The organism is Methanocella sp., from assembly GCF_035506375.1.
Taxonomy (GTDB): domain Archaea; phylum Halobacteriota; class Methanocellia; order Methanocellales; family Methanocellaceae; genus Methanocella.
In genome coordinates this window covers 1-57,671 of the sequence record NZ_DATJPM010000098.1, presented here as the reverse complement: position 1 = coordinate 57,671, position 57,671 = coordinate 1, and the positions used below count along the sequence as shown (strand labels likewise).

The following is a 57,671-nucleotide window of genomic DNA, read 5'->3' as shown; positions in this document are numbered from 1 at the left end:
TGTTTAAAACCGTTGGCGATTATAATTAGCCTGAACGGGTATCGTGCCTGCATTTTTCCTCTTTATAGGCCTTCATATTGAGAACGTCGCGCTCTTTTTCCCGGTCTCGAGCATCACGTTGAAATCGTGACCCCAAAGCTCGCGTATAAGCTCAGCGCGACGTCGAAGAGAAGCGGCACTTACATATAAATAAAATTTTAAACATATTATTATATATAGTCAATATTATTATATAAATATCCAATAGCCTTAGCCGTATAATCATAAATTTAATGAATTACCACAATAGAAACGTTAATATACAGGTAGTATATGTCCGGCCAAAATCTTCAAATAGGTCTTTTATAGAAGCAGCATGGTCATAGGAATACTGGTACGCGTTTCGCTCGGAGGCGCAACGTGAATTCCCTGGCGAGCATCGCCATTGCCCGTAACATTGGGGATGCGGTGCTTGAAATGAGGAAACGTTGCAATGCGGGCTCATCGCCTTGGGCGCTAGCAGGACGACGATGATGGAAAAATTATTATCATAGAACTAGAGTAATTGTGTAGAAAAAGTCGAGGTGCGACGTCATAACTATTAATTTTTATCTAGTTATTGGCAGGTAAATAGAATGGTCGATCTTTTCGTTGATATTTTACTCGTTATAGTATTTCTAGCGGCTTTAACGTTATTGGTAAAGCCGGTTGGGCTATATATAGCCAGGGTCTTCCAGGGAGATATCCGACTACTTAAGCCGCTGGAAAATAGTATCTACCGGGCGGCGGGCATAAAAGACGGCGAGGAGATGGGCTGGAAACAGTACGCCCTGGCAGTTATACTATTCAATCTCCTGGGCTTTATAATCCTGTTCTTGATCCTGGTCTTCCAGGACCGGCTTCCGCTGAATCCCCAGCACCTTCCGGGCTTCGCCCCGGACCTGGCGCTCAATTCGGCGATCAGCTTCATGACGAATACGAACTGGCAGAACTATTCGGGCGAATCCGCGGCCAGCTACTTCACGCAGATGGCGGGCCTGACGGTCCAGAACTTCGTGTCGGCCGCCACCGGCATCTGCGTCGCCATCGCCTTTATCCGGGGAATCGTTCGCCGGGAAGTCAAGGTAATTGGCAACTTCTGGGTGGACATGGTCCGGTGTACGCTCTATATATTGCTGCCCGTATCCCTCGTCCTGGCAATTGCCCTGATGTCGCAGGGCGTCATCATGAACTTTAACCCGGACGTGAATACGACGCTGGTCACTCCCTATGTGGCGCCCGATGGGACTGCCATCACTGGCCAGACGCTGCCCATGGGCCCGGTTGCTTCGCAGGAATCTATTAAGGAATTCGGGACAAACGGCGGGGGGTTCATGAACACCAACTCCGCGCACCCGTTTGAAAATCCCTCGACGTTGACTGATATATTAGAGATATTCTTCCTCCTTCTCATTTCCCTGGCATTAACCTACACGTTCGGCTATATGGTGCGGGATACCCGCCAGGGGTGGGCCCTATACGTGACGATAATCTCCATATTCCTTATCAGTCTCGGCGCCATGTACGCGGCTGAGCTAAATGGTAATCCCATCGTGAACGGCCTGGGCGTCAGCGGCCCGTACATGGAAGGCAAGGAGGTACGGTTCGGGATCATCCAGTCAGCCCTATTCGCCACGTCGACGACCGGCACTTCGTGCGGCGCCGTCAACACGATGCACGACTCTCTCACGCCACTCGGGGGCGGAGTGGCGCTATTCCTGATCTCGCTCGGTGAGGTCGTTCCCGGCGGCGTAGGCTCAGGACTGTATACGCTACTGGCCTACGTCATCATAGCCGTCTTCGTGGCAGGCCTCATGATCGGCCGAACACCCGAGTACCTGGGCAAAAAGATCGAGCAGACGGAAATGGGCGGGGCCGCGATGATCGTGCTCGTATCCGGCCTGATGGCCCTATTATTGTCCACCTTCGCCTACCTGTTGCCGTACGGAGTATCGCAGATAGCCAACAGCGGCCCGCACGGATTGACGGAGATATTCTACGCGTTCCTCTCGCAGGCGAACAATAACGGCAGCGCCTTTGCAGGGTTGAGCGGCAATACAATGTTCTATAATATTCTGGGCGCCCTGGCGATGCTCGTCGGCAGGTTCGCCCCTGCAGTGGCGGCGCTCATGATCGCCGGCTCCATGGCCAGTAAAAAGCATTTCCGGACCATCGCAGAGACATTGCCCACGCATCGTCTGCCGTTCATACTCTGGCTGTTCTTCATCATCATCGTCATCGGGGCTCTGACATTCTTCCCCGTTTATGCGTTGGGGCCATTCATCGAACACCTGCTCATGACGCAGGGGGTGACGTTCTAATGGAAAGCATCTTTGAGCCGAAAATAATGCTGGAAGCGCTGGCCAACTCCATAACGAAACTGGACCCCCGCACATTGTGGAAGAACCCGGTCATGTTCAGCGTCGAGATCGGCAGCATCATAACGACGTTGAACGCATTTTACGCGTTGGCAACAGGAGGTGACGTCCTCTTCCCCGTGCTCATATCGATCTGGCTCTGGCTCACCGTCGTTTTCGCGACGTTCTCCGAAGCACTGGCCGAGATACGGGGCCGGGCCCGGGCGGACGAGCTCAGGAAGATGCGGGAGCACGTGATGGCGAAGCGGGTGAAGACGCCAAGCTTCGACGCCGAATATGAGACCGTCCCCGCCTCGGCGTTAAAGAAAGACGACCTGGTCCTCGTGGATACCAACGATATCATCCCATCGGATGGGGAGGTCGTGGCCGGAGCGGCCGTCGTGAACGAATCGGCGGTCACTGGCGAGTCGGCGCCAGTCATACGGGAATCCGGCGGCGACCGGGCTGGCGTAGTCGCCGGAACCAAGGTCGTATCGAATAAAATTATCGTACAGACGACAGTGTCCCCCGGCGAGGGGTTCATCGATAAGATGATCGGGATGATCGAGGCGGCCAAGCGCCCGAAGACGCCAAACGAGGTGGCGCTGGACATACTCCTGATCTCGCTGACGGCGATATTTATCTTCGTCGTCATAAACTTCTGGGCATTGTCCGTCTTTAGCGTTGGCCAGGTGGGGAATGGTACACCGGTAGGTATCGTTGTACTGGTATCGCTTTTCGTGTGCCTGGCACCCACGACTATCGCCGCGTTACTGCCTGCAATAGGCATCGCGGGCATGGATCGGCTGTTCCGCAAGAACGTGATCGCCCTCTCGGGGAGGGCGGTGGAGGCGGCAGGGGACATTACCGCCATCATGCTGGACAAGACCGGGACTATCACCCATGGTAATCGACAGGCCGTCGAGTTCATCCCTGTCAACGGGCACAGCGAAAATGAGGTCGCCGAGGCGGCCCTGATGTCCTCGCTTAACGACGAGACGCCGGAAGGCAAAAGCACCGAGGACCTTGCAATAAAGAAATACGGTATCCAGCGTGTCCCGCTATCGCCGGATGCCAGATTCATCCAGTTCTCTCCGCGCACGCGCATGAGCGGAGTGGATGAGAATGGCATATCCTACCGTAAAGGTGCTCCAGACGCTATCCTCGAATATGCAAAAACCAATGGCGGCCATGTCCATGACGACATTAACGAACTGGTGGCTAATATCGCCGAGACCGGCGGTACGCCCCTGCTGGTGTGCCGCAATAACGACGTGCTGGGCGTTATACACCTCAAGGACGTGCTCAAGGACGGCATCAAGGAGAAGATCGCCCGCATCAGGGAGATGGGCATCAAGACGATCATTATTACAGGCGATAACCCGCTGACGGCCGCGCATATTGCCAAAGAGGCGGGCGTGGATGAGTTCGTCGCCCAGGCAAAGCCCGAGGACAAGCTGAGGATCGTGAGGGAACAGCAGAAGGACGGGCTTATGGTCGCCATGACGGGCGATGGCACGAACGACGCTCCGGCGCTGGCGCAGGCGGACGTGGCGGTGGCCATGAGCGCGGGCACGCAGGTGGCCCGCGAGGCCGCCAACATGGTAGACCTGGACAACGACCCGTCGAAGCTCGTGGACATCGTGCGCATCGGCAAGGAGATCCTGATTACGAGGGGCGCGCTGACCACGTTCAGCATCGCCAACGATATCGCCAAATACTTCGCCATCATTCCGGCAGCATTGTATACGGTGTATCCCCAGCTCGGCGTGCTGAATATCATGGGCCTGCACTCGGCCCAGAGCGCGGTACTATCAGCGGTCATCTTCAACGCGATCATCATCGTGCTGCTCATCCCGCTGGCCTTAAGGGGCATCAAGTTCAAGCCGATGTCCACGGAAAAACTTTTCGTGTACAATCTGCTCATCTATGGTGTCGGCGGCATCATCGCACCGTTCATCGGAATCAAGCTGATCGACCTGCTCATCGGGTTATTCATGTGAGGGAGGAAGAGACGATGATAAAAGATATACTGGCACAAATAAAGCCCCTGGTCGTCATATTCGCGGCCTTATTCATCCTTACGGGTTTCGTGTATCCGGCCGTCGTCTACATCATTGGCCAGGTCGCGTTCCCGGCCCAGGCGAACGGAAGCCTGATCTATAACAATAGTACTGTAGTCGGGTCAACACTCATAGGGCAGCCATTCTCGGACCCCCGATACTTCCAGTCGCGGCCGTCCTATACGGTTTCGTTCCCTTACAATTCGCTGGCCTCGGGCGGCTCGAATTACGGCCCCACGAATAAGCACCTGATCAGTGACGTTTCGAATCGCACGGCATTCTGGAAAAACCGGACAGGCGCATCCACCGTGCCCTCGGACCTGGTGGAAGGTTCGGCAAGCGGCCTCGACCCCCACATAAGCCTCGAAGCAGCGCTGTTCCAGGTGCCAGTGGTCGCAAAGGCCCGCGGCCTGGATAACTCGACGGTGGAAAAGCTCGTCATGGATAACGTGGAGGGGCCGCTGGTCGGCACTCCGGGCGAGAGTATCGTGAACGTCGTGCAACTTAACATGGCCCTCGACGCTCTCAAATAGGGCTTATCCAAACATTTTAATATCCCCGTTATCCATTTTACTGGCAAAGAGGAACATGGAAGAATATAAAAGGCCCGATCCCGAGAAGCTTCTTAAGCTGATCAAAGTGGAAGAATCCGATGACCATAAGGGTAAGCTCACGGTTTATTTCGGCTACGCCCCCGGCGTTGGGAAGACCTATTCGATGCTGACCGACGCCCGCCAGGGAAAACAGGAGGGACGGGATATCGTTATAGGCTACTTGCAGACCCACGGCCGGAAAGAGACGGAGTCCCTCGCCGAGGGAATCGAGACGATACCGCTCATCACAACAGACTATAAGGGCATCAAGTCGCCCGAGCTGAACGTGGAAGGTATCCTGGCCAGAAAGCCCGAGGTCGCCATCGTGGACGAGCTTGCGCATACGAACCCGCCCGGCATGAAACACGCGAAAAGATACCAGGACACCCGCGACATCCTCGACGCGGGCATCAACGTCTGGACGACGTTCAACGTCCAGCACCTCGAAAGCCTGAATGACATCATCTACAAGATCACCGGCATCCGTGTAAGGGAGACCATCCCCGACCCGATATTCCAGGGATCGGACGAGGTCAAGCTCATCGACCTGCCCATCCCGGACTTGCTTAAGCGCCTCAAGGAGGGCAAGGTCTACACCCATGACATGGCCCGGGAGGCCATAAACCAGTTTTTCGGCCCCCGCAACCTTCTGGGACTCCGCCAGCTTGCACTTCGGCAGGTCGCCTTCCGGATCGATAAGCAGATGTTCAAGTACCTTAAAGAGCACGACGTTTCCGGCCCCTGGTACGCTTCAGAAAGGGTGCTCGTCGGCCTGCACGCGAGCCCATACGCCCAACAGATCATCCGATCGGCTTTCGTATTGTCCAGCGAGCTAGCTGCCGAGCTCATCGCGATCCACGTAGAGAGTGACCAGGATAAGCAGTTCACGGCCGAGGAAAAGAAATGGCTTAAGGACGCCACGGACGCCGCAGAGCGGCTCCAGATAAAGATCGTCAACGTCCAGGGGGACGATATTTCAAAAGAGATCGCTAAGTACGCCAGCGAGAACAACATTACCAAGATAGTGATAGGAAAGCCGCTCCGGCATGGCAACGTGAGATCCATCGACCGATTGCTGTCCCTCACCAGGGGCATTGACGTGTACATCTTCGCCGGACAGGGAGTCGAGCCCAGTCCCAAAATAGAGTTTTTATCGAAGAACCCGCTGAACTATCTATTAAAGTACATCGGAGAGCCAAGATAGCCATATAATAAAATTGGAAAATAATAATTTTTCTCCGGTTCTTTTTACTTATTTCATTCTCTATTTTAACAGGATGCCTGTACCTTTCTATAAAAACACTTATATTATAAGCGGCTCCTTATGCCTACTTATGATATGTATATATATTGATTATGTACATAACGTATATATATACAACGAATGCTAGCTGATGGCCAGGAATGAATACGGCTTCTATCAATTACAACGAAGACCGGAAACAGGTTTATTAATTCATTAAAACAGAAGGGACCGGATTTTTCGCTCTTGTAGCCATGTATAAAAAGGATAGAAAGGGCAAATGTGCCTTTGACAATGGAACATAATGTAATAAAATAGGAGGAAGGATATGGACACGGATATGAAATATGGAAACACTCCCAGGTTTTTAGGGGCGGCATTTTTGATCGTGATCGTGACCAGCCTGATCGCCGGTATTCCCCTCAATTCGATCGTCGGAAATTCTTCCGGAGCCAGCATAGACCCCGGCAGTATATCCGACATGCTCGCCAGGGTCTTCAATAATCCTACCCTGATGCATGTCAGCGTCCTGGGCGGGCTATTAAATAGTGCGGGGATCGTCATCCTCGCAACCTTGCTATACGTGGTCTTAAACGGGCAGAATAAGACCCTGGCGCTTGCCGCCCTGGGATTGTGGCTGGCGGAAGCCATATTCTTTGCCATAATGCAGATAGGGCTTCTTGCATTGATACCCCTAAGCCACGATTTCGTTAATGCGACAGCTCCGGTACCGGCCTTCTATCAAACACTGGGCGACTTTTTTTATAATGGCATTTATAGTCAGGGAATAACGATACATATGTGGTTCTACTGTGTAGGCGGGTTATTATGGTATTACCTGTTCTATCGATCTAAGTATGTCCCGCGTATCATCTCGCTCTTTGGCCTGCTTGCCGTGACCCTGGGATTAGCCGGTATCGTGTTTCAATTATTTGGTTATAGCGTTCCCATGTTCGCATTCCTTCCGATCGGGCTGTTCGAATTGATCATCGGAGTATGGCTTCTGCTAAAAGGCATTAAGGATATTCCCAAAAACGAGGTCATTATAGCTGAATAAATACAAATAATATATTGTTATTTATTTCTTCTTAACCGTAAATCAACCTCGACTAAGTTATTGCACTGATGCGATCCCGGGCTATTCTCGATGAGGCGGTCAAGGCAGTGCTGTCCGGCTATATCGTCGTTTCGTCGTATCGTAGTGTCTGTTATATGCGTGGACATGTCATAGCCTCATGTGAATATTGCATGTTGACAGCGACGTACTTAGAAATATGCAGGGATTAAGACGGGAAAACACGACGGAAAAAGGGAAAACGCGGGCTTAACTCCGCCCCCCTTTCCGCCCGATCTCCTCGTAGAAGTGCTCGCCATGGCGGACCGCCGTGCTCCGTCCCCCTTTGGCGCCGATGTCGCGATGGAAGCTGTCCCCATAGCGCTGTTTTGCGGTCCGGGCGGCTTTTTTCCCTCCTTCTACTCTGCCTGGGTCCTTTAAACCTGCCATATACTCACCCGGGTAATAATCTCGGGCATATCGGTATAATCTTTACCTATGGATTGAACGGTTAAAATAAGCGTTAATATGGAAGATTTCACGCCCGCGGGCGTACCAAAAACTTGAAAATAGTATAGCCGCATAGGGTTAGTCAGATATGCGCGCGCTGGAACTGGACTGTGATAACCTCATTATCGGCGGAGGCCTGGCCGGCCTCATCGCAGCTTTGCGCCTCCGGGGCAGTATCATACTATTATCGGGCGGGCTGGGCGCGACCGCCGTATCCAGCGGCGTCTTTCACCCGGCCGGCACGGATGCCGATGCCGAGGACTGGTTTTTAAGCACGATGGACGGCGCCTACGTGAGGGGTAAATGCGTGACCGTTTCAGGAGTGACCAGGAGCGGCCTTGTCCCGGCGTCCACGGCCTGCGAAGGCTCGCCGGCACTGGCAGCCATCAACGAGGAGCGGCCCGGCTTCAGGCGCATCGAATTCATGAACGGCCGCTCGCATCAGGAGATCGCCCGCATCCTGGATCATGATGATGGGGCCGTGGAGGCCTTAGCCGACGCCTTATCGCCAATAAAGGCGGACTGCGTGCTCGTCCCGCCGGTGCTGGGAATAGAGCGCGCTGAGGATGTGCGAGAGCGCATCAGCCGGTCGCTGGCCATGGAAGTCCGCGAATACGTTACCGCCCCGTCCGTCCTGGGATTAAGGCTTATCCACGCCCTGAAAAAGAAGGCGGCCGCCATCGAGCGCCTGCAAATGCTGGACATCGTTAAGGCGGAGCGAATCGTCGACGGGCACGTCGAGGGCGTGATGGGGACCAAGGGTAAGCGGAATATACGTGTCCGTGCCGTTAACCTCTTCATCGCGACCGGCGGCCCCATGACCGGCTTCATGGTGAATGGCGACCGCATGTTCGAGCCGCTTACCGGCGCTACGGTGACCCGGGACTTCGAGGCTGACCTTAATGAGAATTTCTTTTCCGATCACCCGCTCATGTATAAGGGTATCGAGCCCGAGCTCTACGTTCATGGGTTCAACAGTGTGCGCTCCATCGGGGCCGTATCGTGCGGATGGGGGCTCTATAGAGCGCTGTTAAGCGGCTACCACGCGGGTGACGGCCTTGAGTGAAGAGTGCATCAAGTGCGGCATCTGCGAGATGGTCTGCCCCTCGACGCTGAGCGCGCTGCGGCTCATCGACGTAAAGCGTTCGCGAGAGCCGCCGCTCCCGGAGGCGCTCGACTGCACGACCTGTAACGCCTGCGTAGCCGCCTGCCCAGTGGGCGTTCATATAACGAAATCCATCGAAAAGATGAGGGGCCATTTTGAGACTCCCGGATACGGCGAGACGCTTCGTAATATTTCCACGTACGGCGCTTCAGTCGTGCCCGAGGGCCGGCTAAAAGTGCGGCCGAAGCCCTGTAAGACAGCCTATTTCGCCGGATGCCTCACGAATTACCGGCTATGGCCGATCGCCAGCGCCATGGAAAAAACGCTCGACTACATGGGCATAGAGTTCACCAGGATCGACGAGTGCTGCTGCGGCTCGCCGCTCAACCGCATCGGGCGCTTCGACCTGGCGAAGGCGATGCTCGAAAAGAACCTCGATCAATTTCGAAAGCTCGGCGTGGAGACCATTGTCACGTCCTGCCCCGGCTGCACGTCGACCCTGCTGGAGTACCAGGACGAGTTCGAGGTCTGCCACTACCTCGACCTGTACGATGCATACGATATTTACGGGGCGCTGCATAAGGAGCCGTACCGGGCTACGCTGCATTATCCCTGCCACCTGTACCGGAACGTTTCGCCCTATACAATGAAGGTGGCCGAGACGATACTGAAAAAGATGTGCGATTACGTCCCGCTCGCGGACCCCGGCCTCTGCTGCGGCGCCGGCGGCGGCGTCCGGAGAAATGATATCGGCCTGGCGCGGTCCCTGAAGAAGCGAAAGATCGAGGATATCATGGCCGTTTCTCCTGATGTGGTGGCTGTCGTCTGCCCCCAGTGTCGTGTACAGCTCTCCGAAGACGTGCCCGCTGAAGACCTGTCTATTCTATTAGCTAAAAATCTTAAGCCCACTTTGTAAGTATCTCGTCCCGCCGGAACGCGCGGGCGCTTGCCATGACGAGGACCAGGTCGACGATGCCGATCACGATGCTGAGGAGTATGATCATGGCGAGCGTGAGGGACAGATAGCCGAACAGCTCAAGAATGAATACGCTCAGGACCGGTATGACGAATACGGCGCTGACCTGCTGTGCCGCCCGGATATCGCTCACCCGCGATGACACGACGACTGAAAGATACACGGACATGATGGAGAGCAGCGGAGCGGTCACCATAAGAGCGACGAGCCATATCAGGTCGGGTACGATCGTATAGCCGAAAATATCGAAGGTCATCGAGTTTACCAGCAGCGAATATATGGCGAACGAGACCCAGGTAATGGCCACTGAAGGTATGACCGCGGCCAGGGTCTTGCCCGCGAGGACATCGCGCGTCGATACAGGTGTGGCGAGCAGGGGCTCCAGGGTGCCGCATTTCTTTTCTCCGACGATGCTATAGGATGAGATCACAGTCGGGATGACGGCCGGCATCAGCAGGTAAAAAGGCAGGTTGCTCTGCACGAGAACCGAGATCAGTATCTGCCGTGAGGTCATGCCTTCCGCTCCCGGTATAAGCCCTTTAAACGGGGCGATATCCGCCGCCGTGACATTCACAGGGATCGCCAGCAGATAAAGCAGCGGTATGGCGATGGAGAAGACGAGCGGGAAGCTGGCCATGGTCGTCAGGATGTACTTGTTCTTGATGACCTCTTCGAACTCTTTTTTTACGATAGTAACGACGTCAATGCTCAACCCGGTCACCTACGAGCTTGATATATGCGTCCTCGAGCGTGTGCCTCTGCTCGCCGACATACTGTATGCGCCCGCCGGCACCCACGATGGCACTGATGATCTCTGGATTATCAGTATCCGGGTCATCGACGTCGATGAGGAGATCGTTTCCCCGGCTTTCTACGCGCCTTACGTGGTCCATGCCGTGGACGATGGACGCGATCCGGTCGCTTATACAGTCCAGGCGCACGATAACCTTTCGCCCATACGCCGAATATTTGATCCGCTGGGGGGTATCAACGCTCAGGATGCGCTTATCGAGTATGGCGATACGGTCGCAGAGCCGCTCCGCCTCGTCAAGATTATGGGTGCACAGGAAAATGGTCCGGCCTTCGGCTTTCAACGATCGGATAGAGTCCCGTACGATCCTGGCGGACTCGGGATCCAGCCCGGAGGTCGGCTCGTCCATAAAAACTACACGGGGCTCGTGAACAAGGCACCGCGTTAAAGCCAGCTTCTGGCGCATGCCTTTCGAGAATCCGGCGACGCGCGAGTTCCGGACGTCCCAGAGGTCGAAAAGGCGCAGATAATAGTCGATATTCTGCTGTGCCTTCTGATGGTCCATTTTATAGAGGTCGGCGTAAAAGCGTAAGTTCTTATAGACGCTCAGCTCGTCATAAAAGCCCGATGTCTCGGTGAGAATGCCCACCATGCCTCGTATTTCCCGGGCTGCGGCCGGATCATACACGCTTCTGCCGCAGACATATGCGGCGCCTCCCGTGGGCCGTATCAGGCAGGCCAGCATGCGCACGGTCGTGGTCTTTCCGGCGCCATTAGGCCCCAGCAGCCCGAAGACCTCGCCCTCGCCGACTTCAAGGTCGATTGAATCCACGGCTGAAAAATCACCAAAACGCCGGCTCAGTCGGCGTGCCTCGATCATCCAAATGGCAATAACTCCTAAATATTATTAAAATAATTATATATAAAACAATACCCGTTAATATCCAATGGTTTATGGTTCTTATGGTCATATAAAAATTAAAAATGCGACGCGGGGGTCGTATTTACTTCCAGCGCGTCAGGATCTCTTCCCTGTCGAACATCGACCTGGCGAAGCGAAGCATGAGCGCGTCTACGATGACCAGCGCCACCGCCAGCCCGAGTATCATGCGCATGTCGATGAGCATGAACCCTGACATCTGGCCGATGAAAATAGCCATGATGGGGATGACGAAGATCACGCTGATCTGCTGGGCTACGCGAGGGTCGTTGACCCGGGAGGAAATTATCAGTGCGATCATTATCCCAAGAAATGCGAGGAGAGGCGATAGCAACAGAAGCCCGGCGCCCCACATGGCAAGGTCGGGCATGATGAGCCTGTGCAGCCCGGCGTAGACGATGCCTTCGGAGAAGGCGAAGAAGAGCAGCGACGAGGCCCAGGTCGCCAGCATGGCCGGTATGATGGCCGAAAGGGCCTTCCCGACCAGGATCTCGTCGACGGAGACCGGCGCGGCCAGCAGCGGCTCCAGCGTGCGGTTCTTCTTTTCGCCGATGATGCTGTAGGAAGCGACGATCGTCGGAAGGATCGCGGGAAGCATCATGAAGAACGGTATGACGGCGTCCATGAAGAAGATAATGAGTGAGTCCTGAGATGAGACGCCACTGCTGAAGGTGTTGCCTATGAAGGTCGAATTGTCCGACTGGTAGGCTTGAGGGTAGAAGACGGAAGGCGCGATCATCGAGACGGGCATGAGGATGGCAAATAGCAGCGGCACGAAAAGTAGCGAGCCCAGGATGTATTTGTTCTTGATGATCTCGTCGAACTCCTTGTCCATGACGACCCGTATCTTTTCCAGCGTCATTTCGCTTCCCCCATGACCTTGAAATAGACCTCTTCCAGCGAGTGCTTGTTCTCGTAGACGAACTGCACGTCGGCGTTAAGTGCTATAAGCGACCGCACGAGTTGGGGATTATCCTGCTCGGGGGCGCTGACGTTCATCCGCAGCTCATTTCCATTAACTTCGAGGTTCTTGACGAAGGGGAGCGACCGAATATTATCGACGATGGCGGCGGAGACTTCCCGAAGCTGGACGGTGACAGAGCGGCCATACAGGTCGTTCTTCAGCCGCGACGGCGTATCGACGCCCAGCAGGCTTCCCTTAAAGATGCCGATGCGGTCGCAGATACGGTCGGCCTCGTCCAGGTTGTGGGTGCATAAGAAGATAGTCCGGCCTTCGCCCTTGAGCTCGAGGATAAAGTCCCGGACGATCCGAGAAGCTTCGGGATCCAGGCCGGAGGTCGGCTCGTCCAGGAAGAGCACCTTGGGCTCGTGGAGGAGGCAGCGGGCGATGGCCATCTTCTGCTTCATGCCCTTGGAAAACCCTCCCACGGGCTCGTCTCGCTTCTCCCAGAGGCCCATCATCTTGAGGTAGTGGCCGATGCGCTCGTTCCGCTTCGTCTCCGGGACGTCGTATAGCTTAGCGTAGAAATCCAGGTTGCGCTGTGCGCTTAGCGTGTCGTACAGGCCGGGCGATTCTGTCAGCAGGCCGATCTCCCTGCGGATGCTCATCGCGTCTTTTTCATTGTTGATATCCAGGCCGTCAAGGATCGCCGTGCCCTCGGTCGGCCGGATCAGGCAGGCCAGCATGCGTACCGTCGTAGTCTTCCCGGCGCCGTTTGGCCCCAGGAAGCCGAATACTTCGCCCTCATTAATATTAAGGTTGAGGTTATTCACGACCCGGTTGTTGCCGAAGGAGCGTGAAAGGCCCCGCATCTCGATCATAGATCCACCTATTTTAAAGCCTGATATACGCATGGAATGTCTTAAATCCCTATGGTCCGGCCCCGGCCGGCGCTCTAATAATTAGGCTATAAAAAGGTATAAAAGCATATCGCCGCAGGCATGCTCTCGCCTATAAAAAGCTATCGATGACATGTAGTTAAGTAAATGGCTCGCATTATGAATTAATGATGCTTATCGAGAAGCCGGTGATTATAGAGCGTATGGACGACCTGTGCCTGGAGCTTATCGGCTCGGTACATTCGCTGAGGGAGCCGGCCGTGGAAATACTCGGGGAGCTGCAGCGCTTTTCTCCCGACAATGTCTGCGTCGAGCTATACCGGCCTCTCCAGCCCACGAAGTCGCTTGAGCTAAAGCTGGCCCGCGGGCGCTACCTGGACCGTTTCGTCTGCATCGACCGCTCCATAAACGTCACGGTTTCCCGGTATTATAGCGGCACGCCTCCCGCCGTATATTTCAAGGAGGCGCTCGTGCGGTACTTTTTCCTGCCCTTCAACGCCCTCTCCATCCTCGCCTTTAACCTGTCTCCCGGGCTTTACGGTAAGCTGACAGGCGGCAGATTTTTCACCTTCGGCTGGTCCGACCGGGACTCTATCGCTTATATATTCGAGAGGGACGAGTTCATGGCCGGCACCATCGCTGAGCTGATTCGGTCCGGAAGCATGTATGGAAAATGCGCTGTGCTCGTCGGGAGGCGACATGTGCCCGGCATTCGATGTATTCTCGAGGCGTTCCAGTATATGGGGGATATCGGCAGCTACTATGCCGGAGGCCGCATGCACTATGCCTTTAACCTCGTGGAGCTCAGCATGCCGTACAGGCTGAGCTACGAGCAGAGCAGCCGGAATTTTACGCGGAATCGCATAATAGAGACTCTGGTCAGGCTGGTGTTCTTATCCGGCTACGTGGTCGCACTGTTCGCTATCATCGCAGCTATACTGCTGATAGCGACCGCTATTCTGTTGACGGTAATAAAAGGCTCGATGTAAAGAAGAAGTGGCTTGCGCCACTGTAAAAAAAACTACTCACTGATGAGTACGGCGTTGACTTCGCCATCCTGCCCGGGCCTGCTCGTGATCTTCGCCTTGCCGAGCCCGGTCATGACGACGGAGCCCCTGGTCAGGATGTTTCGCCGGATGTAGTTCTTATTCGCGGGGTTTTCGACCTCGGTGGTCATGGTCGTCTTCTGCGTCTTGCCGGACTTCGGGTCCGTCACGTTGACGACGTTTTCCTTGAGGACCTTGACCTTAGAGCCGTTGCCCATGACGTTGATGACTTTTCTGCTGGTAGCACCTATGACCGGCTGCGTGATCTCGCTGCCCAGCTCGAACTTCCTTTTGCCGCGGTTCGGCCTGAGCCTGCCTCCGGTGGGCTTCCTGATGGATTTTCCCTGATACTTCATTATAATACCTCTATGAGATTTAATACAGCTTTATGGCTGGCACAGCCACTATGGCTGAAGCATATCCGTTTAATGATGATTGTTGTATAAATAGATATTGGGCGTAATCGTGTTTTTCCAAGATTATCATTTTTATGTCATACGCCATTGTGTATGTGGTGAAGGGTGATGTACAGGATTGAGGGGACCGCCGGCGAAGGCGATTTTGCGCCCGACTTCAGGCTCAAGGACTCGCGCGGCGAAGAAGTGAAGCTGTCAAGCTTCAGGGACAGGATGAACGTGCTGCTCGTGTTCTACCGGGGCGAGTCCGACCCGTACAGCATGCGCTGGCTGTCGCAGCTTAACGATGACTACCTCTTTTTTCGCAGCCTCAACGCGGACATCCTGGCCATCAGCCCCGACGACGTCGATAAAGCCCGGAATACGGCGACCCGGTATAAGATACCGTTCAAGCTCCTGGCAGACCCCGGGAAGAGGGTGATCCGGGAGTACGGCGTTTACGACGACCTGGAGAACGGCGACGACGCATCGATATTCATCATCGACCGCTCGGGCCGCATACGATACAGGTTCATCAGCAAGTTCCCCGGCGAGATACCTCCCAACGATAAGCTGATGGAAACGCTTCGCCATATGACTTAAAATCGGGTCATGCTTTTTAACATACGGGTCGACATATCCCTGCTATGGAGTATGGACATAAATATGAGCAGTTGCCCGTCGAGCCGGGATACAATGCGCCGGACTTCACGCTAAAGGACGAGACTGGCAACAGCATTTCCTTAAAAGAGTTCAGGGATAACCAAAGTGTGGTGCTTGTTTTCATCCGGGCCGTGGACGACGCCCACACCAGTGAGCAGCTCGATTACCTTAAGGACAGCTACCAGCGCATCCTGTACCATTGTGGTAACGTGCTTACCATTTCTTATGGCAGCGTTAACTTCAATAAGGGCCTTGCTGAAAAGCACAACCTTCCATTCCATATCCTTAGCGACGAGGACTGTTCCGTCCTCAAGAAATACCAGATCTATAACCCTTACGAGAAGCTTATCGGCCCGAACATTTTTATCCTGAACTGCGCCGGCCTCATCACGTACATGTATAATGGCAAGAATCCCGAGGATATCGTGTCTATGGCCGACATCATCGCTGTCCTGCACGACATGGCCGAGGCGGGTGGCGCCGAGGTCTACGGCGGCATCGTAAAAAGGAATATTTAGGGACCGATATCGTTTTATCGTGGCATACCTTATTAGGGAACGATGCTGACGCTGGGCCTTTATAATACCTATGATAAGGTAAAGGTGGTCGAGGCGCACTACCGTGGCATTGCCCGGGGCGCCCCGATAGCCTACGCCTACGGCTTTAACCTGGCCCTCGTGGGGTTCCCCTATGATTTCAGCCAGCAGGAACTCGTCGAGTTCGTTAAGGACAATACGACTATCGGCGCTTCGGGCCTCTACCTTCAGAAGCTCTTCGATGAAAAACGCCTCTACGTCATGGACGTGCCTGAGAAAGGCTTCCCGGCCCAATTCGGGGCCCTGGTGGCCACGACATCTCATCCCGAGAAGAAAAAGCAGGCTTCAGCGGATGAGATCGCCGGCATTATGGTCAATAATAAGCCGCTGCTCATTTTAATAGGCCTGGGCCGCAAGGGCCTGCCAAAGGAATACTTCGAGATGGCGCACTACCACCTTGATATAACTGATGGCAAAGGCATCTCCCTTGAGACCTGCACGGCCATCGGTGCAATCGCTGCGAGGCTATATACGCTTGCAGAATACAAGAAATCATTTAAAAAATAGAGGAAAAATAAAAAAATTATACGGTAACTGGTACTGCCACTTTTTCCAGGAGCTTTACCTTCACGTCGAGCTGCTTTGCTATAGCGGCCATCCTCACGTCGCCCGTGACCAGCGTCGCGCCTGACTCACGGGCCAGCTGCAGGGCCATGGCATCGTAGGCCGATAGCTCGTATTTCCGCTCCAGGCGGCGCATCTCGTCGATATTGTTCAGCGCCTTCATTCGTATCTTATCCATGCCGGGTATCTCCACAATCATAGCATCAGGCCGGAGGGCTTCGCGGGGCAGCTTCGACAGCCAGTCCTTCTCCCTGCTAAGCGCCGCCAGGGCGGACGCGTCGTAGATAACATTCCGGACCTGCACATATGGTATAAGGATGAACGCCAGCAGCATGACGGCCAGCAGAGCCATGATGAGCATGAGCCAGTCGGTGCCGCTGATGAGCATGGTCGTCATGCCCACGGGCTCCGTCTCATGGGCCACGAGTACCTGCGTGTAAGCGATACCCAGCAGAGTGCCGTCGGAGCGGTAGTGCTCGGCTTTCAGGTAATAGTTACCGTCAAGCTGAGGTATGGTCCAGAGGAACCCAGACAGAGCGCCCGATACGGGCGACTGGCCAAGCCTGATCCAGGTCAGGTTGTTGGACGACAGGAAGTATGCCACATATCCCGGCTCGCCGGAAGGCGGGACCGACGTTTCGAGCTGCGTGGAATTACCCGTGATGACCTCGCCGCGCTCCGGCGACACGAACACGATGTCCGGGGACGCGGGGGCCGTCGGCGTCGGCGTGGCCGATGGCACTGGCGTGGGCGTCGCGTAGGGCGGGCTCGGCGGAGACGTCGGCGTCGGCGTGGGATTCGTTATCGTGATGGTTATCGGTGCGGTCATAGCCTCGACGTGGGAAGTGAGGATCGTCGTATAGGGCATGCTATAAGCCATTTTCATGAAGTACGCGGGAACGTACTCGAAATTATCGATGAGCGACGTCGACCACGAGCTTCCGGGGTTGAGCCTGGTGTTCGGGCTATATGAGGCAAGCTCTACCGTATTAAAGGGGTCCGAGGCGTTCGAGCGGCTGATCGCCACAGAGTCCAGCACCATGTCGAACTCGCTGCTATCCGGGACCGTGGCGTTGACCATCCACGAGTGGTCCGTGATGTGCGACTTTTGTATCTGGAATGACGTGTTCGTGCTCGCCGTCAGGCGGGGCACGCTTCCCGATAGTGATGAGGAATAGTCGTATGATACGCCAGCAGCGGGGAAAGTTATGCCCGAGGAAGGCGTCAGACTGAAGGCGATGGTGAGGTTCATCTTATCACCCGGCGCGAGGTCATTTATTGTCCAGGCGACCGCACTGCCGACCGTAAGGCTGCCGCCGTCATGGGCTTCCCATGCCTGGGCAAGTCCTGGCGGGAGGGATTTTTGGTATTGAAGGCCTGTAATATGCGCGTTGCCCGTGTTCTGAAGCTGGACGATAAGCCGCAGCTGCTGGGGCACGCCGTTTGTCAGAGTCACTGGCACGACATTCTCTTTAAAGTTCAAGGGTAAGTTGACGTCCGCCGGAGACAGGACGTAATGGGCTGTATAGCTCGAGCCCGGGCTTATGCTGCCAATTGAAAGCGACGTGCCGTTCGGTAGCGTCAGGATCGCCGAGGAGAGAGGGGATGTTGAGGCCGGGTTTGACACCGTAATCGTGCCGGTGGCCATGCCATAGGATATCGTGCCGTTCGTGTAATAGACAAGACCGTCAACCTGCTCTACCATATTGGCCGAAGGCTGGAGGGCAGATGCATCGGCTGCGATAAAGCAAATCGATATAGCAAACAGGGCAATGAGCGTGACTCGCCTAGATATACGGGTCCACCCCCACGATAGTCATATTCGAAAGATTATAGTCGCCTATGCCATAAGCAGTGTATGTGATCTTTTTCGTCTCGTAAGGTGAAAGTGTGAATGGCCCAAATACATTGATATTGCCCTGTAATATCGCGTTGTTCACTATTACAGTAGTGTAAGGCGAATCAATACCATCGACGGTGAAATCATCCGCGTAGAAATCATATGCATGCACACCGTCTACAGTGTGATTATCCTTATTGGTAATGGTGATCGTGACCGTGAATTCGTCCTCGCCCGACGGGCTGTACGACTTACTTGCCGAGACATTAACCGGATAAACGATGGCCAGCCCCGTACTTAAGCTGCTTTTGACTCCATTGGACTCGTTAGCGGTCACGAGAATTGAATAATCCCCTGAGTCAAGGCTGGCATTAAGCGTTATGTTCCTCGTGAACTGCTTCCACTGGCTTAGTGCCGCAGGATCTGTTCCACTCAAGTTCATTGCAAGAGGACCGATGGCAACAGTGCCATTCGGGTAGATCAGCGACACGTTCACATTGATGATATCGAAAGAGCCGAAGGGGTCCGTTACATTGGCCGTGACGTTTATCGTAGACGGAGGCGTCGCACCTGTAATGGGATTACCGCTGGTATTGTTGATCGTGACACTCTTAACGTTGATATAGCTGTACGTATCCATATCAATACGTGACGGGCATTGCGTAGAGTGGTAGATAGTGAGCTTCTTGTTATTTAGGTTGTTAATATTGACCGATAGCTGGCTACCCCGGGGTATTGTTAGATTATATTTATTTAATGGCACGTTAAAGCTTAGCGGCGTGATTGCGCCCGATGTGGTCGTGTTCTTATAAATATACCATCCTAGCACAGTCGATGATGTGCTATTCGAGGCGATGATGCTGACATTCATGTTCAAGTTCGTATCGCTGCTCTGGACGTAGAGTGTAGCCATGGGATCGTCCAGGATGTTAAAGTCCTTTGCGAATGCGGGCGATTGGGCCCAGCTCATACTATTGCCATTATTTATATCGGTGTGATCGTTCGTGGAGTTATTCATCGACGTATTCATGAACTGGGTGCCATTATTGTGTAAATAAAGCGTCTTAACGACGGAAGACGTCGATATCAGCACGGTGTCCATGGCCGTAGACGATACGGACGTATCCTGAGAAGACGTACCGGTGACATAGACGGGGTATGTATTGCCGGAGCTTCCACCCGATGACACGGTTACTTTAACTACGATATCCGTACTTCCCAGGGGAGATAAAGTACCGGTATCCAGTTTTGTATCCCCGTCCGTATCCGTTAGTGGCGTTATTCCATCCGCCTTATACAGACTATAAGACCATCCAGCGGGTACATTACACGATATGTCGACGACGTCGCTCTTGTAAGCGTTCAGGTTCGTTACCCTGTGCTTGAAGCTAACTACGCTGGCCCCCTCGGCGATCCTCGTGCTGTTCGGGTACACCAGGATGGCGGGAGTGCCCGACGTCAGCGTAATCGATATATTTTTTCGATTGATGACTCCGTTTGACTCGTAGCCAGTTATGTTTATGCCATAGACTCCTGGCTGGAAGGAACTATCAAGCTGAAGAGAATAATTATAAAGTTTCCAGAGAGCCGGCGACGAGGAATCCGTCTTGTTGAGGGCCATGCTCTGGTTATTGACTATGTACGAGCCGTTGGGCGCGGTCACTGATATGGTGGCATTATCCCTGATATCATAAGCGCCGATCGGGTCCGTGACGTTGGCCGTCACGTATACCGTATCGCCGGTGTTGAAGTTGGATGTGGATATCCCACCGTTGTATGTATTGATGGAGCCAACGTGGACGTAGGTTGGAGTTTTGACGTCTATGCGACTTCGATATGCGCTCGTATACCATACTGTGAAGGCGGTCGTCTGCTGGTTATCTATCTTCGCTACAATGTAAGAGCCGCGAGGCACAGTTATATTACCGCCTGCCTGGTACAGGGTAAAATTGAACATGGAAGGCGTGGTCTGGCTTGCGGATGCCGGCACTGTGGACGTATTGGTGCCGATCTGGACCGAATTGCCTGCCCCGTTCGTGTAGAATAACGTGACAGTGATGGGCATGGCAGCCGTCGAATTGTAATAAATAGGCACGCTGACGTTGCCCGATATCGTGAAGCTGTCGGCAAATGACGGGGTCTGGGCCCACATATAGAAAATCGACGTAATTGCTTTGCTGCCAGTAGTCGCTGCCTCAGGCGTCGTATTCAGATACAGGCTATGGAAATAGAACGTCTTATTCGCCACTGCGCCCAACGGCGTGTCGGTCTTTAATGTAGCCGACGAGTTTGCCAATGGCTGGCCTGATGGATATGCATATAATGTTACGGTATCCAGAATACCGGTATCCGCTGTCGCCGGGACGAGCTTTTGTAAAATGAGGGATGCTTTCCCATTTGCCGGGACCGTTATGGCGGGCTTTCCCGAATCCGTATATGATGCGTTCACCCAGTCCCAGGCTCCGTCGCCATTCGTGTCATTGGCGAGTAGCGTTGAAGTATTATTATAGTAAAGATATGAAGCCCATCCTGCCGTGGATGGAGACAGGCTCAGGTCAAATGTGCGTGCCGTACCGAGGTTAGACAGGTTCAGCGGGAAGAGCACGTTGTCGCCCGGGTTCGCGTGGACCCACTGGTCGGGATAAATGGACAGGCTCTGGACATAGACCGTTATACTTTTAAGATCGTTGGACGCGTTCTGGTCTCCCGCCATCTGTGTGTAGACGCTGATGTTATAAGTGCCGGCCGTCACATTTGAAAGGTTCCAGTTGAAGCTGGCGAGAGCCGTTTCCTGGTATGGTATGGATAATTTTACGGCCGTTGAGGCGCTATAGACTACTGCGCCGGTGGAATTTTTAATCTGGAGGTAGACAGTCGGCGACTGGTCCGTTACGCCCAGGTCAATAGCCGTAGCATTGATAGCCAGGACCGGCGTGGTCTGAGAATCAAGGCTGTCACCATTCGCCGGAACATCGATGGACTTAATGCCCACGTCGTAGACGTTGTGGTCGAGGGCATAGTTGAGAGTGTTGCCAAAGCTGTTGACGTCCTTGCCGACCGCCCATACGACTGGCACGACCCATGTATCGCCGTTCGCCAATGACCCGGAATAATCCCATTCCAGCGCCATTCCGCCATCTATGCCGCTTGTACTGGTACCACCCTGTAGATTATTTGAATTTATCCGGTTCCAGATATTGCCGTATGTAGCCACATCATGGTCCGAGCTCTGGATCGTCGAGCCGAAGCCGCCCACATGGATGCTGTTGGAATTCTGGTTATTCATATATCCGTATACGAAATCGTTCGTCTGATTATAGAAGTCATCATCGTTTTGATATTGGCCATTAAAGTTGAAGTCGGCTCCCTGGAAGAAAGCTACGCCGTTCTGGCTATTGCCACCTGAATTATTTAAGTAGTATACCGTCGCGAACCAGAGGTTATTATTTCTGATGATCGTTTTTTGTGTAATATTGATATAGGAGGTTACAGACCCCGCCACAGGTGTCCTATAATTTGATATGATAACGCTCTCGACGGAGCCGTCCGGGACCGTATTGAACCCCACGGTGACCGGCTGTCCTATATCAGTATATTTGTAGGCGGTATTGCTGTACGTGGCATAGTTAGTCCCGTTATCGCCGAACATCCGGAGGTTGCCATTACTCACCTGGTTATTTCGATATAATCGTATGGCGGTTTTAGAGCCTGCATCCCCGTCAATATTGTTCGCATAATTACTATCCCCGTTGCGGCCCAGGTGGTCATTACCGGCAATTACGGTATTTGAATCCGTCTGGTTAAATGGGTAAACGATGGCGGAAAGCTGTCCACCGTAGATTACATTCACAGCCAGGGAATTGTTGGCCGCGGGCGGCAACAGGGTAATATCATAGCCGTTAATAGGATCATCATAAAAGTACAGCGTCCCATTATCGACGTACCAATTTACATCATTCTGCACGTACTCGCCCGTCGATCGGTTTATCTGGACATCGTTCTTGATCTCGGTGCCGTCTGCCCGTTCGATCTTTTGCACCTGATAACCCGCGGGTATGCTGGTGGACATCCGGTACCAGCACCCATCGACTTTGTCGTTCAGGAAAAGGTGGATGTTCTCGCCATCGGAGCTCACTGCGACGGACGTTGTGGCCTTCGTAATGTCCCTGGTCAGGTTATACTGGCTCGTGACCGCATCGACGTTGTTGTTATCGACCGGGATGACCACTTCGACCTTTTTATCCTCATTCTTTACAGCCTGGGATATCGAGATATTGTCGGTGCTGCCGGAGTCCAGTACTTTTACGCCTTTTACGGCCATACCTTTAACTTTAGGGTCATTCTTTACGACGGCTACTGTATCGGATGATGCCGAGCTTATGTTGGCTCTCAGGACGACGGCCTTCTGAACAGGGTCATATGCCGCGTACTGGATGTGCAAGCCCTTATCGGCTTTATTGCCCATGGTAACGTTGAAGCCGGCTATGGCATAGGAAAACGTGCCGTTCTCGTTCACGTAGGCGAGCACCGTATAACTGCCCAGAACGACCGCCTTATCCAGGCGGTATGTCGCAGAATACGAGTTATCGCCCGTCTTCTTGCACTCCGGATATGCCGTATTATTCGCGGGGTCCTGGACGACGACAGTCGGCGTTCCGGCGTTCGTCTCCAGCGTAATAACGGCCTTATCCCCCGGCAGATAATCCGTCTGCGACAGGTTCACGTAAAGATAATAAGCCGGCCGCTCGGCGGTCGTATTACCGGGGGCGGTGGTGGGGGTAACAGCCACCGTTCGGGTAGTGACCTCGAACATATCCTGGGCAGAATCGCCCGTCGCATTATCTACTGCTATGACAGTATAATTGCCCAAGATGATTCCCTGGCTTAACGCATATTCGCCCATGAACGAGCTATTATTGACGCCCGTCAGGGGAATGCTGTAGGTGTTATTTAGAGGATCTACAATGCTTACCAGGGGGTCGGCAGCATCGTGAACGTATATCGATACAACATCATCAGGATAATAAGTATGATTGCCCAGGGCGAGCACGATATGGCTCGCGTTCGCTATCGGCTGCGGGGATGCCAGCTCATCGGCGAGGACGTTCGGTACGCCGACGGCCGCTAACAGCACGATTGCGGTTATCGCCAGCGTGGTTATAGTTTTTATGTACATTATGAGCCCCCTCAGTATCCGGCGGTCAGGGCCTTTTTCGAGGCCGTGTATATGTCCATACTACCCAGATTAGGCAGAGCAATAATATGATGCCCCAGAGCAGGGCACCGCCGCTGATCGGCAATAGGGGTAATGGCAATATCGAATACTCGAACGAGACGCTCCAGGGCTCCATGCCGGGGTCGTCCTTGACCCAGGTATAGAGGCCATTCGAGACCGTGGGCGTTTCGCTGGAATAGGTAACATGGCTGCCCGGCACGGAAGCTTCCACGACGGCCTTCTCGACCGGGATGCTCGAGGACGTGAACGGGTACTGCACCGAGCTGAATAGCAAGCCCTGTTCCACCATGTCCGGAGAGTCGTATTCCAGAACGACCGTCAGGCTCTGTCCCGGCTCGATGGGCACCCAGGCGCCATACTGTATGGTCGTCGAGTTCTCCGACTCGCTCACCCGGACGTCGCTTATTACGGTCCCGTCGCCGAGATGCGCCTTCGCGTTGGTGACGTTCAGCGGAACGATATGGCTGGTGAACGGTATTGCTACGGGGCCGATCTTATCGGGCGTCTGCTTTTGCAGGACTAGCGTGATCATGCCCGGGACGATGGATTTATTGATCTCGTTCTGTATAATTACGGTCCTGGTCACGTGTGTCGTGGCGCCGATATCGAGGCTGACCCTGTCTTCCTTGAAGACTTCCACGACGACGAGGGGCTGCGAAGCTGCCTGGACGGCGGGGGCTGAGGCTAAAAGTAATGCGCATAATATTGATAAAACTATAAGTAAATATGTTAGCCTATTTGACCGTCCGGACATCTTGTTACCCCCTTATGAAAAAGCCCTGTTTAGTTAAATAAATTATGATAAAGGGGAATTTATCCCCTTTATCACCGGGCCTTCATGTCCTCTTTTTTCGTTTTATTGTTTCCTTCTGGCCGTACCGACCATGCCGATGACGAGCAGGCCTGCCGCACCCAGGGCCGCTAACGACTCGAAGTTAGCGTTGGCCATGGTGGACATGTTCTGCAGGATAGGCGTGGTCTGCAGGTTCAGCGACTGCGCCGGGTCGACACCGACCACGTAGAGGTCCGCGGCGGTATAAGTCCCCGAGCCTAGCACGTGGTAGGTAATTACCTTTGTATCGCCGGAGTTACCGTATGCAGCTAACTGCCCGAGGTCCCAATAGTATGCCTCGCCGCCGGTGACACCGGTCGGGCCAGTCGGCATATCGCTAAAGCTGAATGGGCTCACCGGGGAAGCGGTCGAGTAGAATGCCGACGGCACAATATCATAAACGTATACATGTGCCGGCGTTATTTTCGTGCCGATGTTCTGGGCGGTGATGGTTATCAGGTATTCATTGCCGCTCACGGGCGTGATCGTCTTGGTGACCTGGACATCATAGCCGCTGATCACATATATTTTCTTTAATAGGGTGACAGTTCCGCTTCCATCTGAATAGCTCCGGGGGAACTGCGTGTGGGACGGGTCATCATAGACCTTCATCGTAGGCTTCATGAACCCGACGGGTATGCCATTATATGCGAATTGTAACAGCTCATTGGCTCCCGCGCCAGTCCAGCCGGTCGTCTTGTCGAATATGGCCGGCCAGGTTTCGCCGTTGTTATGTGAAGAGCTTATTGTGTTCGTACCTAAAGATGTGGTAAGGTCAGTCTGAACGGCCCATTCGCTTACCGAATCAAGCTCATAGCTGAGGTCCGTGCCCGAGCTCGGCACCGATACTGCAGGAGTAAATACCCACTGGCCGTTTAGCTGCTGCTTATCGATCTTCGAGCTGACTTCAGTGGTCATGCCCGTTACGGAATTGACGCCGACACCGGCAACGCTCTGCGTGTTGCTGGTGAGCGTATAAGTGACCGAAGACGTCGCCATGTCGAAGAGTGCGATCTGGTTAGAGCCGTCGTCCAATGCACCCGTATCCAGCACGGTCGCCCGGAAGACTATCTGAGAGTTGCTGCCCGCGCTTATGCTGCCGGGTGTCCAGATAAGGTTATTGCCGCTCTTCGAAACACCGGACGATGAGGACGTAAGCGTCCAGTCAGGCGTTCCAGGTGTTCCATGCGTCGTGCTGTCGGCCGGCGTGATCGTGATCGTCGGGTTGACCGCTACACCGTTCGCATTAGCCGTCAGGGTCACGTCCACGAAGCTGCTCGTGCTGTCCGTGATCCGGTTTTGCGAGTATGTAGTAGTGAAAGTAATGGGAGACGTCAGGCCGGATGGTATCGGATAGTTAACGACGACGTTCGTACCAGGTGCAAATGCCTTCACGTTCACCGTTACAATACCGGAGCCCGGGGTAATCGTCGCTGTGGCAGTGCTTGTGCCTAGCGTCCAGCTGGATGCAGTGGTCGAGCCCGCATTAAATACGATCGCCACGTCGTTTAACGTGATCGGGCCGTTGTTCGTGATGGTGATGACACCGTTGCCGCTCACGGTCCCGGCGGGCTGAGCCCCATTGGAGCCATCGGAATTTGGCTGGTATGTGGCTACCCAGTTTATCGTTTCAGAATCGACGATGCCGATCACATTGTTGTGTAGAGCGCTCGCCGGCGCTATCGGCAGGAACGCAAGCAGGAGCATTCCCACAATTATTATCTGTAGTGAATATTTAGCGAATTTAGTTGCCTTCATCAAAGGCCCCCTTTTCTTTTATAGAGATGTACAGGAAGCCATTTGCCTGTTTAGCTTCCGGTCAATAGATAAGTCATCATTAGTGTATATATGGTTTTCTGTGTCCACGAAAAAAAATTGTAGGTTAATGAACAAAAACCAAAAAAATATCATTCGTTATCGAAAATATGTTCCCAAAAAGAGCTTTTTAATTTATTTTACTTAAAAAATAATAATTTTTTTCCTGGCAATCATTCGTTTAATATCGAACAATTATGCGACATTTCCTTAATATAAGAAAATAATTTCAAGGCGCCGCATCAGTAGGACTTCGCCAGCAGCACGACCCTGCCCGCAGGCTTTCCACATACGGGGCAAACGCCTCTGCCGGCCATGCCCCGTGGCTCGCCCAGTAGCTTGCCGCCTGTGGCGTTCTCCATCTCCAGGCCGCAGGCCTTCTCGCCGCACCAGGACATGCGGGCGAAGCCCGACTCGATCTGCGATTTAGCCTCTTCCAGCGTGGCGCAGTCCTTGATGCGGGACCACATGAAGCCCGAGGCCTTCTTTAATAGCTCTGCCTGGAAGTCCATAAGCTTGTTCTGCACGGTCTGGGGGAGGCCATCCATGGAAATGGACTGCTTGACGCCGTCCCGGCGGACCAGCATGACCGCGTTGTTCTTGATGTCCCTCGGACCGATCTCGATGCGGAAGGGCACCCCCTTCATTTCCCATCTATAATACTTGGCGCCGGGGCGCTCGTTCGAGTCGTCCAGGACAGCCGTAATACCGGCATCATTGAGGATGACTTTGACTTTCTTGCAGACTTCCAGGACTTCCTCGCCGCCCGTCTTGAATACGATGGGGATTATGACGACCTGAGTCGGGGACGCGTTCGGGGGCAACACGAGGCCTTTGTTGTCGCCGTGGATGCCGATGACCGCGGCGATGCACCTCTCGGAGATGCCATAGCAGGTCTGGTTCACGAACTGGCGCTCGCCTTTTTCGTCCTCGTACGTGATCTCATACGTCTTCGCGAACTTCGTGCCCAGGTGGTGGACGGTCCCGACCTGCAGAGACCTGCCGTTGGGCATGAGCGTGTCGAAGGCCATGGTATAGTCGGCGCCCGGGAACTTATCCCAGTCCGGCCTCTTGTTTATGACGAAGGGCACGGAGAGCTTCGTGAAGAAGTCGCTGTACAGGTCCATTGCCTCATGGATCTGCTTTTCGGCATCCTCCCAGGTAGCGTGTGCCGTATGTGCCTCCTTAAAGGACGTTATCTCGCGCAGCCTTATGAGGGGGCGGGTCTGCTTCGTCTCATACCGGAACGTGTTGACGATCTGGTATAATTTTAGGGGGAGGTCCGCGTGTGACCGGATCCAGAGCTTATACATCGGATAGATGGCCGTCTCGCTCGTGGGCCGTAAGGCCAGGGGTATCTCGAGCGGTGTCAGCCCGCCATGTGTGACCCAGTAGACCTCGTCCTCGAAGCCTTTGATGTGCTCCGATTCTTTTAATAGCTCCGGCTTTGGGATGAGCATCGGGAAGTAGCACTCCTGGTGGTCGACGTCCATGAGCGCCCGCAGCATGTTGTAGACCTTCTTGCGGATAGAAAAGCCGAACGGGTACCAGACGTAGATGCCCTTGATGGGGTAGCGCACGTCCATGACCTGCGCCATCATTAGCAGCTCGTTGTACCATTCGCTGAAATTATCTTTCGTCGGTAACGACCTGGACTCTTCTTCCACGATTATCATCCTTCTGGCTACCTGAGGCATAATACGGTCGTTATTATTAAAGCTTACTCACGGTTCTCCGGATCATTTATAGTGACTTCGAGGCGCATTCTCAATTTTATTCGGCGTGAAATCATATGGCTATAATATATTGATAAATCGCTAGCGTGCTCCTGTTGTTATATTTATTACATATGATTTTAACCGTTTTTGAGGATGTAATTAATGTCCACGATAGTTTTGGACCGGAGTGATACGATGCTCGAGGAGTGGAAGAGCCAGAAGGTCAGGCACTGGAATGACGAGGCGGCATTCAGGCGGGAGCATGGCCGTACAATAGAAGAGGTGGAAATGGAGCTCAACCGGATGCGCCTCGCCTGCGGGCCCGGCATGGAGGGTATTTTAACCCCCTGAGGCCCAATTTTTTTCAGATGGTTAAATCTAAATGATGGTTAAATCTAAATAATTCAGCGGCTATCTTAGCATCTGTGTTATTATGGTAATCGGAGTCACGATGATCAAGGTCATACCGGGAGAAGAAAAGGCCGTCTATAATGAGCTCAAGAAGATCACGGGCATCAGGGACGTCTTCCACGTTTTCGGGGAGTACGACTTTATCACTATCATCGACGTGGGCAGCCTGTCCGAGATCAATAAGACCGTGGACGCGATCCGGGAAAATGAGATGGTCACGTCGACCCAGACCATCATCGGCGCCGAGCTATAAGCGCCTGATATAAGCTATTTTTAATGTGTTAATATGCCTTTTAAGTCTCAGATTGTATGAAGGCACTATTTTTCACCATAGAGGCCAGTGGTTCCGTGATTGTGTCACGATGGTTTGCTGCTTTTAAGGCACAACGGTGACGGAGGACACTATTTTCACCACAGAGGCACGAAGAGCACGGAGGCCCACAAAGTCTTTTTTTAGATTAAGTTACAAAGGGCACGGAGAATGCTTTTTGAACTTATAAGATACAGGATATGAAGGCGCAGGGGCAAAAAGTGCTCTTGTTCATTCCACTGTGTCTTTGTGTCCTTATCGCCAATGAACCGGCTTTGTGATCTTTGTAACTTAATTATAAAAAAAACTTTGTGAATCTTAGCGTCACCGTGCCTTTGTGGTGAAAATAGTGCCTCCGTCACCCTTGTGCCTTAAAAAGCAGCAAACCATCGTGACACAAACACGGATTGCTGAAGCTATGTAAAAATTCTCGATTACAAAGTTTATTAAATCGATGTAAGAGACTCAAGATTTTTATTAAAAAAGAATAAGTTCAGCATTTCCTCAGATAGCCGTATTTTGGCGAATATGCGATGCCGGTCTCGACCATCTTATCGACCCACCGGTCGAACTTCAGGCGGTCGATGCCGCTGAACGAGACCTTACGCCAGTACTCCTCGACCTCGACGTCGCCCTTTTCTGCCAGCTCCTCGAACGTTTCCCGGAGGATAGCCTGCTGGCCTTTCTTTTTCGTTTTAAGGGCCGCTTCCTCCATTTTTTCATTGACGCGACGCTTATCCTCCTGATAGCGCTGCTCCTGGACGTCTTCGCCGATGCGCTCCATGACGTCTTTGTTTAAATGCCGTGCGGCCTCCTCGAAGGCGGCCGAGTCGCCCGATATGGCGGCCACGACCGAGCCCCGGGCCGCCTGGGCTTCCTTGAAGTCGTCCGAGGCGAAAAAGACCTTCAAGCGCGCCGCTTCGAGCCTCTTATTGCAGCTCCGGCATGTAACCGTCCTGTGGCCAGGCTCCATGATGAAGGCGCTCTTACAATGTGGGCAGACGACGACGGCGAACTTCGGCATGGTCATAAAATGTTCGGGCGAGTATAAAAAGCTTGACAGGGCGGGCCGAATATATTGACCGGAAACATTTTAAGTTCGTAAGCATACGAAATAATTGTGAAGCGGAAAATCATCAGTATCGACGAAAATAAATGCACGGGATGCGGGGAGTGCATCCCGGACTGCCCCGAGGGGGCCATTCAGCTCATCGATGGAAAGGCGCGGCTGATCAGTGATCTTTTCTGCGACGGCCTGGGCGCCTGTATCGGGACCTGCCCCCAGGGTGCGATCCATGTCATCGAGCGCGAGGCCGAGCCCTATGATGAAAAGAAGGTAATGGAGAACATCGTGCGGCAGGGCGGGCCAGTCATAAGGGCCCATCTCGAGCATCTCGCCGGCCACGGGCAGACGGGCCTGTATAAGCAGGCGGTCGAATACCTGAAGGAGCATAAGATACGAATTCCCGGCGATATGCACGCCGGCCACTCGCCTTTTGCGGCATGCCCGGGATCCGCGGCCAGGAGCATTCAGCGAAAGCCGTCGGCACGGGGCCATAAGCCGCCTGAGAAAGCCGAATCCGAGCTCCGGCAATGGCCGGTCCAGCTCCAGCTCCTGAACCCGGCGGCCACGTATTTTGACGATGCCGACTTGCTGATCTCGGCCGATTGCGTCCCGTTCGCCTATGCTGGATTCCACTCCGGGCTCCTTCGCGACCGGATCCTGATCATCTTTTGCCCTAAGCTTGATACGGATATCGACGGATACGTCGAGAAACTGGCCGAGATTTTTACCCGCCATATCATTAAATCGATCATGGTCGCCCACATGGAAGTCCCCTGCTGCGGCGGCGTGCGCTATGTCGTTGACCGGGCGCTGGAACGGTCGGGAAAGAAGATCCCGGTGAGTGAGAAAACGATAACGATACAGGGCGAAATAGAGTAAAAAGAATAGGAGCTATACGCACTTGCTCAGCATGAAGTCGGCAAGCGCCTTGCTTTTCTCGACGCTCGTCATGAGCGTATCGAAATGATCGACCTCGAAGTCATAGCCGGAAAGGTCGGTCCTATCGCGCTCGTCCACGATGAGGATGTCCGCGATGTCCGCGTAAAACTCGGCCACGCCCTTAGTGGAGGGTTCCAGCCCCTTTGCCTTCATGAGCTTTGCGGCCGGGCCGCTGACGGGCTGGTCGCCGATGAAGGGGCTGACGGCGATGACGAACTTGATCTGCAGAGTCTCCCGCACGCCTTCTAAAGATAAAATAGGCCCGATGCTCGTAATAGGATTACTCGGCCCTATAAAGATGTTATCCGAGGCGTTCAGGGCGTCCATGACCTCTGGCGTCGGCATGAGCTGCCCGAGCAGTCGGACGGCGGAAACATCGGGCTCGCCGTGCATGCCCACCCAGAAGTCCTGGAAGTGCATATCGCCCAGGGGTGTGCTGATGACCGACGTGATGTCGTATTCGCTCATCGGTAGTACGTTCGTCCTGATCCGAAAGACGTTGCACAGGTCCCTCGTCGCTTCGGTCAGCGTATCGCCGTTGTTGAGCATGCCCGTGCGGTAGATGCACGTGGCCCGGTCCCTGTCGCCCAGCATGATCTCCTCGAAGAAGCCCATTTCTTCGAGCGCTTTAAAAGTATTGAACGTGTCGCCATTAATTCCCCACCACTTCTTATCGTCGATGATGCCCGCAATAGTATACATGACCGAGTCGACGTCGGGCGTAACCTTATTGCCGCTGACCCAGACGTCCTCCGCCGTGTTCACGATGACCGAGATGTCCTCGCTGTCCTTGAAGCCCCTCAGCAGTTTAGGGGTGCCGGTGCCGCCCGATAAGATGGATAACATAGCATGACCTATCTAGGCGTCATTCAATAATAAGGATTTAGAAGGCATTTAGTGATAGCTCCCAAAGTTAAAGCTCGCGGGCTTTCTCCACCCCATGGACCCTTTAACGTAAAAATGAGAGATGTATGGTTTTTTACCGACAATGCCAGAATTATTAAAGAAAGGCTTATAGCTTAAAAAATTAATATTATTAAATAATAGCATGTCTGGCCGGGATCAATCCACACCCGCCTGTGCCGGCAAGCTATCAGGGGGACGAAATATAAGATACGGGAAAGTGTTGCTTAGCCTGCTAGCTTTCTTTGTGATCGTCTGGGGGATAGGAGACGTGGCGATCACATACGTCGGCTCGCATGGCATTCTGTATAATGAGATCAACCCCATCGCCCTCGCGTCGTTCAGCGCGGCGGGATGGGGTGCGCTCATCGCCGTCAAGGCGGTAGTATGCACGCTGCTGTGCGGCGCCTGCCTGTACGTCTACCAGAAATCCGAGAGGCTGGGCATGGCCATGGGCATGGTCGGAGCCATATTCTCAGTATTGCTATTCGGCTTCAACCTGGTCATGGCCTTCGGCGTATGATTCTTTTTTAGGCGTTTGTCGTGCAGGCGCCCCATTAGCTATTTAAATGTTACCGGGCGTTTATCTAATGCAGAAACGCGCAAGTTTATCGTCCGCGCCGACCACTTAAAGTTATTAAAAACCAATGATAAGAGCGTCTATATGAGCCCGATTAGAGACCCTATCCACGGCTATATTGAGATCGCGCCATACATCGAGAAGCTGCTCGATACGCGCATCGTGCAGCGCCTGAGGAACGTAAAGCAGCTCGGCTGGACGAACCTCGTCTACCCGGGAGCCAACCACACCAGGTTCGAGCACTCGCTGGGCACATACTATTTAGCCAGCCGCCTGGGCTCGGAACTCTCGGAGGAAGAGCGCCGGGAGATCGAGATAGCGGCATTATTGCACGATATCGGCCACGGCCCGTACTCCCACGACAGCGAGGACATCATCGAGGAATACACGCGGCGCAGGCACGACGACGTCTTATTTTTACTGGAGAGCGACGAGATCGCCTCAATATTAGGCGAGTACGGCATTAAGCCGTCGGCCGTATCCAGCCATATCCAGGGAAAGACGAAGATCGGGCAGATCATCACGGGCTCGCTGGACGTGGACCGGATGGACTACCTCATCCGGGATTCCTATTATACGGGTGTCGCCTACGGCATCGTCGACTATGAGCACCTGCTGCGGAACATCCGCTTCTACGATAACAATATTGTCCTGTATTACCGGGGCCTCAAGTCGGCCGAATCGCTGCTTATGTCGCGATTCCTTATGTACCCGTCCGTCTATGACCACCACGTCGGGCGCATCGCCGGCTCAATGTTCGCCCATGGGCTGGACGCCGCCATCACCGAGGGCGACGTGAACGCGTTCGAGCTGCAGCTGATGGACGATTGCGAGCTGAACGAGCGCATGCGGCACTATAACAAATATTCCGCCGAAATGATCGGCCGCCTGAACTCGAGGAACTTATTCAAGCGGGCACTGTACGTGGGTTTCGATTCTGTGGACAAGAGTATCGTCCGCTACACGAAGATCCACAAGGAGATCGAGCGCGAGATCGCCCGCATGGCGGGCATCGAACCCGGCTATGTTCTCATCGACATCCCGAAGATCCCGGATTTCCGGGAGCGCAACGCCACGGTGCTCATGGAGAACGACCAGCTGAAATATTTAGACGACGTGTCCAGCCTCGTCAAGATCCTGGAAGAGTCGTACGTGAACGACTGGCGCATGGGCGTCTACACGCTGCCAGGTTACCGGGAAAAGGTCGGGCGCATCGCCCGGGAGTACTTCAACGTGGAGAAGGTGCCGAAGCAGAGTAAGCTCGAGGTCGTGTGATGGAGCGGCAGTTCTCGAGCTCGTCGGGCCGCCTCGCAATATCCTTAAAAGCGGTCGATGTCGGGGATGACTTGGTGGTTTTCATTACCGGCGGGAAGGCGCATATCGGGGCGACGGCGGTGGGCATCAAGACGGAAGGCGTGGCCACGTCATCGGTCATCACGACGCCCGCGCATAGAGAGGACCGCGTAGTCAAGGACGCCGCCGAAAAGCTCGCAAAAAAGCTGGATAAGACGGTCGTGGTCGTGTCCGGCATCCATTACGATAATATCACGAAAGAAGAAATTGAGGAAACGTTGCGGCTCTGCGACGAGCTGGTCAACGCTCTGGCGGGTGAATTAAGTAAATGAGGATCATCATCGGAATGACCGGCGCCAGCGGAGTGCAGTACGGCATCCGGCTGCTCGAGGCGCTGGAAGGCAACGAGGAGACCCACCTGGTGCTCTCGCAGGAGGCCCGGGAGCTGGTCGAGCTCGAGACGGACTTGAACGTGAACGCGTTCCTGGAGAAGGCGACTTTTCATTATGAGGACGACGATTTTCTGGCCCCCATCGCCAGCGGCTCATATCGCTGGGATGCCATGGTCATCGTGCCCTGCACCATGAAGACGCTGGCTGGCATCGCCAATGGCTACGCGGACACGCTCATCGGGCGGGCGGCGGATGTCACGCTCAAGGAAAGCCGCAGGCTTATCCTGGTGCCCAGAGAAATGCCGCTAAACCTGATCCACCTGGAGAATATGGTGAAGCTGAAGCAGGCCGGCGCGGTCATCATGCCCGCCTGCCCCGGGTTCTATAACAATCCGAAGACCATCGACGATCTCGTCGATAACGTCGTCGGCCGGATACTGGACCAGCTGGGCATCGATAATGAGGTGTACCGGCGGTGGGGAGAGAAGGAGAAAAAGCAGGGCGTGCTGCCTTCTACATCGCATAAGATCCGATAGCCGTCGAATATTTATTATTTGGATACATATAGGCACCGGGTGGAATATCTGCAATATAATTTTAACGGCGGCAGCGCCGCCATGCCGAATAGCCAGGCCTTCGACAGCGTCTTTTTCCTGATCGTCCTCATCATCCTTTTACTCCAGCTCCGCACGCGCCGGGTCAGGCTGTTCGGGCTCGTAATAATGCCGCTGATAATGTTATTCCTCACCCTGTCGTTCGTTGCGGTCGACATGCCGACGGACCCGGCAGGCATAGCGCTGCTCGCTGTCGGCTTTATGATCGGGATCGGCATCGGCCTGGTCATCGGCTCGTTGATGGAAGTGAAAGTCGATGAAAAGGACGGCTCTATGGTCCTCAAGGGCTCGATTCTGGCAGTCCTCGTCTGGGCGGTCATCATCGGCCTGAAGATCTACGGTAAGGACTGGCTCGGCAGCTCAGGGCTTATCGACTGGAACCTGCTGGCGTCGATATTCCTGATGGTGACCGTGGGCACGATGATGGCCCGGCGGGGATTCGTCTACTGGCGCTACTGGCAAATGAAAAAGATCGCGCCGGCGAGCGAGACCGTAAAATAATTTTTCACTGTCAGCTGCATGCTGGACATTTGGGGTTTTTCTCGATGCATATCTCGTGGAACTGCATGTACTCGCCGTCGTAGACTAATAATCGGTTCAGCAGTGGCTCCCCGAGGCCTAAAATAACTTTTACGGCCTCGGTGACCTGCAGCGTGCCCAGCACGCCAGGTGTTGCGCCGAGCACCGGGAACTTCTCCTTCGGAGGCGCCTTCGGGAAGATGCACTCCAGGCAGGGCGTCTTGCCGGGAACGAGCGTCGCGAGCCGGCCTTCCATGCCCCAGATTGACGCGTAAATGTACGGGATGTTATGCTTCAGTGACGCCCTATTCAGCGCATATCGGGTTGGGAAATTATCCATGGCGTCCATGAGGATGTCGCAGCCTTGCGTCAGCTCGTAGACGTTATCGTCGTTGATCTCGATGTTGAGCGGGACAAGGTCGAGCTCGGGATTGAGCTGGGAGAGCTTTTCGTAGGCGCTCTTTACCTTTAGCTCGCCGATGTTCTTATCCCAGTGCAGGATCTGGCGGTTCAGGTTGCTCAGGTCGACGACGTCCATGTCGGCCAATATGATATGCCCGAAGCCCGCCGCAGCCAGGTAATAGGCTACCGGGCTGCCTAAACCCCCACAGCCGGCGACGAAGACGGTCGTATTCTTCAGCTTCTTTTGCCCCGCCTCGCCAAAACCGCGAATCATCATCTGGCGGTCGTATCTTTTTAGGTCATAATCGTTAAGTTCCCGCTGCGACATACTCACAGGTAAATAGTACGGCAGGACGGATAATATTAATGTATGAGGTAATAAGCGATGACAGGCCTTTATGCCGGTATCAATAGGTTTAAATATAAAAAATGAGTGTAGATTGTTTGCGAAATACGCCAACGTGGCAGAGCGGCCATGCAATTGCCTGCAGAGCAATCCTAATCCGGTTCGACTCCGGACGTTGGCTTGATTTTTTAGTTCAACTTTGCTATATTGGATTAACCTGGTCGAGAAAAAGAATCTTGAGCCTGAGAAGATGTTCTAACTCTCGCAGGCTGCTTTCTTACTGATGCTGTTAATAACATCCATGTAGGGTACTTCTGTTGTATAAATCGAGATATCCTGGGTCACGGGCTTGCTGGAGATGTGCCATTTCCCGCCGTAGAAGCCTACGGGTACCTGGCTTCCCTCGGGATACTCTTTCTTGACGAACTTCAACTGCCTGCTATCGACGTCGACGACGACATTCCCGTGCTCGACATGGATTATCATGTGAACGTAACGGGAGAGCATATTCAGGCTCCACTTGTAGCCGACGACTGTACCGATAAATGCATCATTTGATGTAATATTTTTCATTTTATTAGCCCCCTCAGGCTTAATCGCCTGTACACTTGATAATATTGTTCCTCTATCATATAATATTTTCGATGCGTAACCGATAATTAACATAATTTTACTAAAATCAGGATAATTATTTTTCATATTCAAAAATAACAAGAATAGAATGTTCAATACGATTTCATCGAAAATGAGAAATAATCGTTACGCTATCAGAGGCTGCGTAAAGCCAGGTTATTAGAAATCGGAGTAAAAATTTATTCTGCGACTTTCTTACACATCCTGTTCACGATTTCCAGGGCCATGATATCCGGGTCGTAGCTGTTAATATCCAGCATTTCGGGCTTGCTGCTGATGTGCCACTTACCGCAATAGAACTCCAGTGGGATCTGGCTGCCTGCGGGATACTCGTTCTCGACGAACTTGATCTGCCGGTGGTCCATGCTGATGACGATCCTGAAGCCGTCCGCATTGACGATCACGCTGGAATTGTGGGAAAGCATGCTAATGCCCGACCTGTAGCCGACCACTTTACCTATCAAGATCTCATTTTCCGTCTTGTTTTTCATACATATACCTCTAGATGCCTAACCGATTATTAATTGAGAACAGATTATTCCACATACATATAATATTTTCGATTATAGGCATATTATATTGGCAATATTTCGAAATAATTGCTAAAAATGTTCTATTCATCCGTAAAACGGGAAAATTATATTTCAGGATTCAGAATGGCCTGCATAAAAGGCATACTGAAGCCGATAAAAAAGATAAAAAACTTGCTGTGTTGAATTACTTCTTTGTTTTAAGCTTTTTAAGGGCATATTCAATACAGCAAAAATAATTAATCATATTGTGTGTATCGTCAGGCAGGATTATCGAGGATGTCTATTAAAGACATGTCATCATCGGGCGTATAGACTTCGTCGTCGGACGGCTTGCTGACGATCTGCCATTTGCTGCCGTTCAGCTGCAGCCTGACATAGCTGCCCCGTGGATACTCTTTCTCGACGTATTTGATCTGACGGTTATCGATTTGCACGTTGATCTTCGCATCATTTACTCTAATGACAGCGAAGGCGTCGTGGGATAAGATGTTCCAGCTCGACTTATATCCAATAACCTGGCCAGTAACTGGCGTGTTCTCAATCAATTGCATCGTTTTTTATGCCCCCTTAATTGATTGGTTGTGTAATACTTTTAATTCAATTCGATATAAAGTTTCCGATTTTCTGTGTAATATTGTGCTTGAAATGGGGAATAATATTATTTAATTTTTTTAAAATGACATTATTGAGAACAATATGTGCCTATTCTTTGCGTTATTCCTGCAAACCTTTTTATAAGACAAAAGTAATCCTTAAGATGGAAGCCCTATGCAAAAAACACTTAGCAAAGTGGCCTATGGAGCCGTCGTTATCATCCTGGTACTATTTACAGGCTACTATGCGTCGAACCATAGCATCGGCCAGACGGACATGACATATCCTTACGGCCAGACGGACATGGATAAGGCGGAAGCGCTGAAGGTCGTTTTCAATGATGCGATGATCAACCACAGCGTCGCTCAGGCGGGCAGGTACACGGCGAACGTGACGGTCGGCGGTGCCTTCGACGACAGCGGCTATGCCGGCCTCGACGGCAGGCTTGCGCGTGTCGACATGTCGACAGTCAGCTTCACGCCGCAGACGTTCCAGGTACTGGCTGATATCTCGAATGGCAGGGAGATGGAAGCCCGCTATTCCTACAGCATTTTGAGCAAGCACGATTTCGTCCTGCTGCCCCATGGAGTTACATGGTATCGTTCATTTATGGCTAACAATAGCACAGTCTCTATCTATATGGAGTTCGACCCGCAGACGGCTATGCTACGTCCAGTGATCGTAGACGGGGCCAACTTTGAGAAATACATGGGCGGCCAGCCGTTCGAGCCGCTGAGCTATATGGACGTGCCGGCCGGAGAGATAAAGGCGTATAGCGGCTCTAACCCCGTCTCATCCCTCTGGAATACCAGCGTGACTTTACCCGGCGTAGTATCGCCTCAGAAGTGCTACTTTATTATAAAGAACAACGACCAGTCCAGGGATATGATGGTCAGGCTGGAGTTTAAGACAGGATAAGGATTTCCTATAGATTTTTATCGTTGATGGATCGTTAGAGAAACCCTTTACCATAATAGTGCATTATTATTCCTTGAATGAAGAGACTGGCAACCTTCCTGATCGGTCTTACGGTGGCATCGACCATCGTGCTAGTGGCCTATACCTTCGTCTATGGCAGCGGCCAGCCGTTGTCCGACCCGGCTATAGAGCGTGCTATCCGGTCGATGGACAACGCCGACTCTATCAGGGTTGCCCTGAACGATAGTGGTGTCCGGGAGGGTATTGCAGGCCACCGATACGACAGCAGCTCGTATGATGATTTTATTTTCCGGGTTGAAAACGCCTCTAATATCACGCCCTATGATGCCGGATTCGTTAACGTGAGCGGCCCGCTCGTCCGTGTGACGATATTCGTTACCGGTAATCGAAGTTACATGGACAGCTACCATTTTTATGTGGTCGTGGATCCGGTAAGAAAAACGGTCATGGAGAGAAGCAAGGTCCGGATGATAGCGGCGCCGGAGTCCATCGGCCTCGACCTGCCCCCGGGAGCCGCATGGTTTATCTATACGGCGATGGGAGGTGGATATATCGATCATAATCCTGGAGACGCACCGCTGTACGCTATGAAGATGGATAAAGAGAACTTCAGCAAGTTCAAGAATGGAGAGGCTTATGAGGCGCTTACTTTTAATGGGGATACCGGGAAGTGGCTGGCGGATCGGACGGCTGTCGGAAACAATACAATATGGATGCTAAAGCCCGGGCAATCAGTCTATACGCCGGTCGATAACAATGATATGCATAATTACTATTTTGTCCTGCTCAATGGCAACGATAAAAGGAATATAGCGGTAGAGCTCACGGCGGTCTTCGGAGTATTTCAGGAGTAGCGGCCACCGATAGATTTAATATTTTATCGCGTCGGTATTATACGGCGCCTGGAGAAAAAAATATTTCAACGAAACGGGCGTTTTCTGACTAATGAACGTTCATTGAGGAGTCTGAAGAATGGGTCTTCGAGAATTTTTAGACTGGCTGAAAAAAGACGGGACCCTGCAGGAGATCAACAAGCCGATATCGCCTATTTTCGAGGCGCCGAGGTACGCATACCAGGACCGGCGCCCGGTCCTGTTCCAGGACTGCAACGGCATGCGGGCTGCAATGAACGTCATGAACTCCCGAGAGACCCTGGCGAGGGCCCTGGGGGTAACTCCCGATAACATCATCAACAAGCTCACGTCCGTCAGGTATGACGGCCAGGTGAAGCACGTCGATAATTCTCCCATGATGGAGGTCAGGGCAAAAGCCAATCTATCCCGCCTCCCCATAATGAAGCACTTCAAGAAGGACGGCGGCGCGTATATCACGGCCGGCATCGTCGTCTCGAAGTATAAGGACATGTATAATGCCTCCATTCACCGGCTCATGGTCGTCAACGACAACACGCTGGCCGCCAGGCTCGTGCCGCCCAGGCATACTTATGTCATGCAGAAGGAGGCCGCGGCCAGGAACGAGCCCCTGCCGGTCGGCATTGTCATCGGCGTCGACCCCGTTACGGTCTTTGCGGCGTCCACCCGCGTGCCCCCGGGCAAGGAATGGGAATATGCAGGCGCGCTCAAAGGCGAGCCTACCGAGCTGGTCCGGCTCGACAACGGCGTCGAAGTGCCTCATGGTGAGATTGTACTCGAAGGCTTTATCGACCCCGTTGAGAAGATAAAGGAGGGCCCCTTTGTCGACATCACAGGGTCCTATGACCACATCAGGCCCGAGCCTGTCATTCATTTAAACAACATGATGATGCGCAAAGACCCCATCTACCATGGAATATTGCCCGGCGGCAACGAGCACAAGCTCCTCATGGGCGTGCCCTACGAGCCTTTGATATATAATGCGGTCGGCAACGTGACCAAGGTCAAGAACGTCGTATTGACGGAAGGCGGATGCTGCTATTTACACGCCATCGTCCAGATCGAGAAGCAGACCGAGGGCGACGGCAAGAACGCCATCATGGCCGCCTTCGCCGCCCACACGAGCCTCAAGCACGTGGTCGTGGTCGACTCGGACATTAATATTTTCGACCCTATGGACGTCGAGTATGCCATAGCGACCCGCACAAAGGCCGACAGGGACGTCATGATCATCTCCAACGTCCGGGGAAGCTCGCTGGACCCCGTCTCTGAGGATAATATAACAAGCAAGATGGGCATCGACGCCACCAAGCCCCTCAAGGCCCCGGATAAGTATGAAAGGGCAAAGATGTAAGCCCATTTGTTCTTTTCTATTTCTTTTCTCGCCGATTTCATCGGTAATAGCCAGTAGGACTTTGCGCCTAATGTCGATCAGAATCTTGATTTTAAGTGCAGACTTAGGTTTTTAGGTGCTGATGGCCATATTAGCAACCATTTGTAAGAAAAGCTATTATTATGCTTTGATAAACAGTATAATTTTAGCTATATAATTAATGGGGGGGGGTCGTGATATATTGAATACTAGAATATTCCTGGCGATTCTTCTAATATTGTTTATGGTTACATTGAGCGGATGCGCTTCAAATATTACCAGTTCGGGGAACTCGTTGCCACATGACAAATATGTGGCCATTGAGGAGTACATGAAGACAAACTGCACTATCATCAATGGCAGTTATAACTCTCTTCCCCATATTACGCTACCGGCATTCTTCGATTATGATGGCAGTGCCAATGGCAGTAATCCCGCAGAAGGTAGCAGTTGGACAGGTTTTCAGAGTTATATTAGTAACAATTACTATCCAGCGGTCAATGATAGCTTCAAAGTCCTATATGGCAGCGCTTATTATCGCGACGTCGCCCCCATGGATACAAGGACTGGCGTGATGATAAAGGGTATTTATAGTTACCCGTATGTTTGCGATTCGGGCTTCGTGCTTAGGGACATTGATAGAAACGGCACAATATACGGAAGCTACAACAATACATCAATCGTCCTCCGACGCGGAGAACAATGGACGACGCCGCTTTACACGGATATAAAAAGTAACAGTGGTACGGATATGTTCCAAAAGCCCTTCTCCTACACGGCGAGTTTCAACACGACATGGACGATAACGAACCTGGGCATCCTGGATAAGTCTAACCTGACCCGGTACAACAATAGCAATACAGACATAGGTTTCAGCCAGCTTTTTTAAGGTGCCAACACAATGGAAAATCATACGCTATATCAAGTTTACGAATTATACCGTTGCTCATCTTTAGGTAAAAGCGCCTCTAACAAAACATTTATATTTCTTTAATGCCAATGCTATGCCATAGCATACCAATCGCCATGCTATAGCATACCAATGGGTGTGAGCAATAAATGGACCAATTAACGCAGGCATTATACTTTATATTAGCCATTATACCGATACTTGTCATATTCGCGGGCCTGGTCTTCTTTAAGAAGTCCGGGACCTTTATGGGAATCGTCGGGTGGATCGTATGTGTGATCATCGCGCTGGCCTTCTTCTGGGGGACCCCGAGCCTCGGATCGCTCGACGTTGCTTTCAAGGCCTCGATTTTCGGCGTCATATCGTCGTTCAGCATATCCCTGATGGTGCTGTTCACGATCCTGCAGGTCACGATGATGGACGTCACGGGCGCGATCAAGAGCATTACCGAGTTCATCAAGACGATCGCCGCGGAAAAGTACGAGCAGATCATGATCCTGAACGTGGGCCTCGGCTCGTTCTTAGTCTCGATCGGCGCTACGCCGGTCACGATGCTCCCGCCCATCATGATGGCCCTGGGATTCTCCCCGCTGGCTTCTATTGCATTGCCCTGTCTGGGTTACGATCCGCTCACGTCATTCTCGCTCCTTGCAGTGCCCATCACGGCCCCGGTCCAGGCCTTCGTTCCGGCGGCAGACTATAACCATTACCTCAATATACTGGCCAATAACGTGTCCCTGTTCCTGCCCATCGTCTCCACCGGCCTCTCCATAGGCATGCTGTGGATCGCCGACGGCATGGAAGGCGTTAAGAAGGGCATCGTGCCCGCGCTGGTCGCCGGCCTCACGCTGGGCCTGACCTGCATCCTATTCGTACGGTTCTTCCCGGACCTGGTCACCATAACGGGCGTCGTCGCCGGCTTGATGGCGATGGCCTCGCTGTTCCTGCTGAGAGTCGTCCAGGGCAAGCCCATCTTCAATAAGAAGACGGCGCCCCAGGGCGCTGTGGCGGCTGACGGCGGAATGACAAAAAATCTCCCCCTCTGGAGAGCAGTGCTCCCCTGGGGATTATTAGTCGTATTCTGCGTTATTATCAGCTGGCCCCCAATGCCCACGATCTTGCTGAACATCATGGGATCGGCTAACAAGATACCCATCATTGCGGACCAGGTGGTCAACCTTAAGCTGCTCAACCAGGCCTACGTCTGGGTCCTGGTCAGCACCATACTGACGGCGCCGTTCCTCATCAAGTCGAAGGATCAGGGCGTTCAGATCGTCAAGCTCTGGCTGAAGAGGGCCTGGAGCCCGACGATCGCCGCAGCCGCCTTCTTCGCCATCGCGTATATAATGGCCTGGTCGGCAAAGTCCGTCATCGGCGGCAAGCTGGTCTTCGACGCCGGCATGGACGCTTACAACATGAACATGGTCATCGGCTCGACGCTGGCCGTCTACTTAGGAGCCTCGCTGTTCCCGCTTGTGGCCCCCATCCTGGGCTTGTTCGGGGCGTTCGTCAGCGGCAGTGAGACCTCGTCGAACGTCATGTTCTATGGCATACTCAATAAATCGTCGAACATGCTTAACCTCGATTTCTGGCAGATCTTCTCGGGCCACGCGGTCTCCGGCGGTATCGCCTCGGGCATCGCCCCGGCCAAGATCGTCAACGCCTCCTCGGTCATCGACGTGAAAGGGCTGGACGGCGAAGTCATAAAGAAGTCAGCCGTGGTTAGCATAATCTTGACGGTGCTGGTGGGTATAATCCTGTTCTGCTGGGTAACGTTCTTCAGCTAACGAGATTCCTTTTTTTTATCTTTCTTGTTTTTAGATCTTAAGTTACAAAGAGCACGGAGGGCACAATTTTTCACTACAAAGGCACGATGGTAAAAAGTGCTCTTGTTCATTCCACTGTGCCTTTGTATCCTTCGTGCCCTGATCGCCAATGAACCGGCTCTGTGTACTTTGTAACTTGCTCGAATTCGCATCAGCGAAACATTTAAAAGAAAACTTTGTGGGCCTCCGTGCCATCGTGCCTTTGTGGTGAAAAATTGTGCCCGCCATATCCTTTATATCTTAAAATATTACATTAATAAAGCGACTAGCGAGGCTTCCCCTTGAATTTTCTCTTGATGAATATCGCAGCGCTCACGGCAGCACAGGCCCCTTCCCCGACGGCCTTCGATATCTGGTGCAGGCCACCGGTCACGTCGCCGGCCGCAAACACGCCCTCCACCTTCGTCGTCATGTCGGGCCTGTCCACGGCAATATTACCCTTCTTATCCAGGTCGAGTCCCAGGTCGTTCGCAAGAACAGAGTTAGGCACGCCGCCCTCGATAAAAATACCGTCGATACGTAAGGACATTTCTTCGCCGCCATTCTCCTTGAAGCGGATACGCTCGGCGAACTCGTTGCCTTCGATGGCGAGGACCTTCGCGCCGCCGATGACTTCGACGTTGCCTAAAGACTTTAACTGCTCGGAGTAGATGGGCGATTCCACGTCGGGCTTGCTGGTAAGCACCGTAACGTGCTTCGCCAGGCCGGCGAGATATATTGCCGCGCTCGCCGCCTGGTCTCCATAGCCGATCATGGCCACGGTCTTACCTTTATAGAACGAGCCGTCGCAGACGGCACAATAGGAAACGCCGCGATAAAGGTAATCCTTTTCGCCAGGTATGTTCAGCTCCCGGTGTTTCGAGCCGGTCGATACGATGACGGACTTAGCCTGGAACTCTCCCACGTCCGTTGACAATACAAAACGATCATCTCTACGAGAGATACGGCCAACGTAGTTTATAACGGTCGTGATCTTATACTTCTCAAGCCCTTTGCTGAACTTTTCGGCCAGCACGATGCCGTGAATGGAATCGAATCCCGGATAGTTCTCCACGTCGCCTGCCTTGGCGAGCTGGGAATCGAAGGGGTCGCCGAACACAATGGTCGATAGGTTCGCCCTGCCGCAGTACAGCCCCGCCGTCAGGCCCGCGGGCCCGGCCCCGATGATCGCAACGTCGTAAATCGTCTCTTCAGCCACTGCTGATTCCTCTATAAATGTTATATGAACTGTAGAGTACTCCACATTATAAATATTTATTATCCTCGAAAGTGTACGTATAATGTTATATTGGCAAAAAGAGCCCCTATTACATTCACTTTTCTATCGCCGGCAGCAGGACCACGAACTAGGCGTCCGGTGTGTGGTTGCCCTCCTCGCGGTCCTCGACTCGGGCCTTTGTAAATAAATCTTTGAGAAACCGAAATGAAGATATCGCTTTGCGTATAATAAAAGTATAGTCCAAGTGGTTTGATTGTCTCTTAATTATACATTAAATTTGACGGATCCGAACGCCACGGTGGAGACTGTCGGCGGCAAGGGTGCCAGCCTCGCCAGGCTTGCGATGGCTGGCCTGCCTGTGCCCAATGGATTTCATATTAGCACTGAGGCGTATCGCCGGTTTATGACCGATGGCGGCCTGCAAATGCAGATTCTTGCCGCCCTTTCTACCGTCGTTCCGGATCAGCCGGCAACGCTGGAAGTGGCATCCAGACAGGTGGGGGAGCTTTTTGCCCGCGGCACTATTCCCGAGGATGTCGCCGGGGCGATCCGGCAGGCGTATTCAAGGCTCGGCGATGGGGATATCGTGGTTGCAGTGCGCTCTTCAGCCACAGTCGAGGACATGCCCGGGGCCTCTTTTGCCGGCCAATTAGAAACATTTCTCAACCTGCGCGGAGAAGTGCAGGTACTGGAAGGCGTAAAGCGGTGCTGGGCGTCCTTGTGGACGCCGCGGGCGCTCGGCTACATGGCCCGGAACGGCATCGACTTCTCAAAGGTAAGCGTGGCCGTCGTCGTCCAGGAGCTCGTGCCCGCGGCAGCGGCCGGCGTCATGTTCACGATAAACCCGCTGACCGGAGCACGCAACCAGGTGGTTATCAACGCGGCATGGGGATTGGGTGAAGCGGTCGTCGGCGGCCGGGTCACGCCCGATACGATCATCGTGGATAAGGTCTTTGGAAAGGTCGTTGAACAGCAGATCAGCAGCAAAGTTGCGATGACGGTGCGCACCTCGTCCGGCACACACGAGGAACCCGTACCTGCGGTCCGGCGAGACCGTGCGGTGCTCAGCCCCGGGCAAGCTGTCAAGCTTGCCGGTATCGGCGTGCGGGTCGAAGAGCTCTACGGGGGCCCGATGGATATCGAATGGGCCCTCGACCGGGGCCGGTTTTTCCTCGTGCAGGCCCGCCCGATCACCGCCCTGCGCGGCCACAACCCGATCGAAGGCGAGTGGAACGACAGCCTGGCCGGCGATTACCTCTGGACGCGGACGAACTACGGCGAGGCCGTGCCCGACGTGATGACGCCCTGTACCTGGTCGTTCGTCCAGATCCTGATGTCCGATGCGGAGCTTTCCATCGGCCCGTACCTCGTCTACGGCAACATCGGCGGACGGCTCTACAGGAACCTGAGCATCGAGGCGTCGTTCGCCGCAGCCTTCGGGATAAACCCTAAGCGCATTCAGAGTATGACCGAAGACGCCTTCGGGCGGCTCCCGGCCGGCCTGGACATACCGATCTTCCGCGTTCCGCGCTTACGTTTGATCCGCATGGCGTTGCCCGTCATTATCGGAGATTTGCTCCGAATGCGGGCCAACCAGAAGAAGCTCCCGGAATATCTTCGGACGATGCCGGAGCGTTGCGAGAGATTGCGGTCCCGGATCCAGGCCACTTCCCGCCCGGAAGAACTGGCCGCCCTGTGGCACACGGACGTATTACCACTGTTCCACGAAGCCGGTCAGATGATCGAGGCTGCGGCTGGCCAGGGGGGAGGCGCGATCGTTGCGACACCTCATCGCCTTCAGACATTATTGGGTCAGGATGACGCGAATATCTTACTCACGGGATCAAGCCTGGAAACGGGCCCATTGGCCAGCCTGGGGCCATTGTTAAGCTTGACCCGGCTGGCCCGGGGCGAGATCGATCGCGCGACCTACGTGCGGCAATACGGTTACCGGGGCCCGCACGAGGCGGAGGTATCCGTTCCCCGGCCTGCGGAGGATCCGCAATGGATCGATCTCCAGCTCGCCGGACTGGGCCAGGCGCCGGCCGATGCGACAGCGCTGCTCGCCCGCCAGGAGGCGGCCCGCGGGGCGGCGCGGGAAAGATTGCACGAGCGATACCCGGGGAAAGAAAAATCGATCATCCGGCAGATCGACCGCTGGGTATCGATCGCCCGTGACCGGGAGGCCGCCCGTTCCGAGGCCATCCGGGGGTTCTGGGTGCTGCGCGCCTTCGTCCTGCGCGCGGGCGAGATCACGGGCCTGGGCGACGATATGTTCTTCCTGTCCATCGACGAGATACTGTCCGTCCTCAAAGGCGATCGGATATCCCTCGCGCACGTAAAGGCTCGCCGGGCCTCATACGAACGATACCACGCCTTGCCGCCTTATCCCCCGCTAATCCGAGGGCACTTCGACCCGTTCCGGTGGGCCGCCGATCCCGGGCGACCGGGCGAGTCATACGACGCTTCCGGCAGCAGCACACCGCGGGAAGCCGCCATTAAAGGCTTCCCCGGGGCCGCCGGCGTCGTCGAGGGCCGGGCCCGGCTCGTCGCCAGCTTCGAGGATGGCGACCAATTACAGGCCGGCGAGATCCTCGTCACGACCCTGACGAACGTCGGGTGGACCCCGCTATTCCCCCGGGCGGCAGCCATCGTGACCGACGTCGGCGCGCCTCTTTCGCACGCCGCCATCGTCGCCCGCGAACTGGGCATTCCGGCGGTCGTCGGTTGTGGCACTGCGACGCGACGTATCAAGACGGGCGACCGGATACGCGTGGACGGCGAGAAAGGGCTTGTGGAGCTAATCTCGACCAATGATACCGCCAAGCCGCTCATTGGCAATGAGATAAAGTCGTTGAAGTAATACAATTAATATGTGTATCAACACTAACCGGGCGCCCTTCGAATGGTCGCACTTCACCCGGTCCTCGACCCAAACGGGGCCGCCATACGTGGTCGAGCCAGGTTAATCCCAAAATAGTTATTTATTACCATATACCGTAGGAAAATGAGCCAAATTTAATCTCCGTTTAATCCCTTGGCCGGATATAAATATTTATTATCCCGGACGCATTATTCATGTCGAGGATCATATGGACCCGTCAGAATCGTTTGGTGAGATGCTACCCTGGCTAAAAAAGTACCGGGATGCGGTGATAGTCATTAAAGTTGGCGGGCATGCCATGGTGGACCCGGCCGCGAGAAGCAGCATGATCAAGGATATCGTGACGCTCAAGTACCTCGGCGCACGCCCCATCATCGTCCACGGCGGCGGCCCCGAGATCGACGCCATGATGAAGCGCATGGGTAAGACGCCGAAGTTCGTCTCCGGCCTGCGCGTAACGGACGAGGAAACGCTGGAGATCGTGCGCATGGTTCTCGTTGGCAACGTGAGCTCCGATATCGTCTCGCTCATTTCCAAGTACGGCGGCAACGGAGTCGGCATCATCGGCAGCGACGGCGACCTCATCGTCGCCAGGAGAAAGGCCCCCGAGAAGGCCGTTGTCGACGGGAAGGAGACCGAAGTGGACTATGGCTGGGTCGGAGAGACGGTGCGCATCAACCCGCAGATACTCAGCATACTCCTGGATAACGAGTACATACCGGTCATTTCGCCCATCGGATACGACGAGGATGGCAACTGCCTGAATTTGAACGCCGACACGGCGGCCGGCGACATCGCCGCGGCCATTAAAGCCCGGAGCCTGGTCTCGCTGACGGACGTGGACGGCGTCCTGATGGACCCCGCGAACAAGGATACACTGATATCGCAGCTAAACATCGCCCAGTGCTACGACCTCATCGAAAAGGGCGTCATCTCAAAAGGCATGATACCGAAGGTCCTGTCGACCATCTCTGTCGTTAAGAGTGGCATCCAGAGTGTCCATATCATCAACGGCAATATCCCACACGCCTTGCTGCAGGAGCTGCTGACCGACAAAGGCATAGGCACATGCATTACGAAGGAGTAGAAGCTTATGACATTAACGCCATACAAAAATATCCTGGTTCCCACGGACGGCTCTGATTATTCATTATATGCGGCCGAGCACGCCGTTTACCTGGCGAAAGCCCTGGGCGCAAAGCTTTACGCGCTCAACGTTGTCAACGCCCCGCTCGCCTTTCATGCCGGCATCCACTACGCAGAAAGTAAGGTCGAAATGGAACACTCCGGGAAGAAAGCGGTCACAATAATAAAAGCGCTATGCGACGAGAAAGGTGTGGAGTGCCAGGAGATGATCGTCGAGGGCGATCCCAGGGCCACCATCGTGGACGTCGCCCGTAAAGTGAACGCGGACTGCATCGTGATCGGCTCCATCGGCATGTCCGCCCTGGAGCGGGTGCTTATCGGCAGCGTATCCGACAGCGTGCTAAGACATGCGCCGTGCCCGGTGCTCATGATCCGAAAGTCGTAGGAGAGCACTAATGCATGGTATCCCATGGCATGCGCTCAAGCTCAAGGACATCTATGCCAGGCTGAAAACGGATAAAAAAGGCCTCAAGCCGGAGGAAGCGGCAAAGCGCCTGGAAAAGTACGGGCGGAACGCCCTGAAAGCCGGAAAAAAAGCCTCTGTCATCGTCATTTTTTTAAGCCAGTTCAATAATTTTTTGATCTATCTGCTCATCGCGGCCGCGACCGTCTCGTTCCTCATCGGCGAGAGGCTGGACGCCGCCATCATCGCCCTCATTGTCGTACTTAATGCAATCCTGGGGTTCGCCCAGGAATATAAGGCGGAGCAGTCCATCGAGTCGCTCAGGAGCCTCGTCGTCCAGGAGGCTTTCGTCGTGCGGGGCGGCCACCGCTTGAAGGTACCTGCTTCGGATCTCGTGCCCGGAGATATAATAGAGGTGGAGGCGGGCGAGAACGTGCCGGCGGACTGCCGTCTCATCTATGAGGCCAGCCTGAAGGTGGATGAGGCAGCACTGACTGGGGAATCGGAGCCTGCGAAAAAGAGCATAGAAGCCTTACCTGAGGATACGGCACTGGGTGACATGGATAACATGCTGTTCATGGGCACGAGCGTCCTCGACGGCCGTGGAATGGCTGTCGTTACGGCCACGGGCATGGACACCGAGATCGGCCGGATCACCAGCCTGGTGGAGTCAGGTGCCGAGCAGAGCACGCCCATGCAGGCCTCTATCGACCGGCTTGGAAGGCTTTTCGGCATCTCGGCCGTCGCCATCTGCAGCATCATACTTGCCGCAGGGCTGCTTGAAGGCCAGAAGCTATATGACATGTTCCTTATCGCTGTAAGCCTGGCCGTCGCGGCTATACCGGAAGGCCTTCCGGCGACCATCACTATCGTCCTGGCGCTCGGAGTGCAGCGTATGGCAAAGAAAAAGGCCGTGGTCCGCCGGCTGTCCGCCATAGAGACCCTGGGCTCCACCAGCGTTATCTGCACAGATAAGACGGGCACCCTGACCCAGAACGTCATCGTGGTCCGAAAGATAGCGACGGCAGGGCAGGAGTACGAAGTGACCGGCTCCGGGTATTCGCCTGACGGCGAATTTGTCAGCCGGGGAGGCACAGCAGAGCCCGCCTCAGACCGTGCATTGAAAATGCTACTGACGGCCGGTGCCCTGTGTAATAACGCTATCTACGAGCGGCTGGAGGACCAGTGGAACATCGTGGGTGATTCGACCGAGGTGGCGCTGCTGGTGGCGGCGGCGAAGGCCGGCTATAGTAAAATACTTATGGAGGACGACTGTCCCAGGATCTTCGAGGTCCCGTTCAACACGGAGACCCGTCGGATGACGACCGTGAACGCCTGTAAAGGCAAAAAGTACGTCTTCGCTAAAGGAGCGCCTGAAGTCGTACTCACATCTAGCAGCAGCATCCTCATCGGCGGCCGTGTCATGCCTGCAGACGCCGCCGGCCGTGACTATTTCATGAAGACTAACGATGATATGGCAGCCGACGGCATGCGGGTCCTCGGGCTTGCCTACAGGGAGATCGTATCAGACCCTGCTAAGATGAGCATCGGTGAACTTGAAGGAGACCTGACATTCCTGGGCCTGGCCGGCATGATGGATCCCCCGAGGCCGGAAGTGAAAGACTCAGTCGAGAAGTGCAAGTCCGCCGGTATAGACGTGGTCATGATCACGGGCGACCAGAGGCCGACCGCCGTCGCTATCGCCAGACAGCTCGGGATCTTCAGGGAGGGGGACGGTATCATTTCGGGCACCGAGCTGAGCGAGGCGAGCGAAGAAAAGCTTGACTCGGATATCGGGCGGATCAAGGTATATGCGCGGACGTCGCCGGAGCAGAAGCTGAGGATCGTCGCCGCCCTCAGGCGGCGCGGCCATGTCGTGGCCATGACAGGCGACGGCGTCAACGACGCCCCGGCGCTCAAGCAGGCCGATATCGGCGTCTCGATGGGCATCACGGGCACGGACGTCTCCAGGCAGGCGTCGGACATAGTGCTCACAGACGATAACTTTGCCACTATCGTGGCGGCTGTCGAGGAAGGGCGGAAGATCTACGATAACGTGAAGAACGTCGTCAAGTACCTCTTCGCCAGCAACATGGGAGAGGTGCTCGTCGTGCTCCTTGGTATCATGCTCGGCCTGCCTCTTCCACTCCTGGCCATCCAGATCCTCTGGGTAAACCTGGTCACGGACAGCCTGCCCGCGCTCGCCCTGAGCGTCGACCCCGTAGCCCCCGGCGTCATGAAAAGGCCGCCCAGGCCGAGGGCAGAGGGCTTATTCACCAGGCTGACGCTCTTCGATATGGCGCTGATCGGCATAGCGACCGGCGTCGGTACGCTCGGACTGTTCCATTTATACCTGCCCAGGGGCCTGGACATGGCCCGCACCGTGGCATTCACGGCTCTGGTAATATTCCAGATGTGGAATTGCCTGAACTGCCGCTCCGAGGACCGCTCGCTATTCAAGGTGGGCATATTCAGCAACCCATATATTCTGGGGGCTATCGCCGTCTCTATACTGCTGCAGTCTGCCCTGCTTTACGTGCCGTTCCTCGAAGACGTCTTCAAGACCTCTCCGCTGTCGGCATATGACTGGCTGATCATCGCCGGCGTCTCGTCTTCCACCCTGATCCTGGTCGAGGCCCGCAAATTTATATCGTCGAAACTCCGCGAGCGTCGGTAACTTATTTGGTCAGGCTTTAATATATATTGCAATATATTTTATTTATTCGCGCCGGGGCGTTTTCATGAGGAATGAATTTGTAATTTATAAGGAGACGATCGACGCAATAGAGGGGGCCGGCGTTCCCTACGTGGTGGGCGGAGGCATCGCCGTGGCAGCCTACGGGCGCACGCGGACGACCAAGGACATCGACCTATACGTGAAGCCGTATGACACAGTTCGAGCTCTCGAAGCTCTGAAGCGAGCGGGCTTCGAGGTCAATCCCATGTGCGACGTCAAGTGGCTCGCAAAGGGCTACAAGAATGGCGTGCCCGTCGACTTCATCCTGGAAAATATCGGGGGGATAGTTGTCACGGACGATACGATGAAGCGCGGGCGCTACATGTACGTATCCGGCTGCCGGATGTTCATCATGTCTCCCGAGGACCTGGTCTTCAGGAAAATGCTGGCCATGCGCAGCATGCGGGACGACTGGTACGACTGCATTGCTGTGCTTTCGAATACCTATAAGATGTTCGACTGGGAGTACTTTTTATGGCTCGCTGCGGGCTTTACAGAACGCGCGCTAGCGTTCGTATTGTTCGTGAAAACGGACTGGGACCACGTGATACCCGTGCCGGCGCAGGTTATTTCGACTCTGATGCAGCGTATGGGATAAAGGACTCCGTGTCATAGACACAATAGCGACGGTTATGGATTGGCAGGGCCACGTTCCGCACGGGCACCCCCATCAACGTCGAGCCCTTTTCCTTCCCATTATGGGAATGCCCGTGTAAGACGAGGCTGGCCTTGAATGTATCGACGGGGTCTGATAATATGGACGAGCCCAGGAAAGGTATGATCTCACAGCGCTCGCCGGTGCACGTCTCGCGGATGGGAGCGTAATGGTATGCCACGACCTTAAAGTCGGCCTTCATGCTTTTGAGGGCCCGGTTCACCTTATTTGCCTCTTTATACGTTTCGTTGATGAACATCTTCAGGATGCGCTCGCCGAACGGGGCGATTTTCGACGGGGCAAAGCCCCCGCAAAATCCCTTGGTGCCGCAGATGCCGACCGAGCGGTCCGGCGTTATGTACATGCCCCTTTCGAGCACTTTAACGCCGGCCTCCTCCAGGATATCCATGATCTCTTCCTGGTTGTTTGACTCGTGGTCGTGGTTACCGAGCACGCTGACGATAGGCACGCGGGCGTTGCCCATGGTTTCGACGAGGCCCCGGACTTCCTCGACGAGCCCCCGCATCGTCAGGTCGCCGCACAGGATGATCATGTCCACGTCGTCGCCTGCCGACTTGAATAATGCCGAGTATGTCTTCATTGAATCGGGGCCGAAATGGAGGTCAGCCATCGCGCCTATTCTGATAAATATCACTCCGGGGGCTAACACTCATTAATATGCAAACAATATTATATAAAATAGCGTCCATGTAAAAGCCTAAAAACAGCATATAATTGTGGGGGCGCAAGATCCACCGGTTTTCACGGGTGTGCGCCCGCCTGCCCGGAGGCACGACGAGTGCCCGCGCCGCTCGCGAAACTAGTTCCGTCCGCCTGCGGCACAGTCATTGCGCCCTCAATAGTGTATATAGTATATTTATATTTAATATTTATGATAATAATCCGCCGTCCGCCCGCGGCAATTTACACGTTTTTACCAGTTAATCCTGTTTCCTGTCGCCGATCCATCTGTATTTATCCTTGCCGAGGCGGACGACGAAGCCCTCTTCGATGAGGTGGTCCAGGACGCCGCGGCAGGCGTTATACCAGTAGTTGATGCGGTTCGTGATGGTCGAGCGGGTATGCGGGAATAATTCATCGAGCACCACCGGCCGGTCGATATATTCGCGGCCCCTCATAAAGTGTATTAGCTCTTCCCGGACCGCGGAGGCGTTAGCGGCGGAAACGTTCTTGATGCTCACCAGCTCGCCGAAAACGTCCTTCGGCCGGGTGGAGAGTATGGATATATGCTCAGCCCTGCCGAGCTTACCGGCGTTCAGGCTGCGCACTTCTCGGAGGTCGTGAATGTCCTCTTCGAGCTTTTTCAGCCGCTGCTTCAGCATGGCGAACTCCTCCCGGATGTAGTTGTCCTTCCCGTGCTCCATACTTTCCCGCAGAATCTGGTTTATGAAAGTGGATACCTTGAGGTCGCCCTTTTCCCGGAGCACCCAGTCGAGCACGTCGTTCGACAGGGAAATGCTGATCTTCCTGACCTTTTGCTGTGCCGGCTCCTCGTCCATGCTTATTATTATATTTATTATGCAATATATAAAAAATATCGCTTCGCAGTGACGATAACGTATAAAACGGATAATGCCGATGTAATGTGTATGCTCCTTCAAAAGACGCTGGGCCTGAAAGAGGACGCGTACCTGCTAGAAAGCAGCTTCGAAGGCCTCGATATGAACCTAAAAACGCGGGACTACCTCGATAAGCTGAGCATGCTGCCGGAAGGCTCGATCGAGGCGGCGCAGGCCATCGCGGATAAAAGCGGAGCGTTACTGGGTGTTGCCTTTAAGAATAAATTCGAAGGGGGCGATTTCTGGTTCGTCATACCATACCCGTCTTCGAAGGCGTCAAGGAATCAAACGGAAAAGCTCGTGAACGCCTTGCTTGGCAGCGGCATCGTGGCGTCGGCCCGGAAGAAAAAAGTCGATGCAGGCATGTTTAAAAAGGCGCTGCGGGAGTATCTCTCAGTTAGCCTGTCAGAAGAGGCGCTGTGTGACTGCGATAAAGGCAGGGAGCCGAAATCCTTTGCCTTTAACAAGGGCCGTAACCGGCGGCTGGGTAAGCTGATGAAAAGCCTGGCCGCGAAGAACGGCTTCGAGCTAAAGGAAATGAGCGCCCTGGAGATCTGCTGCGGCAACGGCATGTCCACGGCGGCAATAAAGCCGCTCTTTAAGGATATATTATGTATCGATAACGACAAGTGCGCCGTCTGTAACGGCATCTACCACGGCACCCTTGAGCCCGAAGACACGATGGTCGTGGACGCCACGGCCCTGACGAAGTACGTCGGCGAAAAATACGACGCCGTCGTCGGGCTCATGCTCGGCACCATCTACGAGTTCAACAAGAACATCTGGCGCATGATCTTCGAGGAAGCCGTTAAGGCCCTGAAGGATGACGGATTTTTACTCTTTACGGTGAATAAAAAGGAAGAGATGGACTTTTTATCGGCCGCTTTCGAGGAAATAGGCATACGCGGCACGGTCATCGACAACCGAAACGAAAAGGACATTTACGATGGCTGGGCTTTTTTTGCCAGAAGGGCCCGCGGGAAATTTGATGATTAAAATTGATATAATTTTATATAAACTACCGTATGGTTATATAAACCTTTCGTTTTTTTCTTTTAACATTCTACATATTGTGGCCTACACTAGCCCCCTGATTTGATGGCAATCTTATAGCATCGTTATTTTAAGAGTGTATAAAATCCACGATATTTTTACCCATTAAGGCGATTATCTACCCGTCTGGCGGTATGAAGCTTAAAAACCGAATGTAAAATATGCGGATTTAAAAAAAAATATGATAAAAAAACGGGCAAAGACCGAAAGGTTAATAAGGCATAAAATCGTTCAATTAACAAAATTATACTTGTGTATATATGGAGTGATTAAAATATGGTAGCTAAAGAAGGCAGGGAAAAGAGGAACTTTGGATTGGTAAGCGAGAAGGGCGAAGAGGTCGGCACCTTTACCGGCGCTCAGCCCAGGGATGCGGCTCTCAAGGTCGCGAACCGTGGCGTAGCCAACATCGTCCTCAGGGAGAAGGGCACTAAGAAGCTGCACTACTTCGTCGGTAAGAGAGAGCTCGTGGCTGTCCCGAAGAACGCTCCAGCCTGGATCCAGGCCGCGGCCAAGGACAACAAGGGCAAGATCTACAAGGCCAACGTCGAGAAGATCGGCACCGCCCAGCTTAAGTACGTGAAGCTGGACCGGAACGAGAAATCGCTTTTCAAGATCCCGAAGAAGGACGGCAAGAAGAAGGGCAAGAAGTAAAATTTATTCTAACGCGGGTTGGGAGAGGGCATAATACCCTGCCACCTGCTTCTTATTTTATTTTCAGAGTATCTTTTGCAATCTGAATTATTATGTGCGGTACCTGCCCGCTCTTTTCGAGGCTTTCGAGCTCTTCCAGGCTCAGCCATCGTACATCTGTCACGCCTTCTCCGGCCCGCGGCTCGCCGCATACGCTGTTGCCCTGGAAGTAAATGAGGACGACCTGCTTCTCGAACTCGGTATCGGGGTCATAGGACACGTAGGCGCCGACCAGCTTTTTTATCGTTATATCGCAGTACGTCTCCTCGAGGAACTCGCGGCGGGCGCACTGCTCCAGCGTCTCGCCGAGCTCGAGCTTGCCGCCGGGAAATATCCATTGGCCGCGCCAGTATCCGCCCATCTGCCGGACCATCAGGAACCGGCCCTCGCTATTACGGGCGATGGCACCGCAGCCTACGATATAATGGGTCGCCATGATAACTAGCTATCTTGCGATTTGGAGATAATAAAGGTTTCATTAAAGAAAAAGATCATTGTTTACCGAGTTCGCCCTGTGTCTGGCCGCCGGGCCTTGTGCCATTTGGTAATGGCGTCACGGTCGTGTTCCTGTATGTGCGGCCATTCGTCGTCTGCTCCGGCATATAGACCTGCGATGCGTTCACGATCGATGGCACAGGAGTCGGCGTGTTAGTCGGTACAAGTGTCGGCATCGGCGTGGCCGTGGCAGCCGGAGTGGGAGTCGGAGTCGGGGCTGCAGGCGAAATAACGCATCCCAGAGTCAATGTCGATGCGATTAACAATATGAGCATTAAAATGCTGGTCATTTTCATCGTCAATCACTTCGTAATACCAGTATTCAACTGCACCCAACCACTAGCCGCCCTGAAGATATATGTTTGCCGGTCTCCCTGTCAATATCCTTAAGAATGATAAACTTCACGAAGACTGTTTAACCCTCAAAGCAACGCGAAGCTGGCTCTAAGTTCTCTAAGAATTTTTAAAAATCGTTGGTGCCGCCTGGTGTAAACTTGGTGCCGCTTGTAAGCACTCTTGTTTCAACCACACCAAGTTTATACCAGGCGGCACCAATTTTATATAATCATCAAGTGGCACGGAATTTACACCAGGCAGCACCAACTTATTTTAAAATATTTGCTGTGTTGAATAAGTCAAGTTTTGTTAATTAGTAAACGATTACTAAGCTAGTTAATTTTTAAAAAAATTTGCTGTGTTGAATTACTCCCGTATTTTAAGTTTTTTAAGAGACGGAGGGCACTATTTTTCACCACAGAGGCACGAAGAGCACGGAGGCCCACAAAGTTTTCTTTTTAAATTAAGTTACAAAGTACACAAAGCCGGTTCATTGGCGATCAGGGCACGAAGGATACAAAGACACAATGGAATGAACAAGAGCACTTTTTGCCCCTGCGCCTTCATATCCTGTATCTTATAAGTTCAAAAAGCGGCTCTGTGCCCTTTGTATCTTAATTATAAAAAAGTCTTTGTGGGCCTCCGTGCACTTCGCGCCTCTGTGGTGAAAAATAGTGCCTCCGTACACTCCGAGACTTAAAAGGGCATATTCAACAAAGCATAAAAATTGAAAAAGATAATCCGAAACTATCGATAAATTTGGCTATTACGCAAACGATAAAAATAAGACTACTTGCTAAACAATGACCTATCAATATTCAACACAGCAAAATTATATAATTACCTATTTTAACGTTACTCCTGTGTAATTATGGCTAAGACCGAGCTCTTGCGATGGGGT

General features: G+C 53.6%; 53 protein-coding genes. 31 read left to right on the top strand and 22 right to left on the bottom strand.

All coding sequences use genetic code 11. From position 1 onward, the window contains the following. Positions 1-614: 614 nt before the first annotated feature. The 5 genes from kdpA (at position 615) to VMC84_RS13595 (ending at position 7,331) form a co-directional block, all read left to right on the top strand. On the top strand, positions 615-2,339 hold the full coding sequence (kdpA, locus tag VMC84_RS13615; protein WP_325381554.1) for a potassium-transporting ATPase subunit KdpA: 1,725 nt from the start codon (positions 615-617) through the stop codon (positions 2,337-2,339). Further along, positions 2,339-4,378: a potassium-transporting ATPase subunit KdpB gene (kdpB, locus tag VMC84_RS13610; RefSeq protein WP_325381553.1), complete on the top strand. Its 2,040-nt coding sequence runs from the start codon at positions 2,339-2,341 to the stop codon at positions 4,376-4,378. The genes kdpA and kdpB overlap by 1 nt, the downstream gene beginning before the upstream one ends. A gap of 14 nt (positions 4,379-4,392) precedes the next feature. Further along, positions 4,393-4,971 carry a potassium-transporting ATPase subunit KdpC gene (gene kdpC, locus VMC84_RS13605; RefSeq protein WP_325381551.1) on the top strand — a complete coding sequence of 193 codons (579 nt, stop codon included), beginning with the start codon at positions 4,393-4,395 and terminating at the stop codon, positions 4,969-4,971. Positions 4,972-5,026: 55 nt separating this feature from the next. Then, a complete protein-coding gene (locus VMC84_RS13600; protein ID WP_325381549.1) occupies positions 5,027-6,235 on the top strand; it encodes a universal stress protein in 1,209 nt (402 codons plus the stop codon). Positions 6,236-6,602: 367 nt separating this feature from the next. After that, positions 6,603-7,331: a DUF4386 domain-containing protein gene (locus tag VMC84_RS13595; protein ID WP_325381548.1), complete on the top strand. Its 729-nt coding sequence runs from the start codon at positions 6,603-6,605 to the stop codon at positions 7,329-7,331. Positions 7,332-7,598: 267 nt separating this feature from the next. Here VMC84_RS13595 and VMC84_RS13590 read toward each other — a convergent pair whose 3' ends face one another. Beyond that, positions 7,599-7,778 carry a hypothetical protein gene (locus VMC84_RS13590; protein ID WP_325381547.1) on the bottom strand — a complete coding sequence of 60 codons (180 nt, stop codon included), beginning with the start codon at positions 7,776-7,778 and terminating at the stop codon, positions 7,599-7,601. Positions 7,779-7,926: 148 nt separating this feature from the next. Here VMC84_RS13590 and VMC84_RS13585 point away from each other — a divergent pair, with 148 nt between their 5' ends. Both VMC84_RS13585 and VMC84_RS13580 read left to right on the top strand, forming a co-directional pair. Continuing rightward, on the top strand, positions 7,927-8,904 hold the full coding sequence (locus tag VMC84_RS13585) for an FAD-binding protein (RefSeq protein WP_325381545.1): 978 nt from the start codon (positions 7,927-7,929) through the stop codon (positions 8,902-8,904). Beyond that, positions 8,888-9,859 (top strand): (Fe-S)-binding protein, encoded by a 972-nt coding sequence (locus VMC84_RS13580; protein ID WP_414676450.1) that lies wholly within the window; start codon positions 8,888-8,890, stop codon positions 9,857-9,859. The genes VMC84_RS13585 and VMC84_RS13580 overlap by 17 nt, the downstream gene beginning before the upstream one ends. Here the strand turns inward: VMC84_RS13580 and VMC84_RS13575 are convergent. From VMC84_RS13575 to VMC84_RS13560, 4 genes are all read right to left on the bottom strand, one after another. Beyond that, complete coding sequence (locus VMC84_RS13575) at positions 9,843-10,640, bottom strand: ABC transporter permease subunit (protein WP_325381541.1); 798 nt, start codon at positions 10,638-10,640, stop codon at positions 9,843-9,845. The two genes, VMC84_RS13580 and VMC84_RS13575, sit on opposite strands and share 17 nt — an antisense overlap. Continuing rightward, complete coding sequence (locus VMC84_RS13570) at positions 10,621-11,502, bottom strand: ABC transporter ATP-binding protein (protein ID WP_325381539.1); 882 nt, start codon at positions 11,500-11,502, stop codon at positions 10,621-10,623. Before VMC84_RS13570 ends, VMC84_RS13575 begins: the two co-directional genes overlap by 20 nt. A gap of 172 nt (positions 11,503-11,674) precedes the next feature. Continuing rightward, the gene (locus tag VMC84_RS13565) at positions 11,675-12,472 is read right to left on the bottom strand and encodes an ABC transporter permease subunit (protein ID WP_325381538.1); all 798 of its coding nucleotides are present in this window, start codon (positions 12,470-12,472) and stop codon (positions 11,675-11,677) included. Beyond that, entirely contained in the window at positions 12,469-13,392 is a 924-nt protein-coding gene (locus tag VMC84_RS13560; protein ID WP_325381536.1) for an ABC transporter ATP-binding protein, read from the bottom strand. Before VMC84_RS13560 ends, VMC84_RS13565 begins: the two co-directional genes overlap by 4 nt. Positions 13,393-13,577: 185 nt before the next feature. On the opposite strand from VMC84_RS13560, the gene VMC84_RS13555 reads away from it, so the two are divergent. Next, positions 13,578-14,399 (top strand): hypothetical protein, encoded by an 822-nt coding sequence (locus VMC84_RS13555; RefSeq protein ID WP_325381535.1) that lies wholly within the window; start codon positions 13,578-13,580, stop codon positions 14,397-14,399. A 32-nt stretch (positions 14,400-14,431) separates the two neighbouring features. Here VMC84_RS13555 and VMC84_RS13550 read toward each other — a convergent pair whose 3' ends face one another. Beyond that, a complete protein-coding gene (locus VMC84_RS13550; RefSeq protein WP_325381534.1) occupies positions 14,432-14,812 on the bottom strand; it encodes a 30S ribosomal protein S8e in 381 nt (126 codons plus the stop codon). Positions 14,813-14,980: 168 nt separating this feature from the next. Here VMC84_RS13550 and VMC84_RS13545 point away from each other — a divergent pair, with 168 nt between their 5' ends. The 3 genes from VMC84_RS13545 to VMC84_RS13535 are packed head-to-tail and all read left to right on the top strand — an operon-like array spanning position 14,981 to position 16,617. After that, positions 14,981-15,454: a peroxiredoxin family protein gene (locus VMC84_RS13545; RefSeq protein WP_325381532.1), complete on the top strand. Its 474-nt coding sequence runs from the start codon at positions 14,981-14,983 to the stop codon at positions 15,452-15,454. A gap of 44 nt (positions 15,455-15,498) precedes the next feature. Next, the gene (locus VMC84_RS13540) at positions 15,499-16,032 is read left to right on the top strand and encodes a peroxiredoxin family protein (protein WP_325381530.1); all 534 of its coding nucleotides are present in this window, start codon (positions 15,499-15,501) and stop codon (positions 16,030-16,032) included. Between the two features lie 42 nt (positions 16,033-16,074). Beyond that, positions 16,075-16,617 carry a DUF531 domain-containing protein gene (locus tag VMC84_RS13535; RefSeq protein WP_325381528.1) on the top strand — a complete coding sequence of 181 codons (543 nt, stop codon included), beginning with the start codon at positions 16,075-16,077 and terminating at the stop codon, positions 16,615-16,617. A 16-nt stretch (positions 16,618-16,633) separates the two neighbouring features. Here VMC84_RS13535 and VMC84_RS13530 read toward each other — a convergent pair whose 3' ends face one another. The 5 genes from VMC84_RS13530 to proS all read right to left on the bottom strand — a co-directional run bounded on the left by VMC84_RS13530 (position 16,634) and on the right by proS (position 28,094). Continuing rightward, positions 16,634-18,379, bottom strand: a complete 1,746-nt coding sequence (locus tag VMC84_RS13530) for a type II toxin-antitoxin system VapC family toxin (protein ID WP_325381526.1) — start codon at positions 18,377-18,379, stop codon at positions 16,634-16,636. Positions 18,380-18,461: 82 nt separating this feature from the next. Then, positions 18,462-23,690, bottom strand: coding sequence for a hypothetical protein (locus VMC84_RS13525; protein ID WP_325381524.1), 5,229 nt, complete (start codon positions 23,688-23,690; stop codon positions 18,462-18,464). A gap of 25 nt (positions 23,691-23,715) precedes the next feature. Next, positions 23,716-24,504: a hypothetical protein gene (locus tag VMC84_RS13520; RefSeq protein WP_325381522.1), complete on the bottom strand. Its 789-nt coding sequence runs from the start codon at positions 24,502-24,504 to the stop codon at positions 23,716-23,718. Positions 24,505-24,606: 102 nt separating this feature from the next. Next, positions 24,607-26,340, bottom strand: a complete 1,734-nt coding sequence (locus VMC84_RS13515; RefSeq protein WP_325381520.1) for a hypothetical protein — start codon at positions 26,338-26,340, stop codon at positions 24,607-24,609. A gap of 299 nt (positions 26,341-26,639) precedes the next feature. Continuing rightward, entirely contained in the window at positions 26,640-28,094 is a 1,455-nt protein-coding gene (gene proS / locus VMC84_RS13510) for a proline--tRNA ligase (protein WP_325381518.1), read from the bottom strand. A 183-nt stretch (positions 28,095-28,277) separates the two neighbouring features. Between proS and VMC84_RS13505 the strand changes: the two genes are divergently transcribed. Continuing rightward, positions 28,278-28,466 (top strand): hypothetical protein, encoded by a 189-nt coding sequence (locus VMC84_RS13505; protein ID WP_325381516.1) that lies wholly within the window; start codon positions 28,278-28,280, stop codon positions 28,464-28,466. Positions 28,467-28,548: 82 nt separating this feature from the next. Continuing rightward, on the top strand, positions 28,549-28,779 hold the full coding sequence (locus VMC84_RS13500) for an Lrp/AsnC ligand binding domain-containing protein (RefSeq protein ID WP_325381514.1): 231 nt from the start codon (positions 28,549-28,551) through the stop codon (positions 28,777-28,779). Between the two features lie 550 nt (positions 28,780-29,329). Here VMC84_RS13500 and VMC84_RS13495 read toward each other — a convergent pair. Next, positions 29,330-29,866 (bottom strand): DUF5817 domain-containing protein, encoded by a 537-nt coding sequence (locus tag VMC84_RS13495; protein WP_325381512.1) that lies wholly within the window; start codon positions 29,864-29,866, stop codon positions 29,330-29,332. A gap of 90 nt (positions 29,867-29,956) precedes the next feature. Between VMC84_RS13495 and VMC84_RS13490 the strand changes: the two genes are divergently transcribed. Next, on the top strand, positions 29,957-30,781 hold the full coding sequence (locus tag VMC84_RS13490; protein WP_325381510.1) for an ATP-binding protein: 825 nt from the start codon (positions 29,957-29,959) through the stop codon (positions 30,779-30,781). Positions 30,782-30,793: 12 nt separating this feature from the next. Here the strand turns inward: VMC84_RS13490 and cofD are convergent, their stop codons facing one another. After that, complete coding sequence (cofD, locus tag VMC84_RS13485; protein WP_325381508.1) at positions 30,794-31,687, bottom strand: 2-phospho-L-lactate transferase; 894 nt, start codon at positions 31,685-31,687, stop codon at positions 30,794-30,796. Between the two features lie 328 nt (positions 31,688-32,015). Here cofD and VMC84_RS13480 point away from each other — a divergent pair, with 328 nt between their 5' ends. The 5 genes from VMC84_RS13480 (at position 32,016) to VMC84_RS13460 (ending at position 35,124) form a co-directional block, all read left to right on the top strand. Next, positions 32,016-32,267 carry a hypothetical protein gene (locus VMC84_RS13480; RefSeq protein WP_325381506.1) on the top strand — a complete coding sequence of 84 codons (252 nt, stop codon included), beginning with the start codon at positions 32,016-32,018 and terminating at the stop codon, positions 32,265-32,267. 141 nt (positions 32,268-32,408) lie between these two features. Beyond that, positions 32,409-33,599 (top strand): HD domain-containing protein, encoded by a 1,191-nt coding sequence (locus tag VMC84_RS13475; RefSeq protein WP_325381504.1) that lies wholly within the window; start codon positions 32,409-32,411, stop codon positions 33,597-33,599. Beyond that, positions 33,599-33,949: a hypothetical protein gene (locus tag VMC84_RS13470; RefSeq protein WP_325381502.1), complete on the top strand. Its 351-nt coding sequence runs from the start codon at positions 33,599-33,601 to the stop codon at positions 33,947-33,949. Before VMC84_RS13475 ends, VMC84_RS13470 begins: the two co-directional genes overlap by 1 nt. Beyond that, positions 33,946-34,545: a UbiX family flavin prenyltransferase gene (locus VMC84_RS13465; protein WP_325381500.1), complete on the top strand. Its 600-nt coding sequence runs from the start codon at positions 33,946-33,948 to the stop codon at positions 34,543-34,545. The genes VMC84_RS13470 and VMC84_RS13465 overlap by 4 nt, the downstream gene beginning before the upstream one ends. Positions 34,546-34,584: 39 nt before the next feature. Continuing rightward, positions 34,585-35,124 carry a hypothetical protein gene (locus tag VMC84_RS13460; RefSeq protein WP_325381498.1) on the top strand — a complete coding sequence of 180 codons (540 nt, stop codon included), beginning with the start codon at positions 34,585-34,587 and terminating at the stop codon, positions 35,122-35,124. Positions 35,125-35,134: 10 nt separating this feature from the next. On the opposite strand, the gene VMC84_RS13455 is transcribed toward VMC84_RS13460, so the two are convergent. The 4 genes from VMC84_RS13455 to VMC84_RS13440 all read right to left on the bottom strand — a co-directional run bounded on the left by VMC84_RS13455 (position 35,135) and on the right by VMC84_RS13440 (position 37,607). Then, positions 35,135-35,872: a HesA/MoeB/ThiF family protein gene (locus VMC84_RS13455; RefSeq protein WP_325381496.1), complete on the bottom strand. Its 738-nt coding sequence runs from the start codon at positions 35,870-35,872 to the stop codon at positions 35,135-35,137. Positions 35,873-36,145: 273 nt separating this feature from the next. Further along, positions 36,146-36,463 (bottom strand): hypothetical protein, encoded by a 318-nt coding sequence (locus VMC84_RS13450; RefSeq protein ID WP_325381494.1) that lies wholly within the window; start codon positions 36,461-36,463, stop codon positions 36,146-36,148. A 239-nt stretch (positions 36,464-36,702) separates the two neighbouring features. Next, the gene (locus VMC84_RS13445; protein WP_325381492.1) at positions 36,703-37,014 is read right to left on the bottom strand and encodes a hypothetical protein; all 312 of its coding nucleotides are present in this window, start codon (positions 37,012-37,014) and stop codon (positions 36,703-36,705) included. A gap of 299 nt (positions 37,015-37,313) precedes the next feature. Then, positions 37,314-37,607, bottom strand: coding sequence for a hypothetical protein (locus VMC84_RS13440; protein ID WP_325381490.1), 294 nt, complete (start codon positions 37,605-37,607; stop codon positions 37,314-37,316). Between the two features lie 217 nt (positions 37,608-37,824). Between VMC84_RS13440 and VMC84_RS13435 the strand changes: the two genes are divergently transcribed. The 5 genes from VMC84_RS13435 to VMC84_RS13415 all read left to right on the top strand — a co-directional run bounded on the left by VMC84_RS13435 (position 37,825) and on the right by VMC84_RS13415 (position 43,530). Further along, positions 37,825-38,568 (top strand): hypothetical protein, encoded by a 744-nt coding sequence (locus tag VMC84_RS13435; protein ID WP_325381488.1) that lies wholly within the window; start codon positions 37,825-37,827, stop codon positions 38,566-38,568. A gap of 77 nt (positions 38,569-38,645) precedes the next feature. Further along, entirely contained in the window at positions 38,646-39,443 is a 798-nt protein-coding gene (locus tag VMC84_RS13430) for a hypothetical protein (protein ID WP_325381486.1), read from the top strand. 118 nt (positions 39,444-39,561) lie between these two features. Continuing rightward, the gene (locus VMC84_RS13425) at positions 39,562-40,815 is read left to right on the top strand and encodes a UbiD family decarboxylase (RefSeq protein ID WP_325381484.1); all 1,254 of its coding nucleotides are present in this window, start codon (positions 39,562-39,564) and stop codon (positions 40,813-40,815) included. Between the two features lie 313 nt (positions 40,816-41,128). Continuing rightward, on the top strand, positions 41,129-41,722 hold the full coding sequence (locus VMC84_RS13420) for a hypothetical protein (protein ID WP_325381482.1): 594 nt from the start codon (positions 41,129-41,131) through the stop codon (positions 41,720-41,722). Between the two features lie 170 nt (positions 41,723-41,892). After that, a complete protein-coding gene (locus VMC84_RS13415; protein ID WP_325381480.1) occupies positions 41,893-43,530 on the top strand; it encodes an L-lactate permease in 1,638 nt (545 codons plus the stop codon). Between the two features lie 304 nt (positions 43,531-43,834). On the opposite strand, the gene VMC84_RS13410 is transcribed toward VMC84_RS13415, so the two are convergent. Continuing rightward, complete coding sequence (locus tag VMC84_RS13410) at positions 43,835-44,767, bottom strand: NAD(P)/FAD-dependent oxidoreductase (RefSeq protein ID WP_325381478.1); 933 nt, start codon at positions 44,765-44,767, stop codon at positions 43,835-43,837. Between the two features lie 298 nt (positions 44,768-45,065). Here VMC84_RS13410 and VMC84_RS13405 point away from each other — a divergent pair, with 298 nt between their 5' ends. The 5 genes from VMC84_RS13405 (at position 45,066) to VMC84_RS13385 (ending at position 52,556) form a co-directional block, all read left to right on the top strand. Next, positions 45,066-47,651 carry a PEP/pyruvate-binding domain-containing protein gene (locus VMC84_RS13405; protein ID WP_325381476.1) on the top strand — a complete coding sequence of 862 codons (2,586 nt, stop codon included), beginning with the start codon at positions 45,066-45,068 and terminating at the stop codon, positions 47,649-47,651. 229 nt (positions 47,652-47,880) lie between these two features. Then, a complete protein-coding gene (gene argB, locus VMC84_RS13400; protein WP_325381474.1) occupies positions 47,881-48,759 on the top strand; it encodes an acetylglutamate kinase in 879 nt (292 codons plus the stop codon). A 6-nt stretch (positions 48,760-48,765) separates the two neighbouring features. Beyond that, positions 48,766-49,203, top strand: a complete 438-nt coding sequence (locus VMC84_RS13395) for a universal stress protein (protein ID WP_325381472.1) — start codon at positions 48,766-48,768, stop codon at positions 49,201-49,203. Positions 49,204-49,213: 10 nt separating this feature from the next. Then, on the top strand, positions 49,214-51,898 hold the full coding sequence (locus VMC84_RS13390) for a calcium-translocating P-type ATPase, SERCA-type (protein ID WP_325381470.1): 2,685 nt from the start codon (positions 49,214-49,216) through the stop codon (positions 51,896-51,898). A 64-nt stretch (positions 51,899-51,962) separates the two neighbouring features. Further along, positions 51,963-52,556 carry a nucleotidyltransferase gene (locus VMC84_RS13385; RefSeq protein ID WP_325381468.1) on the top strand — a complete coding sequence of 198 codons (594 nt, stop codon included), beginning with the start codon at positions 51,963-51,965 and terminating at the stop codon, positions 52,554-52,556. Here VMC84_RS13385 and VMC84_RS13380 read toward each other — a convergent pair. Continuing rightward, positions 52,525-53,268: a metallophosphoesterase family protein gene (locus tag VMC84_RS13380; RefSeq protein WP_325381466.1), complete on the bottom strand. Its 744-nt coding sequence runs from the start codon at positions 53,266-53,268 to the stop codon at positions 52,525-52,527. The genes VMC84_RS13385 and VMC84_RS13380 overlap by 32 nt on opposite strands. 286 nt (positions 53,269-53,554) lie before the next feature. After that, positions 53,555-54,133 carry a hypothetical protein gene (locus tag VMC84_RS13375; protein ID WP_325381464.1) on the bottom strand — a complete coding sequence of 193 codons (579 nt, stop codon included), beginning with the start codon at positions 54,131-54,133 and terminating at the stop codon, positions 53,555-53,557. Positions 54,134-54,223: 90 nt separating this feature from the next. Here VMC84_RS13375 and VMC84_RS13370 point away from each other — a divergent pair, with 90 nt between their 5' ends. Further along, the gene (locus VMC84_RS13370) at positions 54,224-55,189 is read left to right on the top strand and encodes a class I SAM-dependent methyltransferase (protein ID WP_325381462.1); all 966 of its coding nucleotides are present in this window, start codon (positions 54,224-54,226) and stop codon (positions 55,187-55,189) included. A 333-nt stretch (positions 55,190-55,522) separates the two neighbouring features. After that, positions 55,523-55,900, top strand: coding sequence for a non-histone chromosomal MC1 family protein (locus tag VMC84_RS13365; protein WP_325381460.1), 378 nt, complete (start codon positions 55,523-55,525; stop codon positions 55,898-55,900). A gap of 52 nt (positions 55,901-55,952) precedes the next feature. Here the strand turns inward: VMC84_RS13365 and VMC84_RS13360 are convergent, their stop codons facing one another. Beyond that, on the bottom strand, positions 55,953-56,375 hold the full coding sequence (locus tag VMC84_RS13360; RefSeq protein WP_325381458.1) for an NUDIX hydrolase: 423 nt from the start codon (positions 56,373-56,375) through the stop codon (positions 55,953-55,955). A 55-nt stretch (positions 56,376-56,430) separates the two neighbouring features. Continuing rightward, complete coding sequence (locus VMC84_RS13355) at positions 56,431-56,709, bottom strand: hypothetical protein (RefSeq protein WP_325381456.1); 279 nt, start codon at positions 56,707-56,709, stop codon at positions 56,431-56,433. Positions 56,710-57,671: the final 962 nt, after the last annotated feature.

Bases quoted from the DNA above. Each gene is read 5' to 3' on its own strand.
- cofD (WP_325381508.1), bottom strand. From the start codon at position 31,687: ATGTTATCCATCTTATCGGGCGGCACCGGCACCCCTAAACTGCTGAGG.
- VMC84_RS13495 (WP_325381512.1), bottom strand. From the start codon at position 29,866: ATGACCATGCCGAAGTTCGCCGTCGTCGTCTGCCCACATTGTAAGAGC.
- VMC84_RS13520 (WP_325381522.1), bottom strand. From the start codon at position 24,504: ATGTCCGGACGGTCAAATAGGCTAACATATTTACTTATAGTTTTATCA.
- VMC84_RS13360 (WP_325381458.1), bottom strand. From the start codon at position 56,375: ATGGCGACCCATTATATCGTAGGCTGCGGTGCCATCGCCCGTAATAGC.
- VMC84_RS13515 (WP_325381520.1), bottom strand. From the start codon at position 26,340: ATGAAGGCAACTAAATTCGCTAAATATTCACTACAGATAATAATTGTG.
- VMC84_RS13565 (WP_325381538.1), bottom strand. From the start codon at position 12,472: ATGACGCTGGAAAAGATACGGGTCGTCATGGACAAGGAGTTCGACGAG.
- VMC84_RS13365 (WP_325381460.1), top strand. From the start codon at position 55,523: ATGGTAGCTAAAGAAGGCAGGGAAAAGAGGAACTTTGGATTGGTAAGC.
- VMC84_RS13435 (WP_325381488.1), top strand. From the start codon at position 37,825: ATGCAAAAAACACTTAGCAAAGTGGCCTATGGAGCCGTCGTTATCATC.
- VMC84_RS13385 (WP_325381468.1), top strand. From the start codon at position 51,963: ATGAGGAATGAATTTGTAATTTATAAGGAGACGATCGACGCAATAGAG.
- VMC84_RS13440 (WP_325381490.1), bottom strand. From the start codon at position 37,607: ATGCAATTGATTGAGAACACGCCAGTTACTGGCCAGGTTATTGGATAT.
- VMC84_RS13425 (WP_325381484.1), top strand. From the start codon at position 39,562: ATGGGTCTTCGAGAATTTTTAGACTGGCTGAAAAAAGACGGGACCCTG.
- VMC84_RS13590 (WP_325381547.1), bottom strand. From the start codon at position 7,778: ATGGCAGGTTTAAAGGACCCAGGCAGAGTAGAAGGAGGGAAAAAAGCC.
- VMC84_RS13500 (WP_325381514.1), top strand. From the start codon at position 28,549: ATGGTAATCGGAGTCACGATGATCAAGGTCATACCGGGAGAAGAAAAG.
- VMC84_RS13355 (WP_325381456.1), bottom strand. From the start codon at position 56,709: ATGCTCATATTGTTAATCGCATCGACATTGACTCTGGGATGCGTTATT.
- VMC84_RS13395 (WP_325381472.1), top strand. From the start codon at position 48,766: ATGACATTAACGCCATACAAAAATATCCTGGTTCCCACGGACGGCTCT.
- VMC84_RS13430 (WP_325381486.1), top strand. From the start codon at position 38,646: ATGAAGAGACTGGCAACCTTCCTGATCGGTCTTACGGTGGCATCGACC.
- argB (WP_325381474.1), top strand. From the start codon at position 47,881: ATGGACCCGTCAGAATCGTTTGGTGAGATGCTACCCTGGCTAAAAAAG.
- VMC84_RS13445 (WP_325381492.1), bottom strand. From the start codon at position 37,014: ATGAAAAACAAGACGGAAAATGAGATCTTGATAGGTAAAGTGGTCGGC.
- VMC84_RS13375 (WP_325381464.1), bottom strand. From the start codon at position 54,133: ATGGACGAGGAGCCGGCACAGCAAAAGGTCAGGAAGATCAGCATTTCC.
- proS (WP_325381518.1), bottom strand. From the start codon at position 28,094: ATGCCTCAGGTAGCCAGAAGGATGATAATCGTGGAAGAAGAGTCCAGG.
- VMC84_RS13465 (WP_325381500.1), top strand. From the start codon at position 33,946: ATGAGGATCATCATCGGAATGACCGGCGCCAGCGGAGTGCAGTACGGC.
- kdpC (WP_325381551.1), top strand. From the start codon at position 4,393: ATGATAAAAGATATACTGGCACAAATAAAGCCCCTGGTCGTCATATTC.
- VMC84_RS13585 (WP_325381545.1), top strand. From the start codon at position 7,927: ATGCGCGCGCTGGAACTGGACTGTGATAACCTCATTATCGGCGGAGGC.
- VMC84_RS13475 (WP_325381504.1), top strand. From the start codon at position 32,409: ATGAGCCCGATTAGAGACCCTATCCACGGCTATATTGAGATCGCGCCA.
- VMC84_RS13415 (WP_325381480.1), top strand. From the start codon at position 41,893: ATGGACCAATTAACGCAGGCATTATACTTTATATTAGCCATTATACCG.
- VMC84_RS13370 (WP_325381462.1), top strand. From the start codon at position 54,224: ATGCTCCTTCAAAAGACGCTGGGCCTGAAAGAGGACGCGTACCTGCTA.
- VMC84_RS13600 (WP_325381549.1), top strand. From the start codon at position 5,027: ATGGAAGAATATAAAAGGCCCGATCCCGAGAAGCTTCTTAAGCTGATC.
- VMC84_RS13505 (WP_325381516.1), top strand. From the start codon at position 28,278: ATGTCCACGATAGTTTTGGACCGGAGTGATACGATGCTCGAGGAGTGG.
- VMC84_RS13530 (WP_325381526.1), bottom strand. From the start codon at position 18,379: ATGGTAGAGCAGGTTGACGGTCTTGTCTATTACACGAACGGCACGATA.
- VMC84_RS13595 (WP_325381548.1), top strand. From the start codon at position 6,603: ATGGACACGGATATGAAATATGGAAACACTCCCAGGTTTTTAGGGGCG.
- kdpA (WP_325381554.1), top strand. From the start codon at position 615: ATGGTCGATCTTTTCGTTGATATTTTACTCGTTATAGTATTTCTAGCG.
- VMC84_RS13550 (WP_325381534.1), bottom strand. From the start codon at position 14,812: ATGAAGTATCAGGGAAAATCCATCAGGAAGCCCACCGGAGGCAGGCTC.
- VMC84_RS13455 (WP_325381496.1), bottom strand. From the start codon at position 35,872: ATGTCGCAGCGGGAACTTAACGATTATGACCTAAAAAGATACGACCGC.
- kdpB (WP_325381553.1), top strand. From the start codon at position 2,339: ATGGAAAGCATCTTTGAGCCGAAAATAATGCTGGAAGCGCTGGCCAAC.
- VMC84_RS13470 (WP_325381502.1), top strand. From the start codon at position 33,599: ATGGAGCGGCAGTTCTCGAGCTCGTCGGGCCGCCTCGCAATATCCTTA.
- VMC84_RS13525 (WP_325381524.1), bottom strand. From the start codon at position 23,690: ATGTACATAAAAACTATAACCACGCTGGCGATAACCGCAATCGTGCTG.
- VMC84_RS13540 (WP_325381530.1), top strand. From the start codon at position 15,499: ATGGAGTATGGACATAAATATGAGCAGTTGCCCGTCGAGCCGGGATAC.
- VMC84_RS13555 (WP_325381535.1), top strand. From the start codon at position 13,578: ATGATGCTTATCGAGAAGCCGGTGATTATAGAGCGTATGGACGACCTG.
- VMC84_RS13390 (WP_325381470.1), top strand. From the start codon at position 49,214: ATGCATGGTATCCCATGGCATGCGCTCAAGCTCAAGGACATCTATGCC.
- VMC84_RS13535 (WP_325381528.1), top strand. From the start codon at position 16,075: ATGCTGACGCTGGGCCTTTATAATACCTATGATAAGGTAAAGGTGGTC.
- VMC84_RS13560 (WP_325381536.1), bottom strand. From the start codon at position 13,392: ATGATCGAGATGCGGGGCCTTTCACGCTCCTTCGGCAACAACCGGGTC.
- VMC84_RS13545 (WP_325381532.1), top strand. From the start codon at position 14,981: ATGTACAGGATTGAGGGGACCGCCGGCGAAGGCGATTTTGCGCCCGAC.
- VMC84_RS13450 (WP_325381494.1), bottom strand. From the start codon at position 36,463: ATGAAAAATATTACATCAAATGATGCATTTATCGGTACAGTCGTCGGC.